A 57,671-nucleotide genomic window follows, 5' to 3' on the forward strand; every position below is an offset into this window, starting at 1 on the left:
ACCGAAGTCGTTTCCGGCCGAGACGTCCTGCGAGTTGAAGATGCTCAGATCCGCCGTCGTCGAATCAGCCTGCCAACGATAGGTGAATTGCTGCCACCCGGTCGCCCCCGTGTAGGTCGCCGTCCCGGGATTGGTCACCCCGTCCACCACCAGCGAGCTCAGCGACACCCCGTTGATCTGGGCCGTCAGCTGGGCGGGAGCGATGTTGTTGATTCCCGCCAGATAGAAGGAGAACTCGTAAATCTCACCCACCTCCACGGTGATGGTCTGGCTGCTATTGGTTCCCCAAACTTCGCCCGCCGGAATGGTCCCGAGCGTGTTCGTGTGGAGAAAGTAGCTCGCGCTGTGCGCGACCAGCGGTCCTGCCTGTGTGAGCAGGCGACCGTTGAGATTGGCGTTTCCTCCCAGGCTGGCGCCGGTCGGAGTTCCGCTGATCCCGTCGTAAACGGGAGCCGCATCATAAAACACCGTGCTGTTCGGCACGTCGTCGAACGTGTCGAAGTTCTGGGTGTAGATCACCGCACCGGAACTCGCCGATATCAGGCAAGTCATGCTAACGGCGCGAATGGCTAATGCTTGGGGCAGGCTAAGGGTGAAGTTCACAGCACTCCGATATTTTGGAGCGATGGAATGTCAGTCAAGATCACCCTGCAATCTTGCAAAATTTGCAGGGTGAGCAGTTAGAGTCATAGGCCTATCCCGTTAAGGACTCATTGCGGATGAGGGGATCCCCGGTAGGCATCAGGCCGGTTTACCACGGACGATACGGATTCAACAAATTGCACGGATGAATTCCCACGATGGATCCACCGGTTGAAGGCTTCTATTCCGGTCACCGTTCCTACGGATCTGAAATCCGTGCAATCCGTTGAATCCGTCGTCAATCGCGTTCCCTAGTCCTTAAAAGCATCGAGTGATGGGCGGGAATGGAGTGATATACCCGGGTCTCCTGTTAGTTCAATGCACCCGCCCGTGCCCGGAACTACTTCTTCACCAGCCAGATATTCCGGTAGCGCACTGGATTGCCGTGATCCTGTAGCAGGATCGGCCCGGGCTCGGCGTTGTCCTTGAGTACAGCTCCCCCCGTCGGACCCGGGAGTTCGAGCTCCTTGTGTACCACCACGCCGTTGTGTCGCACCGTCACCACCGCCTTCTTCTTTTTCTCGTCCTTGTTGAACTTCGCGGCGGTGAACTCGATGTCGTAGGTCTGCCAGCTCAGAGGCGGGAAGCACATGTTCACCGCCGGCTGCGCCGTCTGATAGATCCCCGCACACTCGTTGTCCTTTCCTTCCAGACCGAAGCTATCGAGCATCTGGATCTCGTATCGCCCCTGCAGGTAGAGGCCGCTGTTCCCGCGTGCCTGACCCTGTTCCTTCGGCATGTAGGGCAGCAGGAATTCGATGTGGAGCGTGAAGCTCTCGAAGGTCTCCGTCGTCTTCGCCCCCTGCATCAGCAGACCGTCGGAGCCCACCTTGTCTTTCTCGAAGAGGTTGGCCCCTTCGCCGAAGAGAATCACCGCACCCTTCGGCGGCTTCATGCCCAGGGTGGGGGACTCGCGATTCACGCGGGTCAGCTCCAGCGGCTTGCCGGAAGTTCCCTCCAGCACGAACTTGTTGCCATCCACCTCGCCCTTGAGGTCCGAGCTCTCGAACTTCACCGGACCGGAGCCTTCGCTGCGAGCCCCCTTGCCTTGTGTCACCGAGTTCCACTTGCCCTCCCAGCCCGCACCCGGCAGCCCGCGCTTGTAGGCCACCGCATCGAACCTCCCGTCACCGCGCGCGATCACCTGGATGCCCATGCCCTTCTGTCCTCCTTTACCCTCCAGCAGATACTCGCCCTGGATCTTGAAGTCCGGATCGGCCGCAGCCGCCTCCGCGTGCGAAGCATTTTGCGCCGAAAGGGTCGTCGCGATCAAAGGGAGGATAAACAGGGATGCCTTCATGTAATCAAAAGGCTCACAGGCCCCGCCGCGACATTCAAGCAGGAAGCCCGCCCCCCGAACTCCAGAGCCCCAAAGGGGCGACAATGAGAAAGCCCAGGGTAAGGAGCACCGCGACGCAACCCTGGGTACCCTCCGAAAAATGATTCGCGCCCTGAAGGGGCGCAAGGAGCTTGCGATCGTGAAGACACCTCCGCTCTCGGGCGGCAAGGCTGCGCTGTAAGAGCCTGCTTGCGATGTCCTGAGGGACACGATAGGGTGCATCCTTATGAAATCACTGCTCAAGAAATACACCATCCCCGTCGCAATCGTTGCGCTTCCGGGTGGAATCTTGGCTTTGACCTGGTGGATGAATGGCTGCGAGTCTGAGGATTCATGGCTTTACTACACCTCTTTCATGGCGGTGATCTGGAGCGGTTGGGAGGCGATCCCCAGAGAAAAACCCGGAGAGAGCTAAAGAGATGTCGGCACCTCCCGCGATCGGGTGGGCGATCCGCTGAGGTCGGTGCCAATGTGATCCGGCCCGCCAATTTATGTCGTGCCGCTATTTTGCCGCCGTGAAACTCGCCTGGCTTCTGAAGTGCCACGAGCCCTGTGGTTTATCAGCCGGAGTTGCCAGGCTACATGATCTCAATGCGCTCGAGTTGGAATCCCAAGCCGCCGGTCTGGTATTTCACGCCATGTTGCGCGGCGAACTGCGGGCCGCTCAAGCCGCTTCGCCTCATAGGCATGAGTCTGCGGCCGCAATATCAAGGGCGCGGTGCGTCGCACACGCTTGCTCCGCCGAGACAAGCCGGTTCGGAGAGCGGACTGAGCACGGGAACCACCAAGGGTAATCGCACCGCGGTTCAGACCACCCTTAAAGCAGGCGCTCACTTCTCCTCTAACCATTTTGCGTCTCTTTCGCGCCTTTTTGCGGCAGACAACTTTCTCCCGCCTCACCTCAAGGACTCAGTTTCAAAGCCCTACGCTCTGAAACAGCCGTTGGATCATCCATCTGCCCGGATCCTCACCCGAGATAACAAGCTCTTATGACTAGGAATGGATCTCTACTCCGGATCTAAGATTAGAGAATCATGAGTATGACTCGGAATCTTAATCCGCCGCTCATCTTTGGCAATCCACCGCCAGACAGGAGGGTCGGATGCGAGCCTACCGTGCGCCACTGTTTCAAATGTGCTGCCCGGAAGCTTCGTCGCCATCTTCCATGCCCGAGAATGAATCTACCTCCGTGGTCACCCACGGACCGCTGCTCCGCACCTTCCTGCGCTTCGTCATTCCGTCGGCCCTGAGCCTCACGGCCATCTCGACCACCAGCTTCGTCGATAGCGTCATTGTCGGCCGCTTCGTCGGTGCCGATGCCTTGGCGGCGGTGAGTCTGCTCATCCCGTACATCTCCTTCCTGTTCGGCATCGCGTTGATGTTCGCCGTCGGCGGCGCGGTCCGGGTCGCGAATTGCTTGGGGGCAAGGGACGACAAGGAGGCCTCGGAGATCTTCAGCTTGACCTTGGCTGCCGTGGTCCTGCTGAGCGCATCGGCTGCTCTCCTCGGGAATCTCTTCTCCGGCCCGCTCTTCCGCTTGTTAGGCGCGGACCAAGGCCTTGCCGCCTTGATGGGGCAATACTTCCCGGTCCTCTCGGTCGCGATGATCGTCCAACTCGGAACGCTCGTCCTCTACTACTTCGTTCGGGCCGACGACCGCCCCGGTTTGGGAACCAAGGCCCTGCTCACGGGGGCGCTCACGAATATCCTGATCGACTACCTCCTCGTCGCGCACTTGCGCATGGGCTTGCAGGGCTCCGCGTGGGGCACGCTGCTGGCGCAGCTCGTCCAGCTCGCCGTCCTTTCGAGCTATTTCCGCCACCCGCAGCGGCACCTGAGCCTCCATGTGGTGCGCGCCGGCTGGAACCGACTCTTCCGCACCGCCGGCAATGGCGCTTCGGAGTTCGTCAACGAGTTCTCCGTCGGGGCCGTGATCTTCACCATGAACTTCCTGCTCATGCGGCGCTACGGCACCGACGGCGTCGCCGCATGGGGCATCCTGAATGCCTTCATCTTCATCAGCCTGATGGTCTACTACGGGGTGGTGGACGCCATGCACGTCCTCTTCGGCCGCAATATGGGCGCCGGTCGCTGGGATCGCGTCCGCGGCTTCCTCGGTCTCGCCGCCGCCTTTGTCGGAACTCTCGCGATCTCCGTGACCCTCCTGCTCGTCATCGGCGGTGACCGCGCGATCGGCATTTTCCTCAGCGCTGAAGGCGCCGGGGCCGAGCGTCTCGCTCACGAGTTCGTTCGTTGGATGTGGCCGCTCTTTCTCGTCAGCGGCTTCAATGTGCTGATCTGCTCTTACCTCACCTCCCGCGAGAAGGCCTCTCTCTCGGCCACCATCGCCTTGTTGCGCACCCTGCTCCTTCCGATCGGCTTCGGCGTGGCACTCTCCTTTTTCATGCCGGACACGCCCGTGGTCACGGCCTTCGCCGTGGCCGAGTGGGTCACCTTTGCCGTGGCCCTCGTGTTTCTCTGGCGTCACCGCCCGCTGGCCGAGGAGACCGCGCCATCCCTCTGCCTCGATGACCTGACCGCCGGCAGCCATGATTGATTCCACCAAGCTTTCCGAAGCGACCCCGGAGGAGGAGATAGACGCCTTCGCCGAGCGTTCGGGCTTCGAGGCCATTGCCAATACCTACCTGCGTGAAGCCGACCCAGGCAGGTGGTTCCGTGCCGCTGCATGGATGACCCTGCGCGGTGATCGGGTGAAGATCATGGGACCATGGGTGCTTGAGCTGGAACTTTCGGACGGCTCTCTCCTGGCCCTCGATATCGCTTACCGCTCAACGGTAGGAAAACATCGGGTGGCCGCGGTGTTCTCGCGGGGTGGGGGAGTCGACAGTCTTGCCCCTCTTCCTCCCTTCCAAGCGGCACTTGCGCTGGTCTGCGAGATCTATCGGACGGCCCGGGAGGGTGCGGTCACTTCCATCCGTGAACTGGAGTTGACCGGTCGTCTGGTCGAAAGCTTCCAGTCCATGGCCATGGCCTTGCGACAGCGTTGCGACGAACCTTCGCTCCGTGAGAACGACTTTCTTGCCTCGGAGCAATCGCTGCTCCTCGGTCATTGGCTCCACCCGACACCCAAGAGCCGCCAGGGAATGGCGTGGTGGCAGCAAGACGACTGCGCCCCGGAGTTGAAGGGCGGTTTGAGGCTACACTTCTTCTCGGTCCGCCCGGATCTCGTCGCTCACGACTCCGCTGCCGGGATCAGTGCCATCGTGATCGCCGCGGAAGCCTTCGGGGATGATCTCCGGCACGGACCCACCTTCGGGGAAGTAGTGGTTCCCGTGCATCCGCTCCAAGCGGCATGGCTCCTTGCCCAACCGCACGTCCGCGAGGCGATCAATCTCGGCTGGATGCGTTACCTTGGGGAGCGTGGTGAAGTGTTTCACCCGACCTCTTCGGTGCGGACGCTCTTCCGCCGCTCGTCGGACTGGATGTTCAAGTTCTCGATCCCGGTGAAGATCACCAACTCGCTGCGACGGAACCGCACTCATGAGTTGAACGTGGGTGTGGTGATGACCCGGCTGATGCGCAAGCTCGAGTTCTTCACCCTCTACCCCTATTTCCATGTGCTCGATGATCCGGCCTTCATCACCGTGCGCCTGCCGGGCCATCGCGAGACCGGCTTCGAGACGATCATCCGTTCAAATCCTTTTCGGGACGGGCGGGGCCATGGGGTGATCTCGATCGCCGCGCTGACCCAGGATCCCCTGCCAGCTCCCCGCAAGGGCGATGCCATGACCAGTCGTTTGGCCGCGATCATCGACGATCTCGCTGACCTGGAGGGACGACCGCGTGCCGTCGTCGCCCGCGATTGGTTCGAGCAGTACTGGCAGTGCGCGATCGAGCCCTTGATCCTGCTCTTCGATCAGCACGGCATCGCGCTGGAGGCCCACCAGCAGAACAGCCTGCTCAATGTTCGCAACGGCTACCCGACGCACTACCACTTCCGGGACAACCAGGGCTTCTATCTCTCGAAGACCTGCCGCACGCAGTTGCTGCAGATCGAGGGCGGCGTGGCGGATCTGGAAGACTTGTTCTTCGAGGATGCGATGATCTTCCGCCGCTTCGGCTATTACCTGATCTTCAATCAACTCTTCTCCGTAATCTACCGCTTGGGGGCGGACGGCCATCTCTCGGAGTCGGAGGCGATCGCGCTCTGCCGTGGCTGGCTTGGCGAGCTTCACCCGCGGCTCGCAGGCCCCGGCAATGACTTCGTTGCCTACCTGCTGACCAAGCCCGCACTGGCCACCAAGGCCAACCTGCTAACCCGGGTCCGCGATGTCGATGAACTCGAGGCGGCTCAGGAGCTTGCCGTTTACGTGGATCTGCCGAATCCCTTCGCCGCTCACGCCGGGCGAGGGGAGTGCATCGGAAAGGGAGGTGAGCGATGAGCGCTGGAATTTTCACCGGTGGCGCTACCACCACCGCGGCAGTGCTTGAACCGCCAGCCGCACGGGTCTTCCGTCAATTGTTGGAAGCCTTGGTTTTCGAAGGGCTCATCCCGCTCGAGAAACTCCGCTTTGGTCCCGGCGACCGGGCCACTGGCTTCGCGCCGGTTGAGCTTGATGTCGGGCCTTGCTCGATCCGCTGCGAGGCCCGCATCGGGGCCTTTGACCGCTTCGAGATCCGCAAGCACTCGGCCGTCGAGTCGACATCCGGCGAACCGCTCGGCTTGAAAGCCGCGCTTGCGTTGCTGGATGCGATGAAAGCGGACCCGGAGCGGATCGCCGCGATCCAGGAGGAACTCCGCCATACCGTGCGGCTCTGCGAGTGGAACGAGATTCACCTCGGAGCCAGCACTTGGGAACGCCGCCACCTCTCCTACGAGGAGCTCGATCCGCGGCTTCACGAGGGCCACCCCTATCATCCCTGCTTCAAGTCCCGCATCGGCTTCTCGGAGGACGATCACGGGAACTACGGACCCGAGGCCGGGGCAAGCTTCAAGCTGGCATGGCTCGCCGTGAGCCGCGCGCACTTGGATCAGAAGCTTCCCTGCGATGAACATCGCTTCTTCACTTCCGAACTCGGCAAGGCGGCTTACAACGTCCTGTTAGAGCGCTCGCAGGCTGCGGGCTCCTCGTTCGAGACTCACGGCCTGCTACCCGTGCACCCCTGGCAGTGGCAGGCCATCGCGGACCGCTACCGCGCCGAAATCGATCGCGGGATCATTATCCCTCTGGGCTTCTGCGGCGATGACTATCGTGCCACTCAATCGCTGCGGACCCTGATGAACGACCGCGATCCTCGGAAGGCTCACTTGAAGCTGCCGATGTCGCTGGTCAATACCTCGTCCCTCCGCACCTTCGAGGCTCCGCTGGTCGCCTCCGCCCCCCGGATCTCCGATTGGCTATCGGAGCTCGTTGCGAGTGACCGCTTCTTCCGCAATTCGGCACCGCTTGTCATCCTGAAGGAGTATGCCGCCGCTCTCTATCATCCGGTCGATGCCGATGAGAGGAAAGAGGGCGAACTCGGCTGCATCTGGCGTGAGAGCGTTCATTCCGAGCTGCGCCCCGGCGAAGCCGCGCTTCCCTTCAATGCACTCTCCATGATCGAGGGCGACGGTCGTCCCTTTATCGATCCCTTGATCCGGCGCTTCGGCATCGAGCGCTGGCTCTGGCGCTTGCTCGAAGCCACCATCCCGCCGGTCTGGCGCTTGCTGGAACGGCATGGCATCGCGATTGAAGCCCATGCCCAGAACCTGATCCTCATCCATCAGGACGGCTGGCCGCTGCACCTCGCCGTCCGCGATTTCCACGAGAGCCTCGAACGCGTGCCCGGGGATCCGATCGAGTCCCTCCGCGAGTTGTTCATGGACACCGTCTTCATCTACAACCTCGTCGAACTCGAGCGCCTCCTCCGCCACGAATACGGATTCTCCGAAGCAACTTTCTGGGGAATGGCGGGCAGCTTCATGACCGGTGCCGGTCACCGCACACCTCGCCTGACCACCGAGTCTCTCATGCGCAAGAAGCTCTACGGCAGCCGCGCGGACGAGTTCCACCACGAGGTCGCCAACCCTTTTCACTCATACTGAATCATGCTGCACGTGGATGACCTATGTTACACCATGGAATACTTCGAACAGATCGAAGTGTCCTTCCAGTCCTGCGATGCCCTGACCCGCCCCGGCACCCGCGTCGCCGCCTGCCTCGACGACCCCGCCCTCCTCATCGCCCTCTGCCTCTACTGCCGGAGGTTGGGAATTTCCTTCTTCCCCCTTCCCACCGGCGCCCCCTTCGAAGCCGCCGTCCGGCAAGCGAAACGCGGCGGCAGCCACTGCCTCATCTACAAGTCTCTCGATCACCTCACCCTCCTCGAAAGCGGCGTTGAAGACCGCGGTGGCGCACTGATCCAAACGAGCTCCGGCACCACTGGAGTTCCGAAAGTGATCGCCCGTCCATGGAGCTCCATCGACCGAGAAGTGGCTGCTTACACCGAGCACTTCCGCGCTGCTGCAGGGATGACACCGCTGGTTGCCTGCCCCGTGAACCACTCCTACGGCTTGATCAGCGGAGTGCTGAGCGCCCTCCACCGCAAGAAGCAACCGGTAGTCCTGAGCAACCTCAATCCCAAGTATATCATCCGGAAGATGCTGGAGACCGAGAAGCCCTTGCTCTTCGCCTCACCGGTGCTGATCCACACCGTCTCCCTACTCTATCCGCGGGACCGGAAGCTTCATGCGGTGATGACGTCCGGCACCAATATTCGCCAGCCCCTGTTCGAGCATCTGAAGGAGCGGGCGGAGTTCGTTTTCCAGCAGTATGGTTGTTCGGAGGCGGGCTGTATCTCGGTGAGTGAGGATCCATCTGATCCCTCAGACATCGGGACGCCTTTGCCAGGGTTGATGTTTAGCGCGGGAAGAAGTGTTGATGGTCCGGAGGAGATCGTGGTGCACGGGGTGGAGGGGAAAATCCCAACCCGGGACCTGGGATACTTCGCGGCGGACGGTTCATTGAGGATCATGTCGCGTATAGACGACATGATCAATGTCGCGGGGGTGAACGTGTATCCGGTGGAGGTCGAGAATGTGGTGCTTGAACTGGCGGGGGTGGGTGACGCGGTGGTTTTCAAGCGGGAGAATGCACTCGGGCACACGCAGGTTTGGCTGCACTATGTGTCGGAGGGGAAGGTGACGCCGGAGCAGGTCAAGCAATGGTGTGCGACGGAGCTCACGCCCCACCAGAGGCCATTCAAGATCGAGGAGGTGGCGCAGATTCCGCGGCTTCCCAATGGCAAGGTCAACCGTCGCTCCCTGGCGCAAGACGCTCCATTGAACGTATGACCCACGAGGAAATTGTGGCGGCGATCTGCCGGACGCTTCGTGAGCGACTCGATCTCGCGTCGGGGATCGCGCTCGGTCCGGAGACGCGGCTTCAGGAGGATCTGGGGCTGGACTCGGTGAGCGCATTGAACCTGATCGTCGCGCTGGAACTCGAGTCCGGGCTGGAGATCCCGGAAACAGCGATCTTCAAGGAAGCCTTTGCCAGCATCGGAAGCCTTGCCGCCACCTTGGCGGGTATGCCCTTGGAGGAAGCGCCTTCAGTGGTGGAGTTTGAGGATATCAAGGTCCACTGCTTCATCAGCTGCCTGTGCGAGATCGTGAAAGCCTGCGATTTCACGGATCACCGGTCGTTCTACTTCGGCGTCTGGGATGCGGAGATCGTGGTCGACGAGAAGTGCCGGATCACGAATCACTCCGAGACCATCAACCACGATTTCTTCCGCGAGTGGTTCCAGCGGCTTTACGGGGTTGAAGTGAAAGCTTGGTATGAGGAGGCGAGGACGCGGTCGGAGAATGTAGCGCATCTGTTAGATCTGCTGGATGCGAAGTCGCCCGGGCAGCAGGTGATGGTGATGCTGGATCTCCATCATCTTCCCGAGCGCGAGAACCGTTTCAACAGGGATCCCTTCCCGCACTACGTGTTGTTGGAGAAGACGGACGATCCGGAGACGCTTTTCATGTCCGACCCGGACTTCCGCTGGGAGGGGCCGCTGCCTACGGAACGGGTGCTCCAGGCTATCGACCAGCCTTCGGTCCGCGGCGGGTTTATCTTCGATGCGGACGAGCTCGCTCCGGTCGATCCGGCCAGCATCGATGCTTACTTCGAAGCCTGCCTGATTCCCGACCGCAACCCGCTCACGGAGGCGATCCGCGGTTCGGTCGAAGCCCACCTTACCGGGCAGGCGGCGGAGGGACAGGCTCTGGCGCTTGCCGATCTCGAGCAGGCCGTGTTCGACATTCCGCTGCTTGCGATCCGGAAGTATGCCTACGAACACGGGTTGGCTTTCTTCTGGCGCGATCTTTCGCTCGAGGACGAGGAGTTCGAGCGCTGGTGCGAGGTCGTGGCCGAATTGGTGCAGGGATACACCCAGATCCAGTACCGCGCGATCAAGCTCTCAAGTTCGGCCGACGACAAGGTTGCCGGGGAAATCTTCCAACTTCTCGACCAGCAGGACGAGCGAGAGTTCCGCATCAAGGCGCGGCTCCGCGAGGTCCATGCGCAATGGAGAGCCGCGCGCCTCACGTGAGTTGCTCCCAAGAAAGCGAAGCCATCGAACCCATGAAAATTTCCATCTGTACGATCTCATTCCGCCACGAGCTGGTGTCCCTAACGGAGCTTGCCCGTTGGGCTGCGGAGAACCGTTTCGACGGCATCGAATTGTGGGGTGTCCATGCCCTTAACCTGGGAGAGTCGCTGGTTCCCTCCATCGATTCGGTTTGGTCGCAGGGAGTGAAGTTCTCCATGCTCAGCGACTATTTCGCGCTGCAAGGTGAGGAGGCCAAAGTATTACGCCGGGCGGAGCGCATGTTCCAGATCGCGCGGCAAACCGGTGTCAGCAAGGTCCGGACCTTCGCCGGTGGCCGGGCGAGCCAGGTGGTGGGCGGACATGAGCGAGCCGATGCCGCTCGGAGGCTGAATCATCTGTGCGAGACCGCGGCGGGGTACGGGCTGAAGCTCGTCGTCGAGATCCATCCGAACAGTTTGGCCGACACGCTGGAAAGCACGATCGACCTGATCGGGGAGGTGGATCATCCGGCCCTGCGGATCAACTTCGACGTCCTCCATGTTTGGGAATCGGGAGCGGATCCGCTGGGCGCGTTCCGCCAGCTGCAGCATTATGTGGCGCACTTTCACCTCAAGAACGTCCGCAGCCGCCGTGATCTGAACGTCTTCGAGCCCGCCAATGTGTATGCCGCCGCCGGTGATCGCGAGGGCATGACCCCCTTGTTTGAAGGAGCTTGCGATTACGAATCCTTCTTCAGGGAAGCCGGGCTCGGCGATGAAGCCGAAGCTTCACTGGAATGGTTCGGCCACGACGCGCGCGGGATCCTGAAGCACGACCGGCTCCGCCTTGCGGCCGCCTCCAAACCCGCGGTCCTAATCCCATCCTAAGATTTTTGCGGCCTGATCGTTCCGATCCCGGGCCGTTGCAAAGGGGCGTCCGCCTGCCCCGCGAAACGCTCTCCATAGACATGATACCAAAACGCACCAACCCCTCACCCGCCACGACGGTGGTCCTGCTCGGCTACGGTCTGGCGGCTTCCGGCTTTGCGGCCACTACCAGCGCGGAAGTAGTTCCAGCGGAATCCGATCCGAACCACCGGCTCGCCGAGATCGTGGTCACCGCCAACAATGAACCGATCCTTTATCAAGCCAAGATATCGTCGGCGGCCTTGTTTACCGATACCCCGCTGATCGAGACGCCGTTCAGCGTGAACGTCTACACCGAAGCACTGATCGAGGACCAGCGTGCCTTCACGCTCAAGGAAGTTCTGGAAAACGACCCGAGTGTCGCGGTCCAGATGCCCGGAGGTTTCTATGGGGTCCAGAACCTCGCGCTGCGGGGCTTCCAAGTGGACAACTTCAGCGGCTACCGGATCGACGGGCTCCCGACGATCCAGACGGTGTCGCCCTACCTGGACGACAAGTCCCGGGTGGAAGTCCTGAAAGGCCCCGCGGCCTTGCGCTACGGCTTCATGCCTCCGGGCGGTGCGATCAACCTCGTGCGCAAGCGTCCCACCCTCGATCTTTCAACGAGCCTGCAGTTCGACGTGGATACCTTCGGGAGAATGTATTCCCAGATGGATGTCAGCGACACCGTGGCGAGCGGGAAGTTCGGCTATCGCCTGGTGCTTGCCGGAGAGGAATTCGACAGCTTCTACGACAACGCCGGCGGCGATCGCCAGATGGGGTCGCTGTTCACCGAGTGGAAGCAGACGGAGGCGCTCACGATCTGGAGCGCGATCGGAGCGCAGCACCTGAACCGCAACGGCTACTATGGCCCGATGATCTCGGGTAACGGCTTGGTTTTCGACACCGGGATCAAGACCAATATCATGCAGGATTGGGCGCGCAACGAGCAGGAGATTTTCGACTCGGCGATCGGAGCGGACCTCGAAATCAACGAGGATTGGAAGCTGCGCACCTCCTTCAGCTATCAGGATAGCAGCCGTGAGTCGCAATTGAGCTACCCCTATGAGGTGTTGGACAACGGGGACCACACGGAAGGCGCGTTGCTCACCCACGGTCCCTTCGAGTGGGAGGCCTGGGGCGGTCATATCCACCTCGAAGGGAAATTCAACACCGGCAGCTTGGAGCACGAGATCGTCGTGGGTGCGCAGTACCGCGACTACGACAGCTACGGCGTGCGCAGCTTCCCGGACGTTGGTCCGAACAATCCCTTCACGCCGCGTCCTCTGCCGATCCCGGGTCCGGGAGGTCCTCGCGCGATCGACTTCGAGTATGCGGAGCTGGGTTTCTTCGCGACCGACACGATCAAATTCAGCGAGCAGTGGTCCGCGCTGCTGGGCGGCCGTTTCGGCCGCTATGAGAACACCTACCCGACCGATCCGGCCTCGAATGACAAGGTCGACGACTGGTCGCCGACGCTGGCGCTGATGTATGCTCCGATCGAGGAGGTGCACACCTATGTCACCTACACCAACGGCCTGCAGGATGGTGGATTCGCAAGCCGGACGGCGGCGAACGCCTTCGAACCCCTCGGTGTGCAGGAGTCCGAGCAGATCGAACTGGGCGTGAAGACGGAATGGTGTGACGGCCGCTTTCAGAGCGAGCTTGCCGTGTTCCAGATCGAGCGGGATGCCGCGCTGTTCGACCCGGTCACAAACGTCGAGGGTTTCAACGGCCTGCAACGCCATCGCGGCGTCGAGCTAGCTCTCAGGGGCCGTATTACCGAACAGTGGCAGGCGGGGATCGCAGCCATGTTGCTCGATGCGGAGATCGTAGAGGCGACGGCGTTTATTCCCGGTTCCGGTGTCGTGAGTCTGGACGGCATGACCCCGCAGTATGTTCCGGAGTATCAGGTCAACCTGTGGTCGGTGCTGGATATCCCGCAAGTTCCCGGATTGGCCTTGACCGCCGGCGTCCGCTTCGTGGACGGGCAGTATCTGGATCAGACCGAGCAGTTCGCGACGGACAGCTATTCGGTGGTGGACGTGGGTGCCCGCTACCAGTTCAACGCTGCCGATACCCATTGGACCCTGCGCCTGAACATCCAGAACCTGCTCGACCAGCGTTACTACGAGTCGGGCGAGTTCTACCCCGGCGATGCCGGCTACCTGGCCTATGGTGCTCCGATCGGTGCGAACTTCTCGGTAAAGGTCGACTTCTGAAGCACACGACAGAGATCAGTTCCTAACAAAAGCTGCGGCATCCGGGGACGGGTGCCGCGGCTTCATTTTTCCACCTCATCCCCATCCCGCTCAAGCATGGCCCCGCCTTCCGACACTCCGCCGCCGCTGGTCGTTGCCGCGGTGACCAAGACCTTCGACCAAGGGAACTCGCAGGTGCGAGCGCTCGACGGGATCGATCTCAGTGTGCGGGCGGGAGAGTTCGTCGCGATCATGGGAGCTTCCGGCTCCGGGAAGAGCACTCTGCTGCATGCCATGGCCGGGCTGACCGATGTGAATTCCGGCAGCATTCGCGTGGATGGCCGTGATCTCGCCTCATTCAACGATGCTGCGCTGACCCGCTTCCGTCGCGAACGGATCGGCCTGGTCTTCCAAGCCTTCAATCTGATCCCGGTGCTCAGCGCGGAGGACAATGTGCGTCTGCCCGCAGCGGATCAGCCGGGTCTGGAGACCAAGATCGACGAGGTCATGCGGCGTCTCGGCATCGAGGCCCGCCGCAAGCACAAGCCGGACGCCTTGTCCGGCGGTGAACAGCAGCGGGTGGCGATCGCGCGGGCGCTGATCACCGATCCCGCGATCCTGCTGGCCGACGAGCCCACCGGCAGCCTGGACTCGGTAACGGGTCAGGATCTATGCCGTCTGCTCCACGAGCTGTCGAAGAACGACGGGCGCACGCTGTGCGTGGTCACGCATGAGCCGACCGTGGCGATGTGGGCCGACCGCGTGGTGGTGCTGAAGGACGGGCGAGTAACCGCGGAGTTCGCGACCTCCGGCAGCCACGATCCCGAGGCGATTTCCGAGGGGTACCGCAAGGCGCTGCAGTCATGAAGACCGTCTTCCGGCTGGCTTTCGCCTTCTTCCGCGAGCATCCCTTGCGGCTGGTGCTCACCTCATTCGCCACCGCCGCCGCGGCGACCATGGTGGTGTGGGTGGTCAGCGGCTACGATGCGCTGTTAGGGTCTTTCGATGAATACTCCGAGCTCGCGCTCGGCCGCTATCCCTTGTCAGTCGCGCCGATCCAGCATTTCAGCCAGCAAGCACCCGGGGCGATCCCTTCCACCGCGGAGAAATTCGTGCCCGCCGAGACTCTGGAACTGCTGCGCAGCGATCCGGCGGTCGCGGCGGCTGATCCGATGTGGGCGCTGCGCGAGGATGTCCGTCCTTTCGTCGAAGAGGGCGGCGAGGTGATCCCATGGCAGCGGATGCCCGACGCGCGGCTCGTGGGCACGGGTGCTCCGGCTCCCCCATTCGATCTCGTCGCGGGGCGCTGGATCGATCCAGCCCGACCGGAACTGATGGAGGCCGCGATGAGCGCGGAAGCGGCGAAGGGGATGGGTCTCGAACTTGGCGGTAGCGTGATGGTGGGCCGCGGGGATCGCGCGGTGAAGCTCAGCGTGATCGGCCTGGTAGGCACTCCGGAGATGGCGGGCTGGAGCGCCTCTGTCGCGGGTTCGCAACTGCTCACTCCCTCGGTGGGTGGGCTCTATGTGCCGACCGCGCTGGCGGAGAAGATCGCTGGCACGGAGGCGAAGATCAGCTTCGTGGGGGTAAGCCTCAAACCGGAGGCTGACCTCACAAAATTCCGATTCGCCTGGTCGCCGCGTCTCAGCACGCTGGGCACGCCTGTGCAGTTCCAAGAAGCCCATGACATCGAGGAAGCGCTCGATGAAAGCGCCTCCGCGGACAACCTGAAGCTGCAGGCGCAGACCGCCACGGTGGTCTCGATGCTGGCCGCGCTGTTCATCATCTTCAGCACGCTGAACATGGGCGTGAGCGAGCGGGTCCGCCAACTTGCGATCCTGCGCGCGGTCGTGCTGACCCGGTTGCAAGTCGGTGCACTGGTGATCATCGAAGGACTGTTGTTCGGCACGATCGGTTTCGTCGTCGGGATCGCCGCCGGAAAGGGATTGATGGCGCTCGCGGTGAAGTCCGCACCGCAGTTGCTGGAGGATGGTGCGGTGGTCGGGACCTATAGTATCCTGCTGGCCGCCGCCTGTGCCTACGGCGGAGCCTTGCTCGCTTCACTGGTACCGGCCTTCCGGGCGATGCGGGTTCGGCCGATCGACGCGATCGCACCGCCGCCGGGCGCGGACCGCGGCGGGATGCCATGGAAGAAGACCCTTGCCGGGTTGGTTTTGATCGCGATCTATCCGCTGTTAGCCCGCGGAGTAAGGCTGGGGGAGGATGCGCCGTTCGTGGTGCTGATGTTCCTCGGAGTGGGTGCGATGGCTGCGGGGTTCATCCTGCTTTCGCCCGCGGTGGTGCTGGTGGTCGACCGCCTGGCGAGCCCCTTGCTGGCCCGTGTCGTGGGAGCACCTCCGCGCTTGTTAGGCAGTCAGGTTTCCGGCCATCTGGCCCGGACGATTTCAACGTCGGTGGCGCTCACGGTGGGCCTCGGTTTGTTCACGGGGATCCATGTCTGGGGTCACACGATGCTCAGCGGCTTCATGCCCGGAACATGGGCTCCGGATGCGGTTGTCGGTTTCCGGCCGCAGGGCCTGCCCTTTGAAGAGGCGGAGAAAGTGGCTGCCTTCGAAGGGGTGAGCAAGGCGTTGCCCATCGTGGTGGAACAGCCACGGCTGAAGGACGATCTGACCGGCAGCGCCTTGCGTGCGACCGTCGTGCGGCAGGACAACGTGGTGATGGTCGGAATCGACCCGGAATCCGCTTTCGGAGGTGCGGACCCGCTGTTCCGCTTCGAGTGGGTGGAAGGCTCGGCGGAGGATGCGGTGGCACGTCTGAAAGGCGGGCAGGCCTGCATCGTGCCCGACCACTTCCTGAGCGAAACCGGACTGAAGGTGGGAGACTTCTTCGACATGGTGCCGCCCGAGCGACCGGAGCAGCCAGTAAGCTACGCCATCGCCGGTGTAGTGAAGCTGCCCGGCTGGCACTGGCAGACCAAGCCGACGGGCTTCCGCACCCGTACCCACCGAGCCGCGGCATTGGTATTCGCGGATTATGGCTCGGTCGCCAGCGACTTCGGGTTCCGGAATGCCTCGCATGTCTGGTTCGATTACGATGCTTCCCGGACGAACCCGGACCATCTCGCGGCCTCCGCCCGGGAACTCTACCGTGCCTCGCTCGGTCGCGAGGTGGGTATCGAGACCGCGCGCAACGACGAGCCCTACATCGTACTGCGCACCATCGACGATATCCGCGCGCTGGTTCACGGTCACGCCACCGCTTGGCTGTGGGTGCTCAGCCGCTTGCCGCTGGTGGTGCTGGTGATCACCTCGGTGGGCGTGCTCAACGCGCTGATGGCCTCGGTCCAATCGCGCCGGTGGGAGATGGGCGTGCTGCGCTCGATCGGCTTCACCCGCGGAACGCTGGTGCGGCTGGTGATCGCGGAGGGCCTGCTGATCGGTCTGGTGGCCGGAGCGGTAAGCCTAGCCTTCGGAATCCTGGCGGGCTGGTGCGGGGCGGGGATGTCCGGCTACCTGAGCTTCTTCGGTGGCATGCCTTCAGAGCTGGTGATCCCGTGGCGCGAGGTGCTCGGCGGGGTTGTGGCGGTGCTCGTGCTGACAGCGATCGCAGCTATCTGGCCTGCGGTGAAAATCGGCCGGGCCCGCCCGCTCGAACTGCTGCAGCAGGGACGCGGGTCGTTTTAGCCCGAGGCGACTGTTCTTCAGGGCGATTCCGGGCCCCCTGCGAATGATGGCACATTCTGCCAAGAAATTCGCATTTCATGTGTCACACTCCAGTGAAGCCCGCTGCAATATGTGTGCGGGTGGAGAAACCAGTTGTTCGCATGAATGCCTTTCGATTTCTAGGTCGGCTTGTTCTAACGTCGCTACTAGCCATGGGGATCACACATGCCGGCCCGCGAGACGCGGATTGGGCCAAGGTCGAGGAAGCCCGCAAGCAGCAGCAGCCGAAGACGGCGATCGAGTTGCTGGGCGGGATCGAGGAGGCGGCCTTTGCAGATGGTGCCTGGGCGGAGGGGACGCGGGCGCTGTCGGCACGGATCGCCCAAGAAGCTGTGATCGAGGGACTGGCGAGCCCGGTGAAGAAGCTGGAGGCAGCAATCGATACGGCACCGGAGCAGGCCCGCCCGGCGCTGCGCGCTCTTTCCGCCCGCTGGCTGTCGGCCTACTTCTATCAGAACCGCTGGCGCTTCATGCAGCGCAGCACGACCGCGGGCCCGGTGGGAGAGGATATCGAATCCTGGGATCTGGCGAAGATCTTGGGCGAAGTGGACAGCCGTTTCCAACGCTCGCTGGCTGAGGCGGAAGCGCTGAAGAAGGTCTCGGCCGCGGACTTCGCGGAGATCCTGACGAACGGGGCGCTGGGAGACGGGGTGCGGCCGACGATGTATGACTTCCTGGCGCACGCAGCCCTGGAGTTCTATTCGGCGGAAGAAGTGGCCGTCTCACGTCCGGTGGGTGATTTCGAGATCCCGGCCGCCTCGGCAGTGTTCGGGACGCCGGAGGAGTTCCTCGCGTGGAATCCGCAGATCGCTGACGCCAGCACGCCGAAGGCGCGGGCGCTGAAGATCTTGAAGGACCTTTTGTCCTTTCATCAAGCCGATGCCGACAAGACGGCCTTTCTCGCGGCGGATCTGGAGCGGTTGCGCTGGGCGGCGGGTGCGGCAGCGGTGGAGGGGCGGGATGCGCGGAGGGAGCAAGCCCTGCAACGCTTCATCGAGGTGAATGCGAGCCATCCGCTGAGCGCGTGGGCGCGGGTGGATCTCGCGGAGCTTCTGCAGGCGAACAAGAAGACGAAGGAAGCCCATGCAATTCTAAAGGTCGGTGCGGAAGCGTTTCCGGAAAGCCCCTTCGGAAAGCTCTGTACGAATGGCATCAAGCTCTTGGAACAGCGGGGGCTCTCGCTTGCCACCGAGTCGCACTGGACTCCGGCGGGTGAAGAGATCCGCGTGGATCACCGCAACCTGAAGCGGGTATGGTTCCGTCTCTACAGCGCCGACTTCAAGGCGGACAAGGAGAGCCTGGAGCAAGATCCTGGACTGAATCCGCCGCCCGGGGAGCCGGTGCGGGCCTGGGACAGCGCCTTGCCCGATGATGGTGATTTCACCGAGCGGACCACTCGATTCCCTGCACCCGCGGATCTGGCGCCCGGCTACTATGTGCTGCGTGCCAGTGCGCGTGAAGACTTCGCGGAGGGGGATAACGTGCTCGCCTCCGCGGGGATCCATGTCACCCCGCTGGCCGTGCTGGTGCGCTCGATGGAGGGGCAGGGGCTGGAGGGCAACGTGGTCGATGCCGTGACGGGAGCGCCGCAGGATGGCGTGGAGATCGAGGTGTTGACGATCGATCCCGAGAACCAGAACAATCGCGATCCTCAGCTGAAGCGCTTCGGGGCGAAGAGCGACAAGGACGGCTACTTCAAGATCGGGAACCGGGTGACGCAGCGCTACATCGTGATCGCCTCGCGCGGGAAGGAACGGGCGGTCTCCCGCTCATGGGCGCAGGGCTACTTTGGAGGGAATGAACGCGTGACGAGCCCGGTGGTGCTATTCACGGACCGCGCGATCTATCGACCGGGCCAGACGGTTCATTTCAAGGGGATCTGGTGCGAGATCAATCCTGCGGGCGGGAAGTATCGCGTGCTGCCGAATCGCGCCGCCAGCATTGTGGTGCGTGATCCGAATGGCAAAGAGGTGGCGAAGATCGCGGTGAAGACGAACGAGCGCGGATCCTTCTCCGGCACCTTCACTGCCCCGGAGGGGAGCGTGCTGGGCAGGTGCTCGATCTCCGTGCCGGAGGCGCCGCACGGCTACGGGGCATCGATCCTGGTGGAGGAATACAAGCGGCCGAAGTTTTTCACCGAGGTGGATGCGCCGTCTGATCCGGCCGCGCTGGGCAAGCCAGTGCGGGTGAAGGTCCGGGCCGAGGCCTACACCGGTGCGCCGATCGATGGCGGCAAGCTGGCATGGCGGGTGACGCGCACGGCGCGGCTGCCGCTGTGGATGCGCTGGTGCTGGTGGGCGCCGCCGATCAGCAGCGAGGCGGAGGAGATCGCCCATGGCACGGCGGAGACGGATGCGAGCGGGGCGGTGATCATCGAGTTCATGGCCAAGGCCGACCTCTCAATCCAAGAGAATGTGGAGCCGGTGTTCGACTTCACGGTGGTGGCGGATGTGACGGATGGCAACGGCGAGACGCGATCCGCCACGCGCATGGTCTCGGTGGCCTACACGACGCTGAAGGCCGATCTAACAAGTCCGGAGTGGTTGGAGGCGGGGAAGGAGCTGGAGTTCGGGGTTCGCACGGCTTCGCATGACGGCGAGGGGCGTCCGGCGACGGGCGTGCTGAAGATTCATCGTCTGAAGGAGCCTGCGAGCTGTCCGCGACCGGAGAACAATGTGGATCAGTATCGTGGGGTTTTGTTGGGTGGGGATGATTCGGAATCCGGCATCAATCCGGACAAATGGGAGCCGGGTGAGTTGGTGGCGGAGCTTCCGGTGGAGACCGACAAGGAGGGGAAGGGGAGCGTGAAGCGCGCGCTGGATGCCGGGATCTACCGGCTCATCTACGAGACCAAGGATGCGAACGGGAAGAAGGTGGCGGCGATGCTGGGGATCCAAGTCATCGCGACGGAAGCTGCGGACTTTCCGACCATGGTTCCATTTTATACCGGCATGCCTGCCGCTGCGGTGGAGCCGGGAGGCGAGGCGGTGCTGGTGTGGGGCAGCGGCCATGAGACGGCGCGTGCTTGCATCGAATGGCGTGTGGCCGGGAAGCTTCTGAAGCGGGAATTTTCTGCGGCGGGTCGCACCCAGCAGGCGTTCCATTTTCCGATCGTCGAGTCGTATCGCGGAGGGATCAGTGTGAGGGTGTGGCAGGTGACCCGGAACCGTTTGCATGCGTATCAGGGGGTGGTGGATGTGCCCTGGTCTAACAAGACGCTGAAGCTGCGTTGGGAGCATCTTGTCTCGAAGCTGGAGCCGGGTGCGAAGGAGACATGGACGGCGGTGATCGAAGGGGCCGGTGGCGAGGCTGCGGTCGCGGAGATGATGGGGACGTTGTATGATGCGTCGCTGGATGCGTTCGCGCCGCATGCGTTCCGGGATTTCTCCTCCTTCTTCCGCCGTGAGTGGGATTATGTTTCCGCGTGGCACTTCGGCAGCAGCGCGCAAATGCTGCAGGCGCATACGGGGTTCACGCATCCGGATCTGTTTAGTCCGGGTGAGCTGTTCCGGCGCTTCAAGCCGGAGGTGGAGTTGGCGCATTGGGGGCCGAGGACGAGGTTCGGCCGGGGCTTTGGCGGAGGTCGCACGATGGCAAGGACTCAACTGGGGATGGATGCCTTTGCGGATGCGGCTCCGATGGAAGGGGCTCCTGCTGCCGCGCCGGCACCGATCCTGGCGGAGCAGGCGGGAGGAGTTTCGGCGGCGAAGGCTGCGGAGCCGGGGCAGGCTGCGGCTCCTCCGAATGTGGATCTGGGGCAAGTCACCGCCCGGGCGAACCTTCAGGAGACTGCTTTCTTCTTTCCCGATCTGGTGAGCGGGGAGGATGGCAAGGTCCGGATGAGCTTCACGATGCCGGAGGCTCTCACGAAGTGGCGCTTTCTCGGGCTGGCGCATGACAAGGATTTGCGCTCGGGGCTGTTGGAGGGTGAGACGGTGACGGCCAAGGATCTAATGGTGCAGCCGAACCCGCCGCGTTTCCTGCGTGAGGGAGACGAGCTTTGGTTCAGCGTGAAGATTTCGAATCAGAGCGACAAGGTGCAGGAGGGTGTGGCGCGGTTGACGCTCGCCGATGCGGCGACCGAAGCGGACAAGAGTGCGGCGATGGGTATTGCCGCTCCCGAGCAAGCTTTCTCGGTGCCGGCCAAGGAGAGCCGCACGCTGAAGTGGCGCGTGGTGGTGCCGGATGGAGCGGGCTTCCTGCGCTACAAGGCGGTCGCTTCCGCCGGCTCGATCAGCGATGGGGAGGAAGGCTGGCTGCCGATCATTCCGCGGCGCATTCTGGTCACGGAGTCGCTGGCATTGCCGGTGCGCGATGCGGGCAAGAAGGAGTTCGAGTTCACCAAGCTTTTGCAGAGTGGTGGCTCGGATTCGCTGGAGAACCGCTTCCTGCATGTGCAGGTGGTGTCGCAGCCGGCGTGGTATGCGGTGATGTCGCTGCCTTACCTGATGGAGTTCCCGCATGAGTGTGCGGAGCAGACCTTCAACCGCTACTATGCGAATGCACTGGCACGTAGCATCGCGACTTCGGATCCGAAGATCCGGCGGGTGTTCGAGCAGTGGAAGGCGGGAGGCAAGGCGCTCGATAGTCCCTTGCTGAAGAACCAGGATCTCAAGGGTATTCTGTTAGATGAAACGCCGTGGCTTGCGGAAGCGAAGAGCGAGTCGGAAGCGCGGCGCAAGGTCGGCCTGCTTTTCGATGACAACCAGCTCGGCCGCGAATTGGAGAAGGCGCTCGCGAAGCTGGCGGCGATGCAGCATGGCGACGGTCTGTGGCCTTGGTTCCCGGGCGGCCGGGGTGACGAGTATATTTCGCTCTATATTAGCACCGGGTTCGCGCGCCTGCGTGCACTGGGTGTCGAGACCGATGTCACTCCCGCGTTGAAAGCCTTGGAGGCAATCGATGCCGGAATCACCGATCGCTATCAGGAACTGCTCAAGAACAAGCAGCTCGACAACAACAACCTCGACTCACGCATCGCGCTTTACCTCTACACCCGGAGCTTCTTCCTGAAGGACAAGGCGCTGAAGGCGGAAGACAAGGTGGCCTTCGACTACTTTGCCGGGCAGGCACGCAAGCACTGGACCGGTCTTGGCAGCCGGATGTCGAAGGCGCATGCCGCGCTGGCCTTGCATCGTCTGGGCGACAAGGAGGTGCCGAAGCTGGTGACCCGCTCGTTGAAGGAGCATGCGAAGATCGAGGGAGAGCTTGGCATGTATTGGAAGGACAGCCAGGGCGAGGGCTGGTGGTGGTGGCAGGCGCCGATCGAGACGCAGGCGATGATGATCGAGGCTTTCCGCGACATTGATCAGGATGAGAAGGCGGTCGAGGACTGCCAGGTGTGGCTGATCAAGCAGAAGCAGGTGCAGGATTGGAAGACCACGAAGGCGACGGCCGATGCGGTTTACTCGCTGCTGCGTGGGGGCCGGAACCTGCTGGGCTCGGATGCCTTGCTGAAGATCTCGCTCGGTGGCGCGGAAGTGAAACCGGAGTCGGTCGAGGCAGGCACGGGCTTTTATGAAAGCCGTTTCACCGAATCGGCTGTGAAGCCGGAGCTTGGCAAGATCGAGGTGGAGAAGACCGACAAGGGCGTGAGCTGGGCGAGCGTGCATTGGCAGTATCTGGAGGACATGGCCAAGATCACTCCGCACGACGGGACGCCGCTGCATCTGGAGAAGTCATTGTTCGTGCGCAAGAATAGCGACAAGGGGTCGGTGCTGGTGCCCTTGGAAGGGGCCGTGAAGGTCGGCGACGAGCTGGTGACCCGCGTGGTGCTGAAGAACGATCGAGCGATGGAGTATGTCCACCTCAAGGACCTGCGGGGCAGCGGCACCGAGCCGGTGAACGTGCTGAGCGGCTACCGCTGGCAGGATGGCTTCGGCTACTATGAAGTCACCCGCGATACGGCTAGCCACTTCTTCATCGATCGCCTGCCGCCGGGGACGCATGTCTTCGAGACCAGCGTCCGGGTGCAGCATGCCGGGAAGTATCAGACCGGCATTGCGGAAATCCGTTGCATGTATGCGCCGGAGTTCAATGCCCACAGCGCCAGCCTGCCGATCACGGTGGAATAGCTCATGCATCGCGTGATCCATGCCTTGTTCGCGGTTTGCTTCGCCGTCCATGCGGAGGAAGCCGCTTACGTGGAGAAGAGCAGCATCGCCTCACCGCATGCCACCCAGGCGGCTGCGGCGGACGAACGGTTCGTGTATGCGGTATCGAACAAGGTCATCGCGAAGCTGGACCGTTCAAACGGCGCGGAGCTTGCCCTGAGTGAGGGAGAGGCCTTCCATCTGAATAGTGCCCTGCTCCTGGATGGAAGGCTCTACAGCGCCCATTCGAACTTCCCGGAGAAGCCGGAGCAGAGCGACATCCGCGTGCTGGATCCGGAGAGCATGAAGCTGGAGGTGTTCCATCGTTTCGAGAGTCCGCCGGGAAGCCTGACCTGGGCAATCCAGCGCGAGGGGAGCTGGTGGTGTCACTTCGCCGGCTACGGTGCGGAGAAGAACAAGTCGTGCCTGGTCCGCTTCGATGCGGAGTGGAAGGAGACCGCCCGCTGGGCCTATCCGGAGGAACTGATGAAGGACTGGGGGCTGATGAGTCTTTCCGGCGGAATCTGGCAGGGTGATGTCCTGCTCGCCACCGGGCATGACAAGAAGCTCATCTACCGGCTGAAACTGCCCGTCGCGGGAGGGGTGGTCGAATGGCTCGGGACCATTCCGTCGCCCTTTCCGGGACAGGGAATTGCCGCCGATCCGAAGGGCGGGGGACTGGTGGGCATCGACCGGAAGCGGAAGGCGGTGGTCTTCGCAGAGCTGGAAACAGCCACGCAGCGGTGATCCGCTGACTTATTCACAATCGGTTCACATCCGCGGGTTGCTCTTGCAATTTTAGACCTCTTGCCACGGGGGATTCGGGAGGGGTAAAACGACCCTCCAACCATGAGTGAGGTCCCGAACGAAGCAGCCGCCCAGCACATCGCCACAATCTCCAAGGAGATCGGAGTTTCCGCCACTTCGGTAGCGGCGACGGCGAAGCTACTGGCGGAAGGCGCCACGGTTCCCTTCATTTCCCGTTACCGCAAGGAGGCCACCGGCTCGCTGGATGAAGTGCAGATCCAAGCTGTCCGCGACCGCATGTTGCAGCTCGCCGAACTCGATAGCCGGCGTGTCTCGATCATCAAATCGCTGGAAGAGCGGAATCTGCTTTCCCCGGAGCTGAAGAAGAAGATCGATGCTGCCGCGACGTTGAACTCGCTGGAGGACATCTTCGCCCCGTTCCGCCCGAAGCGCCAGACGCGTGCCACCAAGGCGAAGGATCAGGGCCTCGAACCGCTCGCCGAATGGCTGCTGGCCAACCAGAGCGCTGATCCGGCCGAAGAGGCGGCCAAGTTCGTGAACACCGGCGCGGAAGTGGAGAAGGAGAAGGAAGTGGCCGATGCCAATGCCGCCCTTGCTGGTGCCCGCGATATCATCGCCGAGCGCGTGACGGATGACACCGCGCTGCGCGGCCGGGTCCGCAAGATCTATGAGGAGGAAGCCACCGTCGTTTCCAAGGTGATGTATGGCAAGGATACCGATCCGGAGGCTGCCAAGTTCCGCGACTACTTCGAGTGGAGCGAGCCCTTCAAGAGCATCCCTTCCCACCGCATGCTGGCGATCCGCCGTGGTGAGAAGGAGAGCTTCCTGATCATGCGGATCGAAGTGCCGCTGGAGCGTGTCAGTCGCATCGCCGAGCCCGAGTGGGTGACCGGTCGCGGCCCCGCCGGTGAGCAGGTCCGCCTCGCGGTCGAGGACGGCTGCAAGCGTTTGCTGATGCCCTCGATGGAGACCGAGATGCGCTTGGCCGGGAAGAAGGTGGCCGACGAGACCGCGATCAAGGTCTTCGCCGACAACTTCCGCGAGCTGCTGCTCGCCTCGCCGCTGGGCCGCAAGCGCACGCTGGCCATCGACCCGGCCTTCCGCACCGGTTGCAAGACCGTGGTGCTGGATGCCCAGGGAGCGCTGCTTCATCACACGGTGCTCTATGCGACCGCTGGCTCGAACAACCAGCTCTACGAGGCTGCCGTCGAACTTACCGCCATGGTTGCGAAGTATAAGATCGAGGCCATCGCGATCGGCAACGGCACCGCCAGCCGCGAAACGGAAGCTTTCGTCCGCAAGCTCAAGCTGCCGACTTCGATCCCGATCATCATGGTGAACGAGTCGGGCGCGTCCGTTTACTCCGCCTCGGAAGTGGCGCGTGAGGAGTTCCCCACCGAAGACGTCACCGTGCGTGGTGCAGTGAGCATCGGCCGTCGTCTGATGGATCCGCTGGCGGAACTGGTGAAGATCGACCCGAAGGCCATTGGCGTGGGGCAGTACCAGCACGATGTCGATCAGCGCGCGTTGAAGGCGATTCTCGATGATACGGTGGTGAGCTCGGTGAACGCCGTGGGCGTGGAGCTGAACACGGCTTCAAAGCAGTTGCTCGCGTACGTCTCCGGTCTCAATTCCGCGCTGGCGGAAAACATCGTGGCCTTCCGCACCGAGCATGGCGGCTTCTCCTCGCGCGATGAACTCAAGAAGGTGCCGCGCCTCGGGGACAAAGCCTTCGAGCAAGCGGCGGGCTTCCTGCGGATCCGTGATAGCAAGCACCCGCTGGACTCTTCCGCGGTGCACCCGGAGCGCTACCCGCTGGTAGAGCGCATGGCAGCGGATGTCGGCTGCGAGGTGGCGGAGCTGATCAGCAACGAGGCCGCGCGCAAGAAGATCGACCTGAAGAAGTACGTCGATGGCGACGTCGGCCTGCCGACGCTGCAGGACATTCTCGCGGAGCTTGCGAAGCCGGGCCGCGATCCGCGCAAGCAGTTCGAGCTCTTCTCCTTCGCGGAGGGCGTCGACAAGCCCTCGGACCTCAAGGTCGGCATGAAGTTGCCGGGCATCGTCACGAACGTCACCGCCTTCGGTGCTTTCGTTGATGTGGGGGTTCACCAGGACGGTCTCGTGCACGTGAGCCAGTTGGCCGATCACTTCATCCGCGACCCCAACGAAGCGGTGAAGGTGGGTCAGAAAGTGAATGTCACTGTCATGGAAGTGGACCTGCCGCGCAACCGCATCGGCCTTTCCATGAAGTCGAAGCCGGACATGGAGCCACGCCGTGCACCGGGCGGTGGTGGTGGCGACGACCGCAACCGCGGACCGCGTCCCGACCAGCGCCGGGATTCCCGTCCGCAGCAGGGTGGGGGAGGTAACAACGACTGGTTCAGCCAAGCGATGAACCAGGCGAAGCGCAAGTAATGGAAGTTCGTCCTCGTCCCGGAGCTGCGGTGGCGACACCGCGGCTGGGACGGGTGGTGGCGATCGCGCCAGTCCTTACCGGCTAGCGCTGGATCGACATGAAGAAGGGGTGGATCATCGTCCAACGCAGGAACTGATCCACGCTCATTCGCTTCTTTCCGCTCAGCGGGTCCACGAAGACGATCTCCTCCGGGGTAAGCTCGAGCACCGCAATGAAATGACCGGCACCCGCGCCACCGGTGCCCAGAATTCCGGGGAGGTCCTTTGGATCGGGCAGACCATCGGGCGCGAGGAAGCGCACCGTGAAGCCGCGGTGCTTCACGGCCTTGGCCAGATGCCATGCCTCGGTACCGCTCTGCGAGGTCCATGCCTCCTTCGCGAGATCCCGTTCCGTGGTCTGTTGGTCGCCGAGATAGCGCAGGATGCTCGCCGCGCTCGCAGGGCCGCAGGTCACCATCGAGCTCTGGATGCAGGCATCGCCATCCCAGTGCTCCGTGAGTTGCGAAGGATCGATCGGGCGGAGCACCGGCTTGAGGAAGGGGACCACCAGTAGGATGATCCCGCAGGCCGTGGGCAGGGTTTTGAGAAGCTTCGGTAGCAGGTAACGCCACACTCCTGCAGCGCCGCCGAGCAGGGCGAGGAAGCCATCCGAGAAAGGCAGGGCCCGCAGCTCATACAGCAAGGGCGGCTCCGGCAGTAGATGGGCGTAATAGAGCGTGAACCACGCGGCCGGCAGGCAGAGCAGCAGCGAAGCCAAACCGAGAGTCCAGCGTGCCTTGGTCCCGAGCCGTCCCATCAGCTTCCATGCCCCGACATGCAGGGCCACAAAAACGGCGAAGGTGATCCCGAAGACGATGGGTGCCGACAGCATCATGCGCCGAGGAAGCCTGTCAGCGGGCTCGTCGCCGAGGCCGAGTCGCTCGGTTCCGGCAGACCCATCTGGTAGGCATCCCGTCCTGCTTCGACCGCCTTCTTGAAAGCAACCGCCATGCGCGAGGGATCGGAAGCGATCGCGATGGCCGTATTGACCAGTACAGCGTCCGCACCCAATTCCATGGCTTCCGCCGCGTGGCTCGGAGCGCCGAGGCCGGCATCCACCACCACCGGCACGATGGCTTGCTCGATGATGATGCGGATCTGGTCGCGGGTTACCACGCCCTTGTTCGAGCCGATCGGAGCGCCGAGCGGCATCACTGTAGCGGTGCCAACCTCCTGCAGGCGCTTCGCCAGCACCGGGTCCGCATTGATGTAGGGCAGGACGGTGAAGCCTTCCTTCACCAAGATCTCGGCCGCCTTCAGCGTCTCGATCGGATCCGGCAGCAGGTAGGTGGGATCCGGGTGGATCTCCAGCTTCACCCACTTCGGCAGGCCCGCGGCGGCGGCCAGACGAGCGAGGCGCACGGCCTCCTCCGCATTCATGGCGCCGCTGGTATTCGGCAGCAGGAGGTATTTCTCCGGGTCGATGAAATCGAGGATGTTCGCGTAGGGATCGCCGCTGCCGGAGAGGTCCGCGCGGCGCAGGGCGACGGTCACGATCTGCGAACCCGATGCCGCGAGGGCATCGCGCATGGCGATATTCGACGAGAACTTGCCGGTGCCCACGAAGAGGCGGGAAGAAAACTCACGACCGGCGATGACAAGCGGCTGGGACATCCGCGGCGGAATGTAGGGGGAAGGGCCGGGCATGCAAGCCCCTGCGAGCAGGGCTTCCGCTCAGGCGACCGGTGTAGCCACCCGGCGGCTGGGAACCCCATGCCAGGCATGCGGGATGTCCCGCATGATCAGGGCGTGATCGAAGACCGCGCTGCCCGCGGGGAAGATGGAGAGGTCATCGAAATACGAGGACTCCACGCTTTCGACCTCAAGCGGCCGGACCTCCCAGCGCTGCGTTTCCAGCTCGATCCCGTCGAGCTTGCAGCAGTCCTTGGTGACCGAGAAACCCACGCTGCCCGGTTCGAAAAAGGCGGAAGACTGATTCAGGCTAGCGAAGCAGGAGCTGGCGGGGAAGTCCGTCGTCTCACGCGCCAGAACGCGCAGACGCATTTGCCCATTCCGGGCATCCACCCTCATGTCGATCCTGCCGTCCTCGTCGGTCACGCGGAAATCCGCGAGATGATGCTCGCCGGGAAAGACCCTGCCGCCCGCGAGGTGATTCATCACCGAGCCCGTATCCCGCCGCGGGATGAATACGCCCTCCCTGTCGGCGCCGTCCGGGTCATCCCATTGCACCGCGATCCGATGAGCGGCATTCTCGCTCGAGATCCCGGCCCAAGCAGGCAGTCCTTGCGGGCGGATCTCCTCCAAGCGGATAAGACAGATGCCCGCGATGGTGTGGCCCTCGTGCTGCTTGGGGCGGAAGCCTTCGGGGAGAAGCCGGGAGATGTGCTCCGGGTCCACCCGGTAGTTCACCAGCAGACGGCGACGGATCAGACCGGCGATGACAGGCAGCCGTGGCATCGCCCTTAATAAAGCAGAAAGCCGCGGGATGTCCCGCGGCTTTCTTGAAATGGAAGCGTGAATCCCGAGCGATCAGGCGGGGATCAGATCCTTCACCGCATCGCGCTCTTCGAGGAGCTCGTTGATGGTGGCGTCGATCTTGCCTTGGCTGAACTCGTCCACCGGCACGCCGTCGATCACTTCCCATGTCCCGTTGGTCACGGTGCGGATCGGCATGGAGGCCATGATACCCTTGGCGATGCCGTAGTGGCTGCCATCCGAGTAAACGGCCACGCTGTGCCAATCACCGGCCGGAGTCGGGTTCACCAGGCTCATCACGGTATCGATCGCGGCATTCGCCGCGGAGGCTGCAGAGGACGCGCCGCGGGCCTTGATGATCGCCGCGCCGCGCTGCTGCACGGTGGTGATGAAGTCGCCCTTCAGCCAGGCGTGATCGGAGATCACCTCGGTGGCCGGCTTGCCGCCGATCTTGGCATTCGTGAAATCGGGATACTGCGTCGCGGAGTGGTTGCCCCAGATGCAGAGGTTGGTCACCTCGGAGTGATGGGTGCCGGACTTCTTGGCGAGTTGGCTCTTGGCGCGGTTCTCGTCGAGACGAGTCATGGCGAAGAAGCGATCCTTCGGCACGCCGTCGGCATTGGAAGCGCAGATCAGCGCGTTCGTGTTGCAGGGGTTGCCCACCACCAAGGTGCGAACGTCGGAGGCGGCGTTCTTCGCGATCGCCTGGCCTTGGCCGGTGAAGATCTTGCCGTTGATGCCGAGCAGATCGCCGCGCTCCATCCCGCCCTTGCGCGGCACGGAGCCCACGAGCAGCGCCCAATTGGTGCCGCGGAAGCCTTCGTTCAGATCGGCGGTCGGCACGATCTCGCGCAGCAGCGGGAAAGCGCAGTCATCGAGCTCCATCACCACGCCTTCGAGCGTCGGCAGGGCGGGCTCGATCTCGATCAAGCGGAGCTTCACCGGTTGGTCGGGGCCGAAGAGTGCTCCGGAGGCAATGCGGAAGAGCAGGGCATAGCCGATCTGGCCAGCGGCTCCCGTGATGGAAACGGTGATGGGTTCTTTCATCTTTGGCTGCGAAACGTGATCGGAGTCTGCGACCTCCCGGCACATCCGGTCAATCGTTGACGACGCTTCATACCGCAGAGATACGCGGTTTTTTTGCTGTCCGAAGTGCTTAAGGAATGCTAACCAAATCGAGCCGCATGGCATCGCCCCGGAAAAAGAAGACATCTCGCGTGAAGTTGAAGCGATTGGAGGCCCAGACCCGGGTCATCTGCACCTTCAACCGTATCGTCTTTGGTGTGCTTGCGCTGGTGCTTTCCCTGGCCGTGGTGGCATCCGCACTGCCGCAGCGCCGCCGCCATGCGGAGCTGGAGGACAAGCTCCAGCGTGTGCTTCAGGATGAGAAGAAGGTGATCGCCGAGCATGAATACCGGGAGACCGAGTATCGCGCGCTCAAGGACGATCCGGCCTTCCTGGAGCTGAAGGCGATGGACCGGCTCAACCTGCGCCGGGATGGCGAGAAGATCTTCCGCTTCCAGCGCGAGGAGGACTGAGCCCAGTTGCGGCTTGAACCCACGGGCTTGATCGGGGATTTCTCCGGCATGGAGAACGACATCGAACGCGTGCTGGTGGACGAAGAGGTCATCCTGAAGCGTCTCGATGTGATGGCCAAGGAGGTGCGCAAGGACTTCCCCGGCGAGGTGCTGGTGGTGGTGGTCCTTCTGAAGGGAGCACTCGTCTTCGCCTCCGATCTCCTGCGCCGGGTGCCGCGCATGCTGGAGATCGAGTGCGTGAATGTGGCCAGCTATCACGGCGGCACGGAGAGCAGCGGCGTGGTCAACTTCCTCGATCACAAGCTGCCCGACGTGAAGGGCCGCAAGGTCCTCCTGCTGGATGATATCCTCGATACCGGCCGCACCCTGCGCGCGGTGGTGGACCGGCTCTATCAGGAAGGCGCCACCGAAGTGAAAACCGGGGTGCTGCTCGCCAAGGACAAGGAGCGCGCCGCTGCCGTGGAGGCGGACTACGTGGGCTTCTTCATCGCGGACGAGTTCGTGGTCGGCTACGGCCTGGATTACCAAGGCCGCTACCGCAACCTGCCTTACGTGGGCGTTCTCAAGCCGGAGGCGCAGTGATTGCGCGGAGCGGGAAGATCTGCACATCCACCTGCTCCACCCACAGCGCGGACTCCGGTTTGCCCTGCGGTTCCGGCAGGCCGTCCCATTTGACCGGGAGCGTGGACCAACGGTCGCACTTGGCCTCCGCCCAGCGGTAGGGCGGGTGATGGACCAAGCCCTGATAGATCCTGCCATTCCTGCCGGTCGAGAAGAGGGCGTAGCGTTCTAGCAGGAAGAACTCCAGAGTGCCGGGCTCTGCAGTCCGTGGCTCTCCGGCAGGGCCGTATTCGAAGACCGCTTCTTCACTCTCGCCCCGGCGCAGGCAGTGGTAGCGGGTGTCAGCCAAGGTGCCGCCGCAGCGCATGCGGGCGTGCTGATAGGGGAGGAGGAAGAGCCGGCGTGCCAGCTCCACCGCAACCGGCTGGTTGCAATCCAGCGAGAGGAACCACACGCCCGGTACCCCGGCATCATCGTGCACGTAGATCCGCACGTTCAGTTCCAGGAACCATGACAGGCCCGGGACCGCCGGTAGAAGGACCGGGCGCACGCGTTCCATGAGGAAGGGCACGACTCCCAGCCAAGCCGCGCCCTCGTGTAGATCGAGATGCAGGCCGGCGGGAAGCAGCGGCCTCAGCAGGTCCGGATCCACCCGCCAGTGCAGGAAGAGCAGGCGGGACCAGCGCTGCTTCATGACCGACCGACCCGCCGGACGCCCGCGAATCGCGAGACGTTGGGCGAGGGTCGGTCCGTTCATGCGTCCAGCCTACAGCCCGGCGATGATCTTTTCCATCCGCTTCCCGTAGTCCACGTAGCTGTCGAAGCATTGCTGCCAATCGACCTGCGACTGGTCCTTTACATGGAAGACGGTGGCGACGTGCGGCTCGATCGCCACCCAGCCATCGTAGCCGCGCGACTTTGCATCGGCCAGGATCTCGGGGATCTTCGCATCGCCTTCTCCGGGCATGGTGTAGACCGGTTCCACCCCATCGGCAGGCGGGCTGATGCAGTCCTTGATATGAATGTGCACCACGTGCTCCCGCACCTTGGTCCAGAATTCCCAAGGGTCCTGCCATGGGTAGGGCTCGGCCTTCGAGCGATCGCGTTGGAAGAGAGGATTGCCGGTGTCGAAGACGAGCTTAAGTCCCGGGATCTCCCCGACCAGACGCAGCGTGTGCTCCGCGGAGAAGCCACCCCAGTTCATGCAGTTCTCGTGGATGGCGGTGAGCCCCGCGTCGTCGAAGCGCTTCACGATTTCGCGCAGGCGGCGGAAGCGTTCCTGCTCCTGTTGGTCCTCGCCCCACGGTTCTTGGGCATAGGACATGACGCGGATGAGTTTCGTACCGAGGCGCTTCATGCGCGGGATCGCGCGATCGATCTCCGCCAGCGTGATGTCGAAGTCGCTGCTGATCTTCTTGCCCCAGTTCGCGATCAGCGAACCGAACTCCGGCACGTGGATGCCCTCGGCATCGAGGCGGTCGGCGACTTCGTCGAACTTCTCCTGCGGCAGTTCGTGGAGGTTTACTCCATCGACCATGCGCGAGGAGATGGCCGACCAGCCGATCTCCTTGATGGCGCGGATCTGGGTATCGAGATCGCGGCCCGCCTCGTCGGCGAAGCCCGTGAGTTTGAAGGTGGAAGACATGGCGGTTCAGGAGTTCAGCTCGATCCGCTTGCCGCCGTTCTGGGCGCTTTCGTAGATGGCGCGGATCAGTTCCACCGGCTTGCGTGCTTCGGTCGCGGAGACGGTGGGCTCGCGGCCTTCCTTGATGGCGTTCACCACTTCCTCGAAGTTCCGCTGGTGCTGGTAGAAGTTGATCGCCTTCGGGTCGTTCGCACCAAGGCCGGCGGATTGGCCCTTCATCAGGGTCGAGCGGATCTCCGCGTCCTCCGGCTTCTCATGCATGAAGTCCCAGAGTTCGAAGGCTTCGTCGGCGAGGAAGACGGAACCTTCCGTGCCACAGAGTTGGACCCGGGCCGGGTGGCCGTCCTTCGACCAGGTGCAAGTCGAGCCTTCAATCACTCCGCGGGCACCGTTCTGGAACTCCACGATGGCGACCGCGATGTCTTCCACCTCGATGTCGGTGTGGGCGAGGCAAGCGGTATTCGCCTGCACGGCCTTCACCGGACCGGCCAGATAGATCAGGGCATCGATCGTGTGGATCGATTGGTTCATCAGCGCGCCACCGCCATCGAGTGCCCAGGTGCCGCGCCACGCGGCGGAGTCGTAGTAGGCTTGGTCGCGATACCACTTCACGTAGCAGGAGGCGGAGGTCAGTTTGCCGAAGCGGCCTTCGTCGGAGGCCTTCTTGAAGGCGTCCATGCCGGGGTGGAAGCGGCGGTTCAGCACGGCGGCAATGGTCTTGCCGTTGGCCTTGGCGGCGTTGATCAGTTGGTCCACGCGCTCGACGGTGACCTCCAGCGGCTTCTCGCAGATCACGTGCTTGCCCGCGTTCAACGCGGCGAGGGAAGGATCGAGGTGCGCGCCCGAGGGCGTGCCCACCGTGACGATCTCCAACTCGGGATCGGCGAGGAAGGCAGCCATGTCCGAGTAGGGCTTCGCGCCGTATTCGGTGGCGAGTTTCTCGGCGGCCTCGGCACGCAGATCGAAGACCGAATGCAGCTCGCCGCCGCTCATCGCGGTGATCGCCTTGGCGTGGAAATGGCCGATCATACCGGCACCGATGATTCCGAATTTCATGGGTTCGAGTGAAAGATTCTGGGGTTTTTCGGAGTGCTTAGGGCTGTATGACAAGATGCCCGGGAAGCTCGCTGCCGAAAGAAAAGCGGCCTGAGGACGTCTTGTCGAGAAAGAGCTGCTTTCAGGCTTGCCGGATCGTCCCCCGCACTCTGGAGTCAGCGAAACTCAAGGAACCCGACCCATGCCTGACTTGTCCGACAACTCGAAGCATCGTCCCTGGTGGACCCAGCTCAATGGCTACCACTGGTTCGTCATGATCGTCGCCTCGCTGGCGTGGTTCTTCGACTGTCTGGACCAGCGTTTGTTCTCCTTGGCGCGGAATCCCGCCCTCAAGTCGCTGATGCCGGAGGGCACGCCTCCCGGGGATATCCAAGCGATGGGTAAGGAAGTGACCGCGCTCTTTCTGGTGGGCTGGGGGATCGGCGGCATGATCTTCGGCGCGCTGGGCGACCGCTATGGCCGCTCGAAGATGCTGACCGCCACGGTGCTCCTTTATTCGATCTTCACCGGCCTGAGCTTCTTTAGCGTGGCTTATTGGGATTTCGCCATCTACCGCTTCCTCACGGGCGTGGGTGTCGGTGGTGTGTTCGGTCTCGCGGTGGCCCTGATCGCGGAGACGGTGCCGGACCGCGCGCGAGCCGGTGCGCTCGGTACCCTGCAGGTGCTTTCGACGATCGGGAACATCTCCGCGGCTTTCATCAAGATGGGGATCGACTCGCTGGAGGCGGGCGGGACCATCACTCCGGGGAATGGCTGGCGCTGGCTGTTCCTGGTCGGTGCGCTTCCGGCCTTCCTGGTGTTCTTTATCCGCGGCTATCTCAAGGAGCCGGAGCCATGGCTCAAGATGAAGCGGGAGGGACGTCTGCCGACGGGCGGGATATTCGCGCCCTATGCCGCGCTGCTGAGTGACAAACGCTGGCGTCACAATCTCATCGTCGGTGCGATCATTGCCTCGACCGGCGTGGTTGGCCTCTGGGCGATCGGTGAGTACGCGGTGGACCTGCAGCGCATCGTCTTCCGCAAGCATTTCGAAGCCCTCGGGACTCCCGCCGGAGAGATCGACAAGCTGATGAATGCCGCGGTGAGCAAGGCCTACCTGCTGAGCATGGTCGGTGCCGCGCTCGGCATGTCGCTCTTCACGTGGATCTGCGGGAAGATGGGGCGCCGTCCGGCCTTCGTGATCGGGTTCAGCTCGGCGGCGGTCATCACCGCGCTGGTATATTGGAAGATGAACTCGCCGATGGATGCCTACTGGATGACCCCGCTGATGAGCGGTGCCCAGCTCGGGATTCTGGCCGGCTTCGCCATCTATCTGCCTGAGCTCTTCCCGAGCCGTCTGCGCAGCACCGGCACATCCTTCTGCTACAATCTCGGACGCTTCGCCGCGGCCGGAGGCAGCTTCTTCTCGGCGGCGCTGGCCCAATCCGCGTATGGTAATTTCGGTTCGCCGATGATGGAGCGTTACTCGGCCATGACCATGTGTGCGATCTACATCGTGGGCATCGTCGCGGTCATCTGGGCCCCCGAGACGAAGGATAAGCCGCTGCCGGAAGATTGATCCGGGAGAGTTTCCAAAAGGGGCGCACCACGCGCCCCTTTTTTATTGGCCGAAGAAACGGCGGAGATTCGCCAGGCTTTCCGTAGCGATGGCTTCCGGGGTGGGGGAGTAGTCGAAGACCTCGACCGATACCCAGCCATCGTAAGCGGTTTCCCGCAGCGCTTCGACGATCGGTGCGTAGTCCACTTCGCCCATGCCCGGGCCGCGCAGGTTCGGGTCGTTTGCGTGGAAGTGGACGGTCCAGTCCTTGCTCTCGCGGACCACTTGGCCGATCGGCTTGTCCTCGTAGCTCATCGCCTTCACGTCCAGGTGAAGCTTGCAGGCCGGATGGTCCACGGCTTGGCAAAGCCGGATGGTTTCAGCGGCGGAGGTGAGGAAGTTCGTCTCCACATGCCCGAGCGGTTCCATGGCGATGGTGACGCCGAGAGGTCCGCAATGTTCCGCTGCCGCGCGCAGCACTTCGGTGGCACGGGCGAAGGCGTCTTCGTAGCTCCAGCCTGCTTCGAGAGATCGTTGTAGCGGGCTGCCCCAGACCATGATGTTGCCCCCCATGGCGCGGCAGAGCTCGGCGAGATGTTTCGCGCGTTCGGTGGTCGCTTGACGCACCGCATCGTCTGGCGTGGTGAGGTGGAAGCCGGTGGTCTTCGCCAGCAGCCAATGCAGGCCCAGCACTTCCATGCCGGTTTCGCGCACCTGTCGTCCGAGCTCCTCCGCATCTGCCGCAGTCACGCTCCGGATGTCATCCGCCAAGGTGAAGGGGGCGACCTCCAGACCGGTGTAGCCGATCCGGGCCGCGATCTCCGCGGCCTCGCGCAGGGGTATGGAACCGAAGGTTTCGTTGCAGATGGCATAGCGCATTGGCCCAAACAACAGAAGTCCCGCGGGGTGCGCAATGCCCCGTGTGAGTAAGGCGCTGCCGCAAAGTTCCGGAATGTCATCGGAATTCCTTGCCTGCTAAAATTTGCATGCAAATATTGGCGAGCATGTCGCTCGAAACCCGCCACGCCGCCAAGCGCCTCCGTCGCAAGATCACCGGTTACGCCGCCTGTCTCCTGCCATTCGAGGCGGACGGGTCCATTGCTCGCGGTGCCTTCGAGGCGGCCGTGGCTCGCACCACGGATGCCGGTCTCGGCTGCGCGGTGAACATGGATACCGGCTATGCGAACTACCTGACGTCTGCGGAGCGGACCGAGATTCTCGGTCTTACCAAGGGGGTGATCCAAGGCCGCCGCGACTTCGTGGCGGGCGTATTCGTCGAGGGTTTGGAAGGGGAACTGGTGGATCTCTACCGCCGTCAGATGGACGAGATCGTTTCTTACGGCGGCACGCCGATCCTGTTCCAGACGACCCGCTTCCACTCCTGGTCCCCCGCCCAGATCGTCGATCTCTACGCGAAGATTTGCGAGGGGCACGAGTCGGTGTTCGGCTTCGAACTCGGCCAGATGTTCGCGCCGAACGGCCTGATCTACGATGAAGAAACGATCAGCGGCCTGATGACCATTCCGGCCCTGAAGGGGATCAAGCACTCCTCGCTCGATCGCGGCAAGGAGCTGCGCCGCCTGGAGATCCGGGACAAGGTGCGGCCGGAGTTCATGATCTTCACCGGCAACGATCTCGGCATCGACATGACCGAATATGGCTCCGACTACCTGCTCGGTCTTGCCGCCTTCTGCCCGGAGAAGTTCGCCCTGCGGGACCAATACTGGCTGGAGGGGGACGAGCGTTACGCCGAGCTGAACGATGCACTCCAGTATCTGGGGAATGTCGGTTTCCGCGCTCCCGTGCCCGCCTACAAGCATAGCTGCGCAGTTTTCCAGCACCTCATCGGGCGGATCCCCAGCTCCGAGCCGCACAAGCTCTGCCCCCGCCGCCCCGATTGGGAGGCTGGCATCATGCAGGACTGCGCCAAGCGCCTGGGTTACGAACTCTGACTCGCTTCTTGCTGTTCCCGGCACTTGGAACCTCTAACGTGGAGCTTCCGCCTATGCCTACTATCGACGATATCGCCCGCGAACTCGGCATCTCTTCCGCCACCGTCTCCCGCGCCTTGAACGGCTCGCGGCTCGTCGGTCCGGAGCTCCGTCGCGAGATCGCTGCCACGGCGCAGAAGCTCGGCTACGAGAAGCGTAGTATCCGCCGCCATCGCGGTCGAGCGATCCTGAACGTGAAGCTCGTGCTGCCACGCCATGCCGAGCCGGAGCGCGCGCTCTTCTACGACTTCGCCGCCTTGATCGAGGGCCTCCGCAGCGGCTTCACCCAGTCCGGGCTGAACCTCCTCTGCGAGGTCAACTCCCCGACCTTCGAGCCCTTCCCGCACAAGAAGGGCGGAGACATCGATGCCTTTGTCTTCGCTTTCCAGCGGCCCACTCAGCAGACGCTGAAAAGCCTGCGCGAGCACGAGACGCCATTCGTCGTGCTCAACCGCTCGGTAGCGGGCCTGCCCTGCGTCACCGCGGATCATGCCGCGGGCATGCAGGACCTGCTCGATCACCTGCGGGCCTCGATCCCGGAGATCAAGCCGCGCTTCCTCACCCTCGCCGGTCTCGGCCAAGTCCAAGAGGAGCGTCTCGATGGCTTCGAGCAGGCTTGCCAACGCCGCGGCATTCCCTTCGACCGGGCCAGGAACACGATCGAGTTCGCCGACATCGCCTCGATCCAGACGGCGCGCGTGGCTGCTGCCGCCAAGGGAGCGAACGTGCTTGTATGCGTGAATGACATCGTCGGCACCGTTGTCCTCAGCGAACTCGACCGCCTCGGCATCCCCGTGCCGGGCAAGATCGCCGTCACCGGGTTCGACGATTCGCCCGTCCGCCGCTTGTCCCGCCCCTTGCTCACCACCGTCAGCCTGCCGGTCGAGGAACTGGCGCGCTATGCCGCCACCCGCCTGCAGGCGGAAATCATCGAGAACAGCGCACCCGCTGCCCTGCTGCGCGTGGCCGGTCGCCTGATTCCAGGAGAGTCTACCCCATGAGTCCCGATCGCCTCGCCATCCACACGTTTACCAACAAGCCGTGGTCGATCGGCGAGTGCATCGAGAACTATTCCCGCCGCGGTATCGGCGGCATCTCCGTCTGGCGCGAGACCGTCGCCGGTGAGGATCTCAAGTCGGTTCGCCGCCACCTCGATGACAGCGGCCTGCAGAAGGTCAGCCTGGTCCGCGGCGGCTTCTTCACCGCGATCGACCAGGCCGCCCGCGCCACTGCCATCGAGTCGAACCGCGCGGCCCTCCGCGAGGCTGAAGCTCTCGGCCTGCCGATGATCGTGCTCGTTTGCGGCGCCACCATCGGCCAGACACCGGAAGAGAATCTCGACCAAATCCGGGATGGAATCGCCGCCCTCCTGCCGCAGGCGGAGAGCGCAGGCATCCGTCTTGCGATCGAGCCGCTTCATCCGGTCTACGCCGGCGATCGTTCAGCCGTTGCCTCCTTGCGGGATGCCAATGATCTCGCCGAGTCCTTGAATCATCCGCTGGTCGGGGTCGCCCTCGATGTCTTCCACGTCTGGTGGGAAACCGGCCTGGAGGCCCAGATCCAGCGCTGCGCCGCTGCCGACCGCCTCTTCGCCTTCCACGTCTGCGAATTCAAACCGGACTTCGATCATGTCCTGCTAGACCGCGGGCTGCCCGGTGAAGGCGTGAACGCCTCCGCTCGCATTGCCAAGATGGTCCAGGCGGCTGGCTTCTCCGGTCTGACGGAGGTCGAGATCTTCTCCCGCAAGTACTGGTCCGAGAACCAACACGACTTCTTGGAAAAGATCATCAAGAGCTGCGAGCCGATCTAAGCCTCCAGTCTTCCGTCTGTCGTCTTCCCGTCTTCTGTCTTCAAATCCATGAACACCCGCAAACTCGGCATCATTCTCAACGGCGTCACCGGACGCATGGGCACGAACCAACACCTTGTCCGCTCGATCCTTGCGATCCGCGAGCAGGGTGGGGTGGTCTGCGGCGATACGCGCGTGATCCCGGATCCCATCCTCACCGGTCGCAACGAGGATAAGATCCGCAGTCTGGCCGCGAAGTATGGCGTGGAGCGCTTCACCACCGATCTGGATGCCGCCTTGGCCGATCCCTACAACGAGATCTTCTTCGATGCCTCCGGCACGCCGTATCGCATCGGTTTCCTCGAGAAGGCGATCGCCGCGGGCAAGCACGTTTATTGTGAGAAGCCCATCGCCGTGTCCTTCGGCGAAGCCCTCCGCATCGCCGAGGTGGCGGAGAAGGCCGGGGTGAAGAACGGTGCGGTGCAGGACAAGCTTTGGCTCCCGGGCCTGCGGAAATACCAGCTTCTCAAGGAGCAGGGCTTCTTCGGCAAGATCCTCAGCGTCCGCGGGGAGTTCGGTTACTGGGTCTTCACCGGAGAATACGAGGGTCAGCCAATCCAGCGCCCGAGCTGGAACTACCGCGAGGAAGATGGCGGCGGCATGATCGTGGACATGCACTGCCACTGGCGCTACGTGATCGACAACCTCTTCGGCAACGTCACCCGCGTCTTCTGCAAGGCCGCCACCCACATCGAGGAGCGTCGCGACGAGAGCGGCCAGCCCTTCAAGTGCACCGCGGACGACTCCGCCTACGCCATCTTCGAGACCGATACCGGCATCACCTGCCAATTCAATTCATCCTGGAATGTCCGCGTCCGGCGCGATGACCTGCTGACCATGCAGGTGGATGGCACCGAAGGCTCCGCCATCGTCGGACTGCGCAAGTGCTGGGCCCAGCACCAGAGCGTCACCCCGCGCCCGGTCTGGAATCCGGACATCGACAGCCCCATCAACTACTACGACCGCTGGACCGAGGTGCCGGACCAACTGGCCTTCGACAATGCCTTCAAGATCCAGTGGGAGCTTTTCCTCAAGCACGTCGTGAATGACGAGCCCTTCCGTTGGACCCTGCGCGAGGGCGCGAAGGGCGTCCAACTTGCCGAACTGAGCTGGGAAAGCCACCGCAAGGGCTGCTGGATCGACGTTCCGGTGCTCTGAGCGGGTAGGGTGGGGCGGCGGCAATCTGGCTGCCGCCCGTCTTGTCCCACTCCAGCCTTTCCCCGGGCCGTTTCTTGCTCCAAGATGCGGCCATGAACCTGAAAGCGCTGTTTGCTCTGCTGGCCTTGGCCTCTCCGCTGCCGCTCGCCGCCACCACCATTTCCGTGGTGCCGGTTTACGAGCCGCTCAGCATGCACGGAACGGATGTGGATGACGGCATCACCGACACTGGCGAAGCCCTCCAAGCCACCGTGGCGGCCCGACCGATGGCCCTGACCGGCGCTTTCCCGGAGGTTCTCCTGGAGTCGATCCGCTCGCCTCACAAGTTCCCGTCTAACAACCCGAACTACACGGTGGAGGAGGTGAATCTCCTCGTTCTCTGCAACATCGGGATCGGGGCCGAGGTCACGGAGGAGGGCCTGAAGGTTCGCCTCAATATCGCTAACCTGACCGTCCCGGAGGACGTGGACCTCACCGCGCGGCAGGTCCTCAAGCTCGCCTTGGTCGCGATCCGCAAAACCCTGGAGGAATACCAGAAACCGCAGACCGAGCCGCTGAAGGTGGCCATCCTCATCGAAGGCGTGAACGACGGCACCGCCTCCCTGAAGGAGCTGGAGACGAACTACGTGCTCGGCCAGCAGTAAAGATTCCCGGGCCGTTTTCGGGCGCCGGGAATCCGCATTTCGCAATCCGAAATCCGCAATCCCTGCAAGTGACCCCTTTTCCCTTTTCAAACCCCGTGGCTGCTTGTTTGGATCGCGCAACGCCACGCATCGAATGAGTTTTCCCGAATCCTCCCCCCGCAGCTTCAAGAGAGCCATCCTGAAACTCAGCGGGGAGGCCCTGCGCGAGCCCGGCAGCACCGACAATATCTCGCCGGAGATCGTCGAGCGCATCGCCTCGGAAGTCCGCGACGCCCTCGCTCCCGGTGATCTGGAACTCGGCATCGTCGTCGGTGGCGGGAATTTCTGGCGCGGCGCCTCCGCCAGCGCCCGCGGCATGGACCGCGCCACTGCGGACTACGTCGGTATGCTGGCCACCGTGATGAACTCGCTCGCGCTGCAAGGCTCGCTCGAACACCACGGCGTGACTTGTGTGGTCCAGTCCGCGATCGAGATGAAGAACGTCGCGGAGACCTTCATTCGCCGGAAGGCGGAGCGGCACCTCGGCGAGCGCCGCGTCGTGATCTTCGCCGCCGGCACCGGCAGCCCCTTCTTCTCCACGGATACCACCGCCGCCCTGCGCGCCAGCGAGATGGGCGCGGATGTCGTCTTCAAGGCGACCATGGTCGATGGCGTCTACGACTCCGACCCGAAGAAGAATCCCGATGCCAAGCGCTACTCCCGCATCGGCTTCCAGGACTGCATCTCCCGCCAGCTCAAGGTCATGGATGCCACCGCCTTCAGTCTCTGCATGGACAACAACATCCCGATCGTGATCTTCGATCTGGGTCCGGCGGGCAATATCACCAAGGCTCTCCGCGGCGAGCAGATCGGTACCGTCGTGACGGGCACCGAGACCGTCCTCGGCTGATTCTGGCCGCGCCCTCGATTTTCACTCTCTTTCCTGCTATGGACCCGGAAACCGCCATCCTCGAAACCGAAGAATCCATGGAAAAGGCCGTGGAGTACCTTCACCACGAATTCGCCACCGTCCGCACGGGCAAGGCCTCCCCGGGCTTGATCGAGAACATCGACGTCCATGTCCCGAGCTACGGCAGCACCATGAAGCTCAAGCAACTGGCGATGATCACCGCGCCGGAAGCCCGCCTGCTCGAAGTGAAGGTCTTCGACCCCTCCACCACGCAGGATGTGGAGCGCGCCATCCGCGAGTCCCGCCTCGGCCTCAATCCCGCCGCGGCCAGCATGTCGCTGAGGATTCCGATTCCGGAACTCTCCGAGGAGCGTCGCATCCAGATGGTGAAGCTGGTCAAGCAGCTCGCCGAGGAGGCCAAGGTCCGTGTCCGCTCCGCCCGCAAGGACGGCATGGACATGGCCAAGAAGCTCAAGAACGACAATCTCCTGACCGAGGACGGACAGAAGGACCACGAAACCGAGGTCCAGAAGCTCACCGACAAGTACGTGAAGATCATCGACGAGCAGGTCGCCGCCAAGGAGAAGGAAGTGATGAAGGTCTGAGTAGCCTTCCATCCGCGCTGCTTATCTTTCACGGAGGCACTACATCATTGTCACCCCCGGCCCGGGATGTCATGAGATGGATCCGCATCGGATCCACTCATCCATTCCCGGCGAGATGTGAAAAAGTTCTTCTCCCTCTTCTTGTTTCTCCTGATCGGCGCCGTGCTGGTCTGGAAGTGGAAAAGCCTCGGCACGCAGATCCATCTCGCGCCGGCGGAGATCGTGGGCGGCGTCTTCCGGACCGAGGACCCGGCTCCAGGAAGACTCTACTATTTGACCAGCCAGTGGGAGAAGCGCGTCAGCCGCATCGGTACCCGTAGCTCCAGCACCAGAACCGTCGGCTGGCTCAATATCGATCTCTGGGAGATCGATGCCGCCACCGCGCAGCCCGTCGTGCGCCGCAGGATCAAGCAGGCGAAGGTGCATGGTGATTCCAAGGCTCTGGGCTTGGAGCAGGGGATTCTTTGGGCCCGCATTCCCGAGCTCGTCGGGATCCGTGTGTCGGATGGGCAGATCGTCGCGGATAGCGCGAAGATCGAAGCCCGCAATCCCTCGCTCGCCGGCTTCATGCCGAAGCCGCCCCAAGCCGGTTACTTCCTCACCGATTCGATGCAGCCGCTGAAGTTCTCCGCGCAGACCGGGATGCTCGTCAGGCTCGATGATGCCCGAGTGATGAGAATTGATCCCCTCACCTTGGAAGCGACGCCTCATGTCGAGGCGAAGGCCGCGAACCAATCCGCCGAGGGCCCGGAAGCCTCCACGCCGGTTTACGGAATGGCACCGGTGTCTCCTGCCAATGGCATGGATTGGTATGCCATGGTCCGCGGTCTCGCCATCGAGAAGTCCGGGGGAAAGGAATGGATCGGCCTCTTGGCCGAGCCCGACCTAGCGATGCTTCAGGAGCGCCATGTGGTCACCCACCAGATGGACTTTACGGTACCGCGCAGGCAGCGCCTCTACAGGGCGGAGATCGAGACCGTTCAAGAGTTTCTCGGGCTTCGCACTGTCTACAAGAACCCCGCCGTTCTTCCCGAGAGTCCGGAATTCCTGATGGCCGGACTACTCACCCAAGGTCCCGGCGGCTACGGCCAGCAGTCCGCCCTGTGGCGTCGGGAGCCGGACAGCGTGTTCGTCCTCTCCCGCGACCGCCTCGGCGAGGATGGCCGCCTGCAGCTCTCCCGCGTGACCGGCCCGAAGGGCGCTCCCGCGTGGAGCACCGCCCTGCCGCTCTCCAATATGAGTGCCTGGCTACCCGGCGAGCGTCACGCCCTGATGCTCGGCCCGGCACCTTCCGCCGAGCATTCGCCCATGGCCGAAGAGAACGAGAATCCGGCCCAGCATATCCTCTCCATCGATCTCCAGACCGGGGCCATCCAATCCTTCAATCCCGATCTCCATCGTGACTGGCCTGCCGAAGGGAATCCGGCTCCAGCGTCGTGAGTCACGGTCCGCGGACTACCTTGTCTTATGAGTCGGGCTGAAGGTCCCGATAAACTGGCGGAGGGGATGGGATTGACCTCCGGTCCATGCCGGTTTGCGGCTGCGCCGATGTGAAGATGGTCGCGATTGCTCCCGCCGCATTCAAACCCGCTCGCTTCGCTCGAAAGAGTTCTCATCCCCCCCCTCGTTGTGAGGCGAATCTATGGGCTGCCACGGATCCTGAGAGAGACAAACTGGCGGAGGGGGTGGGATTCGAACCCACGGTAGGTTACCCTACTTCGGTTTTCAAGACCGACGCGATAGACCACTCTGCCACCCCTCCGTGAGGTTCAGGCCGGTCTGCCGAGGACTTGTTGGCATGCCCCGCGATGATTCGCAAGCGCTCAGAACAAATCCGATCCCGGCGGCTTCGGCCGCGGGCCTTCGATTCGTGAACGTATTCTCGCCCCTCCGGGTCGTAAGGTGGCCGGGGCTTTTCTTTTGCCCGCGTGCTGCCATGACTTTCCCGTGAAGCTGGCCCTGCACCGCTCTATCATCTTCTGGTCCGGCATCCTCGTGATGGCTTTTATCTGCTGGGCTTGGAGAGACTCGCAGCAAGCCGTCACTCTTGCCACAATCGGTAGTCCCTCGGCGTTTCATGGGCATAGCGGCATTTTATTCCGGGAAACCCATTCAGATGAGGCCGGGGTGTGGCGTTACCCAGCAACGAGCTTTTACGATAATCCTGTCACGCCTGATCCGTTCCCGCCACCGTTCACCTTCACTACCGAGTTCGACGCCTTGGATCGCAAAGTTGAAATGATCAATACTCTTCCCGAGCTTCTACTCGATAGAGCAATTCCGATCCGGATTGCAGCGGAATATTGGGCCCCGGAGGGCATCCACAACAATCTCACACTCTTCATCCCCCACTGGCTCCTCTTGCTCTCCTTCGCGCTCCCATGGTCCGCCCTGCTGTTCTGGCGGGCGAGGCGGAGGAAGAGGGGGGCACTCAGGGGTGCATGACCCGCCTCGGCTGCGAGAATGGCCGGGGCTTTTTGTTGCGATGGAAAGAATGACGCCACAAGGCATAACGGGGAGGTCTTAGCCCCGAAGGACATCGACAGTCCGCACCGGCCCCGTGGCGTCGGGTGAATGATGGCATGCCGGTCAATGCTCCGCTGGTAATCCGGGAGGGGCTTTTTATCACGCTCTTGTTGAAACAAACCGCTTAAGATGGGCATAGGTAAGAGTAAGTTTCCCCTTTCCCCCGGTGTAGTCCATAAAGCCGCCAGTAAAGATTTCATAGCATCCTGTCCTCGCTATGCGGTTCATAAAGTCGCGCACCTGCTCAACAGGTAGGCCAATCTCATCTGCCGCTGCTTCCTCAAAAGCATCCCAGAAAGTGTTAACCCACTGGAGGTCGTTGTCTTCCCGATTGCGGGGGTGGTCTGAGAACCTATCTAGTATAGACAGGGCCTTGAGTTCCCGGAAGCTGAGCTCATCTAAGATCTTCAATAAATCCTCATACTCCTCCACGTCGCAGGCTTCAGGATCGCTGCCATTGGCAAGCAAGTTGGCGAAAAGGGCGATCTTCTCACTGTGCCTTGTTTCGAGCGCAGCCTTGGTGGTGGTGACGAACTTATGAAGGAAATCATCAGATTCGATCACGTCCTTTGTTAGGGAAACTTCACCCTCGGCCAATGCTTTGAAGAAGGTCTCTGTTCGCTTCTTTCGAATCGTTTCTAGACGTCCAATTAGCACGGTGTCCGCAGCGCCCCCGAGCCCGAGCGGAATCAATTGGCTGAGCGCCCTGACAAAATATGAATCTTGGTACCCCTCTAGGATCTTTTCTGGCAGGTCGGAGTGCATGCCCTCATTTAGCGAATCGCAGGCTGCTGCGCTGCTACAATATCCCCGCTACGTTAGAGTCTCCCGGTCCTAAGCCCGTAAGCGATCGACTCGGCAGGGGTGATACCGATTTGTATACTGCTTTTGAAGGGAATCGGCTTTCTTTGATCATTATGCGTCGTTCCCAACTTGCTTTGTTGCAACAGAATCGGACGCTCGCCAATACTCTTAAACGCGCGGAAGGGTGCTCAAGACCGAAGCGATAGACAACTCTGCCACCCCTCCGTGAGGTTCAGATCGTTCTGCCGGAGACTTATTGGCATGCCATGCGATCAGTAAACGTATTCCTCCTCCGGGGAGTAGGGGGCAGGGGATCCGCCGGATGGCGTGCCGTGACTACCGGCCGGTGGCAGCGATCCTTGGAATTCCCCGAAAGCCTGTTGGAAGGAGCGCTCCGCCACCTTGTCACGGCCCCACATCGGCATGCCCGCGCCGCGGCCATTGCCCTCGGCCAGCACCGTCCGGCCGTCCCGCAGCGCGATCCGCGTGTCGGTATTGATCGGGCCCTCGGAGATCCGGAATTCGAGATTCAGTTCGCCTGCCCCATTCCGCACCGGCTGATAGCCGCCGCTGCGCAGGGCTCCGTCCACCTCGCGCACGTAGGTTCGCTCGCGGTCGGACAACTCCGCCGGCATCCCCACCGTCACCGGCGCGTCGTCCGGCGTGAACTCGGTGCGGGACGCGCATGAGGACAGGATCACCAGCGGCAATCCGGCGGCCAACCAACTCTTGAAGCTCTGCATCGCGGCGATCCTAGGGAGGTGGCTTCCGGCATTCAAGCCTGCCGCGAGAGTGGCGCGACGACCCTTGTCGCCGCGCCGTGGCCTGTCAGGCGGTCTTCAATCGAAGGTATCGCCGAACTTCCACATCTGGTTGGTACCCCCGTTCGAGGGCTGGACCGTGACCGAGGCCCCGTTGGCAACCGACTGCCCCTGCACATCCATGCTCCAGGTCGTGTCGTAGTCCGGGTTGAAGCGCATCCAGCCGCCTCCCACCCGCACGGGCAGCCAGCGTTGGTTGCTACCGTTGTGCGTATTCCATACCGACACGGTCGAGATGCCGATGTTCACGTCGAGCGACTTCGTGGGATGCACCACGGAGCCGAAGACGATCCGGCCGCTGCCTGCATCGTTCACCCGCCACTGCTGGTGCGTCTGCCCGTTCCAGTGCCACATCCGCACCGTCGCGCCGTTGTTAGGGTTCGCGCCATCCACTTCCACCGCCTGCGCCTGCGCATGGTTCGGGATCAAGCGGTAGTTCGCGTTCGGCACGATGCCTACCAGCTCCGGCTTCCACTGCTGGCCCGCGCCGCTGTTCCAAGCCCACTGCAGCACGTCGCCGTTGCCCTGTGCCATGTCGATCACCTGGCCGCTGTTGCCGTTGCTGCCCTTGTGCGCCAGATACAGGTTCCCGTTCGGCTGCTGCCGCACGTAGAAGCGCTGGGCATCACTGCCGCTCGCCGTGTGCTGCACAAGGTCCGCACCGTTCGCGTAGCTGTTGCCGATCACATCGATCCACTTGTCGCTTCCCTGGCGATTGAAGCTATAGGTGCCATCGCTGTTCCGCCATGCCACCCAGCGCTGCGCCGTGTCCGCATCGTTGGATGTGGCCATCACCAGCGGCAGCGCGTTGCCCGTGCCCGCCGGTCCGGAGAGCGACTGGTTGTTGTAGTGGTTCACCAGCCGATAGACCCCGCCGCTGACCAGCGGGCGATGTCCCCCGGCGTAGCGCGGGCCGAATGAGATCTGGATCGTCGCATAGCGGTTCGGGTTCGTGCCGCCCACGCTCAGCGTTTTGAAGGTCACATCGGACAGGCTGTCGTGCCATTCCTGATTCACGCCCAGCGGCGCATCGCCGGAGTGGTAGGAGGGATTGTTGAAGTCCACCAGGGCCGTGCCGCTGCCAGCCCAGCTCTTCTCCGTGTGGAAGGTCACCCCGTTCGTGAAGGCGGTGTGCACGCTGTCCACGTTGTTGCCCAGAATGCTCAGCCAGTAGGTCTCGCCATCCGGACGATCCACCTTCAGTCCGCGGACGCGGCCATCGTTCAGGTTGATGGCCCCGTCGTTCTGATAGATCGTATAGGTCCCGCTTCGCGAGACCGTGGACACCGTGTTGTCCGGCAGCCAACCCAGCCGGTTCAGGTAGTTCATGTTGAAGCTCCGCGTGGAGTGCACCGAGCCGTTGTTCCCCATCCAGCAGGAGGAGTCGTTGTACTCCTGCTGAGTGCGGCTGGGCGACATCGGGTTGCCATCGCTGCTCCGCCAGGTGTTCGCATGCGGCAGGCCGAGCACGTGGCCATATTCATGGATGAAGACCCAGGCCGCGAAGTTGTTCTCCATGATGATGTTGTTTCCGTAGGCCACGCCCGCGTAGCCTTGGCCCGGATCGGGCAGGATCACCACATAGGTGCTGTAGTTCGCCAGATTGTAGCCGCCTGCCTGCGCCAGCGCCTTGCACTGGTTCATCCAGTCGTCGCGGTTCGTCCACGAGCTGAGCTGATAGACCGGCGTGAAGGTCAGTGAGATCCCCGCCTTGCCATAGGAGGCGAGCTGCATCCGGTTGTGGAAGTCCGTCGCCGCATTCGTCAGATAGCTGTTGTCCAGCATCTGCGAAGTCAGATTCCGCCCGCCGCCCTGCGCCCGCATGATCAGCAGGGATTTCGTCCCGTGCGTGTGGCTCGTCGGCGGCCTGCCGAAGACGCCGTCATGACCGGAGGCACTGCTATCGCCGCTGGCATACTGCGCGTGCGGCGAGGGATTCCAGTTCTCGTCGTTCGTGGTCTGCCGCGATTGCGATTCCGCCAGCGCCAGCGATGACTCCACCGCTCCGAGGTGCGCGGAGCAACACGCCGTCGCTTGCCGCTCGCCGAACTGCACCATGGCTGCGGCTTCCGCATTCGCGACCGGCACGGCCCCCGGTGTCTCATCGATCCGGCACAGGTCGATTGGGTCCGCGCCCGATCTCTCGCCGAGCTCCAGCTCCCGCAGCGCGCTATCGAGCACCGCCAAACGCCCGTCCACCGCGATGCCGTGAATCGAGCCGTCGTCGATGAAGGACATCTTCGCCCGCTCGCCATAGCGATACGCATCATAGCGCACGCCATCCACCTCGGCGAAGTCCGGCGACTCCTCGGCCGTTTCACCTTGGTGAGCCAGCACCCAGACTCGCCCGGCATCGCCGGTGCCGCTTACCCGTGACTCCATCAGCCCGGCGAATTCCTCGGGCAAGGCATCGCGAACCGCCATCGGCAGCGCATTCGCCAGCGCCCGTCGAGGATCCGCCTCGATCTGACCGGAGATTGCTGTTAGACGCGCTACCGCGAGCCTTCGTCCCTCTCCCGTCATCGTCGCGCGCTCCGCCTCGGAGCCCGACGCATATCGTTTCGTCCACTCCGCGAAGTCGCGGATCACCGGATCAGGATCGCTGTCCCAAGTGGCTCCCATGATCTTCCTCTCCGGGAGTGCTGCGGCCTTCGCCGCGCCCTCCGCCTCCGCCGTCCCGAAGGAAAGCGCGGCAGCTCCTTGCTTCTCGCGTCGCGCCGTCTGCGAAGCCGGGGCAGACGGCTTCAACTGCGGTGTTTCTCTTCCGGGCTCCGTGGTGCTCGCCGAGGGCAGAGGCGGGCTGGTCCACATCTTCGTGCCGGTCGCTCCGGCCACTAACAGCACCAGCACGATCCCGGCGCGTGTACATCTTGAACGGGCCTTCCGGTCCTTTGGACCGGTGCTTTCTTTTGGCTTCATGGTTTCTCTCGGGTTTCCGATTTCCCTCCGCCTCGCGGCAGAGAGATATCTTTGTGTGGTCTCGATCCGCCCGAAGAACGGATCTCCACGCTAACCATGATGCTGGCCGGTCCAGCCTTGCCTACCTACCCGGTTGGACAGTTTTTATCTATCAGCTTCCGCCGCGCTCCGCCGCTTGAAGCTCTCAAACTCCATCCGGCAGTAGTGCTTCGCGATGAAGATCCCCGCCGTCATCGCGGAGATGATCTCCAGACTGGGGTAACCCCCGATCGCGGTCCGGTAGCGCAAATGGTTGTACCATTGCAGATCCCATTCGTGCGCCGCCCACCACGAGAACGCCGCATGGAAGCTCGCGAAGGCCATGGTCCCGGTAATCACGAATCCAAACCAGCGCCCCGCTTGTAGCCAGTTCTTCGGCAGCGGCCACGCCATGAACATTGCCCGGTGAAACTCAGCCCCCGAAAGCGTGCGCCCGTAGAGCTGCTGGCAGATGAACTCCCGAGCCGTTGCAGGCTTCGTTGCCAGCGGGGCAGGGGAGTAGCGCCAGTAGAGAAAGAGCGGGATCAGCAGGAAGGCCACCACCGTGCCGATATTGATCAGCACCAGCGTCGGCGCACTCGCGCCCCACCACGCCACCAGCGGATTCGCCTCGCTGCTCAGCGATGGATTGAAGTGAAACGTGCTCGCGATGTCCGAAGCGCGGGCAGCGCTGATCATGAGCAGGGAGACAAGGGCAGGAATCGCGCGTTCTTTCATTCGTCGGAAGACCTCAACTCCTGAACAGCGGCAGCCACCGGGGAATTTATCCCCCGGATTGAGAGTTGAACCTGTCGACCCGCTGGTTTTTCCTCTCCCCATGCCCATCGACGCCTATGCCAACCGTTTCGTCTGCGATCTCGTCGCTTACGAGCCCGGGAAGCCCATCGAGGAAACCGCCCGCGAACTCGGCCTCGATCCTGCCGATATCGTGAAGCTCGCCTCGAACGAGAACCCGCTCGGCCCTTCTCCTCTCGCGAAGGCTGCCATGGCCACGGCTCTCGATGAATCGCACATCTACCCGGATGGCGGCGGCTGGAAGCTTCGCACCGCCATCGCCAAGCGCTTCGATCTCGATATTTCAAACGTCGTGCTCGGCAATGGCTCGAACGAGATCATCGAGCTCCTCTGCCACAGCTTCCTGAATGGCCGTGCCGAGCTGATCGCTTCTGATCACGCCTTCGTCGTCTACAAGCTCATGGCCACGCTCTTCGGCGCCAAGTACGTCGAAGTGCCGGATCCCGGCTACGTCCACGATCTCGAAGCGATGGCCGATGCGATCACGCCGGATACCCGTCTCGTCTTCATCGCGAACCCGAACAATCCCACCGGCACTGTTGTCGGTCAGGAAGCGCTCGATCGCTTCATGGCCCTCGTCCCGGAGCACGTCGTCGTCTGCTTCGACGAGGCCTACCACGAGTTCCTCGATGATGCGCCGGACATGCTCAAGTATGTCCGCGAGGGGCGCAATGTCGCGATCCTCCGCACCTGCTCGAAGATCCACGGCCTCGCCGCCCTGCGCATCGGTTACGGCCTCTGCTCGAAGGGTGTTGCCGAGATCCTCCAGAAGGCTCGGCAGCCTTTCAATACGAACGCCATTGCTCAGGCCGGTGCCCTCGCCGCGCTGGAAGACGCCGACCACGTCGCGAAGACGCGTGCCATCAACAAGGAAGGCCTCGCCTTCTATGAGGCTGCCTTCCGCGAGCGCGGTCTGGAGTTCGTCCCCAGCGTCGCGAACTTCATCCTGGTCCGGGTAGGGGAGGGGGATCGCGTCTTCCGCGAGATGCTCAAACAGGGCGTCATCATCCGTGCCATGAGCGGCTACAAGCTGCCGGATTGGGTCCGCATCTCCATCGGCACCCCGGCTCAAAACCGCCGCTGCATCGAGGTTCTCGATTCGGTTCTGGTTCCTGCAAACGTTTGAAGATATTGTTTCGCATGGTTTGACAGTTTAGGGCCCTGTCCCTATTTCTAACCGCGGATAGAAGCGGGAGTTTATGGCCGGAGTCGCCTTCCAGGACCAGAGGGAATTCAGATGTAACCACTGTAGTGGGAAGATCCTTGTGCCCAAGGATATGCCCCCCATGACGGGGCCTTGCCCGCATTGCGGCAGTACTATCACGTCCCCGGATCACGCCGCGGATCAGCATGTCCAGCAGGTGAGCGCTATGGTGGAAGTCCCCGCCGTGGTCGTCACCCAGCAGGTGGAGGTTCCTGCTAGCTCGCGCCCCTCGGCGGGGCCGCCGCCTCTGCCGCCTTCAGCCGTGGGGAAATCACCTCCTCCGGCCGAGTCCCGTTTCGCTCCTCCCCCCAGCCAAACGCCGAAGCCGGAACCCGTCGCCAAGCACGAGCCGGTCTCCCCCTTCGCTTCCCCCTCTACCCCCTCGGTAGCCCCCGCCTCGCCCTTCGCTTCCCCGGCGGCTCCGGTCACACCATCGGTAGCCCCTGCGACTCCTTCGGTTTCCCCCGCGCTTCTCACCCCGCCACCGGTGATTCGTGTGGAGCCGGTGGAGCTTCCAAGCTCGATCACCGCTCCCGGCATGGACTACTTCCCTGGCCCGCCGGGGATCGATGCTCAAGCTGCCACCGCAGCGCGTGAGGCTGCCGAGAAAGAGGCCGCTTCCGCCCGCCAGGCTGCGGCCAATGCTGTCGCCGCTCGCGAAGCCGCGGAGAGGGAGATCGCTGCCGCCCGCGAAGCTGCTGCTAGGGAAATCGCCGCCGCTCGCGAAGCCGCGGAGAGGGACGCCGCCGCGCAAGCCGCGGCCGCGCGAGAGGCCGCGGAGAAGGAGATCGCCGCTGCCAGGGAACACGCAATTCAAGAAGCCGCGGAGAAGGAAGCTGTCGCGCGCGAGGCCGCAGAAAAAGAGATTTCCGCAGCTCGCGAAGCTGCCGCTCATGCCACCGCGGCTCGTGAAGCCGCGGAGCGGGAGATCGCTGCAGCGCGTGATCTCGGTGCCAAGGAGGCCGCGGCCAAGGAAGCCGCCGCCCGCGAGGCTGCGGAGAAGGAAATCGCTGCCGCCCGTGAAGCCGCGGCGAAGGCTGCTGCCGCACGCGATGCGGCGGAAAAGGAAATCGCTGCCGCCCGCGAAGCCGCCGCCAAGGAGATCGCCGCCGCCCGTGAAGCGGCCGAACAGCATGCCGCCGCTGCCCGCGAGGCCGCGGCGAAGGAAGCTGCCGCCGCGGTAGCAGTTGCCCGGAAGGAGGCCGCGGCCCGTGAGGAAGCTGCCCGTGAGGCCGCCCGGAAGGAGGCCTCTGCTCGCGAAGCTCAAGCACGCGAGGCTGCTCAGCGCGAGATTGCCGCTGCCCGCGAAGCGGCGGAGAAAGAAGCGGCCGCCATCCGCGAAGCCGCAGCCAAGGAAGCCGCTGCCGCCAGGGAGATCGCCGCCAAGGCTGCCGCCGCCCGCGAAGCCGCGGAGAAGGAGGCTGCCTCTGCGCGTGAAGCTGCGGCGAAGGAAGCTGCCGCCCGTGAGAACGCGACGAAGGAGGCCGCCCAACAGATCGCCGCCGCTCGCGAAGCCGCCGAGAAAGAGGCCCTTGCCGCGCGTGAGCACACCGCTCAGGAGGTCGCTGCGAAAGCTGCCTCCGTCCGTGAGGCTGCCGCCAAGGAAGCCTCTGTGAAAGAGGCCGCCGCCCGCGAAGCCGCACAGCGCGAGATCAACGCGGCCCGTGAGGCTGCTGCCAAGGAGGTGGCTGCTCGTGAAGCGGCCGAGAAGGAGGCCGCCACCGCGCGTGAGGCCGCGGCCAAGGCTACCGCCGCCCGCGAGGCTGCCGTTCAAGAAACCGCGGTGAAAGAAGCCGCCGCTCGCCAGGCTGCCGAGAAACAGGCCGCGATCGCCCGCGAGGAAGTCGCCCGCGCGACCGCCGAACGCGAAGCTGTTCTTAGAGAAGCTGCTGCCAAGGAGGCCGCCGCCCGTGCCGCCGCCGAGCGCGAGGTGACGGAAGCCCGCGATCACGCCGCCCGCGAGGCCGCGGAACGCGAAGCTGCCCGGAAGAGAATCGCCGCCGAGCCGGATGCGGCCAAGGAAGCCGTCGCCCGTGCCCTTCCGCGCAAGATCATCTCGATCGGTCTCGGGCCCGAACCTGCCTCCCGACCGCTTCCTGCCGAAGTTCGCTCCGAACCGGAACCTGCCCCTGCAGTTCCTGTGGCTCGCAGCACCCCGGTCGAGCCCGCACCTGCTCCTGTGCCGACCCCGACCCCGGCACCGGCACCTCCGCCTCAGGCTGCGCCCCCCTCACCCGTGCAGCAGGTTCCCGCGCCCGCCTCGGCCCCGCTTCCTCCCGCTCCCGAACCGCAGCCGAGACCGCTTCCCGGGCGTGTTTCCATCGGCCTTTCGGATGAAGCCCTCGCTTCCATCCGCCCGCCCGCGCCTGCATCCGAACCGGCTCCCGATTCCCGCGCCCGGGTGGCGGACCCGGTTCCGGTGGCCGCGCCCGAAATCTTGGAGCGGGAAGAGCGCCTTGCTCCCGCCAAGCGCAAGTCCAAGCCGGCCCAGAGCTCCCGCAAGGGCCTGATCGTGGCCATGCTGCTCCTTCTCGCGGTCATCCTAGGCGGCATGGCACTGGTCCCCCAGTTGATCAAGAAGATGATGGGGGATCCTGCTTATGCCAAGGGCACCTCTCCTCGCGGTGCGAGCCCCTTGGGCGCGTCCCACTCGAACGACCCGAACGCGTGGCAGGAAGAAGCCCGCCAAACCCTCTCCGAGTTCCTCAAGGCGGAGTCTCCCGCAGGTAAGGCCGCCTTCTCCATCCGCGGCAGCGAGCTCCTCCCCGTCATGATGTCCTTCTACGGGCCGGGGCCTATCGACGACTCGGATACCCCGCTCTCGGGATTCGCCGTGGAGAATCTTCCGCCGGAGGATCACAAGCGCGGCATCTACCGCATGACCTTCGACCGCCCGCCGCAGTTCGAGTTGAAGGAGTTCTTCGGACCCCTAGCGCCCCTGGAGGTGCAGATGAAGGTCGAGGAGCCGGATCTGCTCCTCTCCTCGCTCGCCCGGGTCGGCAATTTCACTTCCGAGCCGGTGAAGGTGGATGTTTTCTTCAAGCGCACCCCGGATGGCCTGAAGATCGATTGGGAGACTTTTGTCCAGACTAAGCACCGCACCTTCCGCAGCTTCACCGAGCTTCAGGATCCGGGTAAGCACGGCGTCTTCCGCGTCTTCATCATGGAAGATGTTCCCGAAAAAGGCCGCGCCACCATCGGCCACAAGACTTACAAGATCATCGATCCCGCGTACCGCATGGACTCCGTCCGCGTGGAGGCCCCGGTGGACTCGGAACTCGGGCGCGCGCTTTCGAAAGTGAATTGGCTCGGCGTCCGCGATGCCCGACCCGTCACCAAGACCGCCACTCTGGAGCTTGAATGGACCACGGGGACCACGCCGAAGCTCGTCATCAAGCGCTTCCTCTGCTGGGAGTTCCTCGGTATCGGCGGTGAAGCGGTTCCCGGCTCCGGCAGGTAAGACATGAGCGCCTCGGACACCATCGTGGCGCTTGCCAGCGGCGGCGGCACTTCCGCCGTCGCCCTCATCCGCCTTTCGGGTCCGCAGGCAGAGTCCATCTCGGACCAAGCCTCCTCCGGAGCCGCCAGCTCCGCTCAGGAGCGCCGTGCCACCCGCGCCAAGATCCGCGATGCCGCCGGCCGTGTGATCGATGATGTGCTTCTCACCGTGTTCCGCGGCACCCGCAGCTTCACCGGCGAGCCCGCCGTGGAGATCGCCTGCCATGGCGGAAGGCTTATCGTTCGCCGGATCATCGAGCGTCTCCTGGAGTGCGGGGCTCGCAGCGCCGGCCCCGGCGAGTTCACCGAGCGCGCCTTCTTGAATGGAAAGCTCGACCTCACCCAAGCAGAGGCGGTCATGGATCTCATCTCCGCGAGCAGCGATCTCGCCCTGCGCGCCGCCCATGAGCAGCTCGAGGGCGGAATTGGCCGCCGCACCGCCGCACTTCGGGAGGATCTCATCGGCTTGGTCGCCCACCTGGAGGCATGGATCGATTTCCCGGAGGAAGACATTGATCCCGATACCGGGGACCTCTTCCGTGGACGTATCTCCGCCGCACAGGAGGGGATCGCCGCGCTCCTTTCTACCGCGGAGCAGGGCCGCGTCCTGCGCGAGGGCGTGCGCACCGTGATCTGCGGTCGCCCGAACGCCGGGAAATCCAGCCTCCTCAATCTTTTCCTCGGCTGCGAGCGCGCCATCGTCAGCGATGAAGCAGGCACCACCCGCGACACCATCGAGGAGATGGTCGTTCTCGATGGCATCCCCCTCCGCTTGGTCGATACCGCAGGTCTCCGCGATGAGGCGGGCGGCGTGGAGCGCGAGGGCATGCGCCGCACCCTCATGGAGGCCGAACGCGCGGACTTGGTCCTCGTGGTCCGCGATGCCTCGCTTCCCCCGGCGGAAAGCGAGATCGAGCTGCCCGCCACCGGCAAGGCCCGGATCGTCACCGTTCTTAACAAGGCGGACCTAAACGTCGATCCCGCTTGGGGCGGGAATAACGGCGTAAAGATCTCCTGCACAAGCGGCGAGGGTTTCCCCGATCTGCGCCATGCCATCGGTGAGGCCCTCGATCTGGGCGAGGCGGATTGGGGCGAACACGCGGTCGCCATTAACACCCGCCATCGCGATTGTCTCCGCCGTGCCGATGCCTCGCTGGCCGCTGCCGACGCCCTTTTGACCACCGCGCAACCACCCGAACTCGCCGCCTTGGAACTTCGTGAAGCCCTCGAAGCCCTCGGCGAAATCGCCGGAAAGGTCGATGCGGAGGAAGTCCTTGGCGCGATCTTCAGCAGCTTCTGTATCGGGAAATGAATATCGTCGTCCTTACCGGTGCGGGAATCTCCGCCGAATCCGGCGTGCCTACCTTCCGCGGTGCAGATGGCCTGTGGGAGGGCCACCGGGTGGAAGAAGTCGCCACGCCGGAAGCCTTCGTCCGCGACCCCCATCTGGTCCACCATTTCTACAATCTCCGCCGCGCCAAGCTGCTGGACGGCACCATCCACCCGAATCCCGCCCACCAGGCGCTGGCTCGGCTAGCGGCATCGAAGGAGCATCGCCTCTTCCTCGTCACCCAGAACATCGATGACCTCCACGAGCGTGGCGGCTCGCCGGATGTCCTGCACATGCATGGCGAGCTGCTGAAAAGCCGCTGCACCGAGTGCGGGGCCGTGGCGGATTGCCGGGAGGATCTCGGTCGCGCCTCGGTCTGCAAGGCCTGCGGCCACCTCGATTGTCTTCGCCCGCACGTCGTCTGGTTCGGGGAGATGCCCTTCGGCCTCGATGAGATCTCGGTCGCCATCTCGCAGGCCGATCTCTTCGTGGCGATCGGGACCTCCGGCAATGTCTATCCCGCCGCCGGCTTCGTCTTTCTCGCTCGCCAAGCCGGGATCAAGACCCTGGAGATCAATCTGGAAGTCAGCGAGGGCACCCGCATTTTCCACGAAAGTCGCCGCGGCAGGGCAGGGGATCTCGTCCCGCAGTGGGTCGACGAACTCCAATAAGGAGCAGAGACCTTATTGTCGCTGACGCCGGTTGGGGCAGCCTCTTTCAAGGCCCGCCTGATCCGTCCCCATCCGAGCTCTCCCTTTTCCCGCAAGGATCGGGGTTGATTTCCCGTTGAAAGCGCAGACCCTTTGACTCCATGAAATTTCGCGCCGGGAAGCCGGTTCTCTGGACCCTCATCGCCACCGCGGGCCTTTCGGCGGCAGCGGTCGAGAATCTGTCCAAGGAACAGTCTCCGGATATCCCCGCGCAGATCGCCCGGCTTTCCGACGATTCCTACTCGGTTCGCGAGCTCGCGACTCGTGATCTCTGGTCCCTCGGCGAGGCGGCCCTGCCCGAGCTCCAACTCGCCGCCCGCGGGCGTGACCCGGAGGCCGCTATCCGCGCCCGCGATCTCGTCCGCAAGATCGAACTCGGCATCCTTCCCGACAGCTCGCCCAAAATCGTCGATCTGGTGATGCGTTACGATCAGGGCTCCCGGGACATGCGCCAGCGCGTGATCCGCGATCTGCGGAACGAACGCGCCTTCCGCCAGATCCTCAAG

General features: G+C 63.2%; 45 protein-coding genes and 1 tRNA gene (2 of these 46 cut by a window edge). 30 read left to right on the forward strand and 16 right to left on the reverse strand.

Translation table 11 applies throughout. The annotated features are described in order from the left end of the window. Positions 1-552, reverse strand: partial view of a hypothetical protein gene (locus OJ996_RS22765; RefSeq protein ID WP_264516004.1) — the 5' portion only. Its footprint begins 96 nt before the window's first position; only the first 552 of its 648 coding nucleotides appear in the window; it begins with the start codon at positions 550-552; the stop codon falls past the left edge of the window. A gap of 430 nt (positions 553-982) precedes the next feature. Beyond that, entirely contained in the window at positions 983-1,942 is a 960-nt protein-coding gene (locus OJ996_RS22770) for a 3-keto-disaccharide hydrolase (RefSeq protein ID WP_264516005.1), read from the reverse strand. 265 nt (positions 1,943-2,207) lie between these two features. Between OJ996_RS22770 and OJ996_RS22775 the strand changes: the two genes are divergently transcribed. The 13 genes from OJ996_RS22775 to OJ996_RS22835 all read left to right on the forward strand — a co-directional run bounded on the left by OJ996_RS22775 (position 2,208) and on the right by OJ996_RS22835 (position 26,571). Beyond that, a complete protein-coding gene (locus tag OJ996_RS22775) occupies positions 2,208-2,396 on the forward strand; it encodes a hypothetical protein (RefSeq protein WP_264516006.1) in 189 nt (62 codons plus the stop codon). 750 nt (positions 2,397-3,146) lie between these two features. Then, the gene (locus OJ996_RS22780; protein WP_264516007.1) at positions 3,147-4,538 is read left to right on the forward strand and encodes an MATE family efflux transporter; all 1,392 of its coding nucleotides are present in this window, start codon (positions 3,147-3,149) and stop codon (positions 4,536-4,538) included. After that, a complete protein-coding gene (locus OJ996_RS22785; RefSeq protein ID WP_264516008.1) occupies positions 4,531-6,384 on the forward strand; it encodes an IucA/IucC family protein in 1,854 nt (617 codons plus the stop codon). The genes OJ996_RS22780 and OJ996_RS22785 overlap by 8 nt, the downstream gene beginning before the upstream one ends. Beyond that, the gene (locus OJ996_RS22790; RefSeq protein ID WP_264516009.1) at positions 6,381-8,027 is read left to right on the forward strand and encodes an IucA/IucC family protein; all 1,647 of its coding nucleotides are present in this window, start codon (positions 6,381-6,383) and stop codon (positions 8,025-8,027) included. Before OJ996_RS22785 ends, OJ996_RS22790 begins: the two co-directional genes overlap by 4 nt. 33 nt (positions 8,028-8,060) lie before the next feature. Then, on the forward strand, positions 8,061-9,275 hold the full coding sequence (locus OJ996_RS22795) for an AMP-binding protein (protein WP_264516010.1): 1,215 nt from the start codon (positions 8,061-8,063) through the stop codon (positions 9,273-9,275). Then, positions 9,272-10,522, forward strand: a complete 1,251-nt coding sequence (locus OJ996_RS22800; RefSeq protein WP_264516011.1) for a DUF6005 family protein — start codon at positions 9,272-9,274, stop codon at positions 10,520-10,522. The genes OJ996_RS22795 and OJ996_RS22800 overlap by 4 nt, the downstream gene beginning before the upstream one ends. Positions 10,523-10,554: 32 nt before the next feature. Further along, positions 10,555-11,388 (forward strand): sugar phosphate isomerase/epimerase family protein, encoded by an 834-nt coding sequence (locus OJ996_RS22805; RefSeq protein ID WP_264516012.1) that lies wholly within the window; start codon positions 10,555-10,557, stop codon positions 11,386-11,388. A gap of 80 nt (positions 11,389-11,468) precedes the next feature. Beyond that, positions 11,469-13,628, forward strand: coding sequence for a TonB-dependent siderophore receptor (locus OJ996_RS22810; RefSeq protein WP_264516013.1), 2,160 nt, complete (start codon positions 11,469-11,471; stop codon positions 13,626-13,628). Positions 13,629-13,724: 96 nt separating this feature from the next. Beyond that, a complete protein-coding gene (locus tag OJ996_RS22815) occupies positions 13,725-14,474 on the forward strand; it encodes an ABC transporter ATP-binding protein (RefSeq protein ID WP_264516014.1) in 750 nt (249 codons plus the stop codon). After that, positions 14,471-17,254: an ABC transporter permease gene (locus OJ996_RS22820; RefSeq protein ID WP_264516015.1), complete on the forward strand. Its 2,784-nt coding sequence runs from the start codon at positions 14,471-14,473 to the stop codon at positions 17,252-17,254. The genes OJ996_RS22815 and OJ996_RS22820 overlap by 4 nt, the downstream gene beginning before the upstream one ends. Before the next feature lie 191 nt (positions 17,255-17,445). Next, the gene (locus OJ996_RS22825) at positions 17,446-23,367 is read left to right on the forward strand and encodes an alpha-2-macroglobulin family protein (protein WP_264516016.1); all 5,922 of its coding nucleotides are present in this window, start codon (positions 17,446-17,448) and stop codon (positions 23,365-23,367) included. 3 nt (positions 23,368-23,370) lie between these two features. Beyond that, positions 23,371-24,132 carry a hypothetical protein gene (locus OJ996_RS22830; RefSeq protein ID WP_264516017.1) on the forward strand — a complete coding sequence of 254 codons (762 nt, stop codon included), beginning with the start codon at positions 23,371-23,373 and terminating at the stop codon, positions 24,130-24,132. Between the two features lie 102 nt (positions 24,133-24,234). Next, complete coding sequence (locus OJ996_RS22835; protein WP_264516018.1) at positions 24,235-26,571, forward strand: Tex family protein; 2,337 nt, start codon at positions 24,235-24,237, stop codon at positions 26,569-26,571. Positions 26,572-26,653: 82 nt separating this feature from the next. Here the strand turns inward: OJ996_RS22835 and OJ996_RS22840 are convergent, their stop codons facing one another. The 4 genes from OJ996_RS22840 to OJ996_RS22855 form a co-directional block, all read right to left on the reverse strand. Further along, complete coding sequence (locus tag OJ996_RS22840; RefSeq protein ID WP_264516019.1) at positions 26,654-27,445, reverse strand: cysteine peptidase family C39 domain-containing protein; 792 nt, start codon at positions 27,443-27,445, stop codon at positions 26,654-26,656. Next, complete coding sequence (locus tag OJ996_RS22845; RefSeq protein WP_264516020.1) at positions 27,442-28,224, reverse strand: thiazole synthase; 783 nt, start codon at positions 28,222-28,224, stop codon at positions 27,442-27,444. The genes OJ996_RS22840 and OJ996_RS22845 overlap by 4 nt, the downstream gene beginning before the upstream one ends. Positions 28,225-28,284: 60 nt before the next feature. After that, positions 28,285-29,028 (reverse strand): DUF2071 domain-containing protein, encoded by a 744-nt coding sequence (locus OJ996_RS22850; RefSeq protein ID WP_264516021.1) that lies wholly within the window; start codon positions 29,026-29,028, stop codon positions 28,285-28,287. A gap of 72 nt (positions 29,029-29,100) precedes the next feature. Next, positions 29,101-30,093 (reverse strand): malate dehydrogenase, encoded by a 993-nt coding sequence (locus OJ996_RS22855; protein WP_264516022.1) that lies wholly within the window; start codon positions 30,091-30,093, stop codon positions 29,101-29,103. Positions 30,094-30,263: 170 nt separating this feature from the next. Here OJ996_RS22855 and OJ996_RS22860 point away from each other — a divergent pair, with 170 nt between their 5' ends. Further along, on the forward strand, positions 30,264-30,584 hold the full coding sequence (locus OJ996_RS22860; protein WP_264516023.1) for an FtsB family cell division protein: 321 nt from the start codon (positions 30,264-30,266) through the stop codon (positions 30,582-30,584). A 27-nt stretch (positions 30,585-30,611) separates the two neighbouring features. Next, positions 30,612-31,166, forward strand: coding sequence for a hypoxanthine phosphoribosyltransferase (gene hpt / locus OJ996_RS22865; RefSeq protein WP_264516024.1), 555 nt, complete (start codon positions 30,612-30,614; stop codon positions 31,164-31,166). Here the strand turns inward: hpt and OJ996_RS22870 are convergent. From OJ996_RS22870 to OJ996_RS22880, 3 genes are read right to left on the reverse strand one after another with little or no spacing between them, the layout of a single operon-like run. Beyond that, positions 31,147-31,902: a YqjF family protein gene (locus tag OJ996_RS22870; RefSeq protein ID WP_264516025.1), complete on the reverse strand. Its 756-nt coding sequence runs from the start codon at positions 31,900-31,902 to the stop codon at positions 31,147-31,149. The two genes, hpt and OJ996_RS22870, sit on opposite strands and share 20 nt — an antisense overlap. A gap of 9 nt (positions 31,903-31,911) precedes the next feature. Further along, entirely contained in the window at positions 31,912-32,790 is an 879-nt protein-coding gene (locus OJ996_RS22875) for a sugar phosphate isomerase/epimerase family protein (protein WP_264516026.1), read from the reverse strand. Positions 32,791-32,796: 6 nt separating this feature from the next. After that, the gene (locus OJ996_RS22880) at positions 32,797-33,846 is read right to left on the reverse strand and encodes a Gfo/Idh/MocA family protein (protein ID WP_264516027.1); all 1,050 of its coding nucleotides are present in this window, start codon (positions 33,844-33,846) and stop codon (positions 32,797-32,799) included. A 181-nt stretch (positions 33,847-34,027) separates the two neighbouring features. On the opposite strand from OJ996_RS22880, the gene OJ996_RS22885 reads away from it, so the two are divergent. Continuing rightward, positions 34,028-35,404, forward strand: a complete 1,377-nt coding sequence (locus OJ996_RS22885) for an MFS transporter (protein WP_264516028.1) — start codon at positions 34,028-34,030, stop codon at positions 35,402-35,404. Between the two features lie 42 nt (positions 35,405-35,446). On the opposite strand, the gene OJ996_RS22890 is transcribed toward OJ996_RS22885, so the two are convergent. After that, the gene (locus tag OJ996_RS22890; protein ID WP_264516029.1) at positions 35,447-36,262 is read right to left on the reverse strand and encodes a sugar phosphate isomerase/epimerase family protein; all 816 of its coding nucleotides are present in this window, start codon (positions 36,260-36,262) and stop codon (positions 35,447-35,449) included. Positions 36,263-36,387: 125 nt separating this feature from the next. Between OJ996_RS22890 and OJ996_RS22895 the strand changes: the two genes are divergently transcribed. The 8 genes from OJ996_RS22895 (at position 36,388) to OJ996_RS22930 (ending at position 43,959) form a co-directional block, all read left to right on the forward strand. Continuing rightward, positions 36,388-37,335 (forward strand): dihydrodipicolinate synthase family protein, encoded by a 948-nt coding sequence (locus OJ996_RS22895; RefSeq protein ID WP_264516030.1) that lies wholly within the window; start codon positions 36,388-36,390, stop codon positions 37,333-37,335. A 53-nt stretch (positions 37,336-37,388) separates the two neighbouring features. Then, positions 37,389-38,375, forward strand: a complete 987-nt coding sequence (locus tag OJ996_RS22900) for a LacI family DNA-binding transcriptional regulator (protein ID WP_264516031.1) — start codon at positions 37,389-37,391, stop codon at positions 38,373-38,375. Beyond that, positions 38,372-39,184: a sugar phosphate isomerase/epimerase family protein gene (locus OJ996_RS22905; RefSeq protein ID WP_264516032.1), complete on the forward strand. Its 813-nt coding sequence runs from the start codon at positions 38,372-38,374 to the stop codon at positions 39,182-39,184. Before OJ996_RS22900 ends, OJ996_RS22905 begins: the two co-directional genes overlap by 4 nt. Positions 39,185-39,232: 48 nt before the next feature. Further along, on the forward strand, positions 39,233-40,381 hold the full coding sequence (locus OJ996_RS22910) for a Gfo/Idh/MocA family protein (RefSeq protein ID WP_264516033.1): 1,149 nt from the start codon (positions 39,233-39,235) through the stop codon (positions 40,379-40,381). A gap of 92 nt (positions 40,382-40,473) precedes the next feature. Further along, positions 40,474-41,025, forward strand: a complete 552-nt coding sequence (locus tag OJ996_RS22915; RefSeq protein ID WP_264516034.1) for a hypothetical protein — start codon at positions 40,474-40,476, stop codon at positions 41,023-41,025. A 133-nt stretch (positions 41,026-41,158) separates the two neighbouring features. After that, positions 41,159-41,914 carry a UMP kinase gene (gene pyrH / locus OJ996_RS22920; protein ID WP_264516035.1) on the forward strand — a complete coding sequence of 252 codons (756 nt, stop codon included), beginning with the start codon at positions 41,159-41,161 and terminating at the stop codon, positions 41,912-41,914. 38 nt (positions 41,915-41,952) lie between these two features. Next, positions 41,953-42,519 carry a ribosome recycling factor gene (gene frr, locus OJ996_RS22925; protein ID WP_264516036.1) on the forward strand — a complete coding sequence of 189 codons (567 nt, stop codon included), beginning with the start codon at positions 41,953-41,955 and terminating at the stop codon, positions 42,517-42,519. A 117-nt stretch (positions 42,520-42,636) separates the two neighbouring features. After that, positions 42,637-43,959: a PA2928 family protein gene (locus OJ996_RS22930; RefSeq protein WP_264516038.1), complete on the forward strand. Its 1,323-nt coding sequence runs from the start codon at positions 42,637-42,639 to the stop codon at positions 43,957-43,959. Between the two features lie 234 nt (positions 43,960-44,193). Here OJ996_RS22930 and OJ996_RS22935 read toward each other — a convergent pair. Then, a tRNA-Ser gene (locus tag OJ996_RS22935) sits at positions 44,194-44,281 on the reverse strand. A 185-nt stretch (positions 44,282-44,466) separates the two neighbouring features. On the opposite strand from OJ996_RS22935, the gene OJ996_RS22940 reads away from it, so the two are divergent. Then, a complete protein-coding gene (locus OJ996_RS22940; protein ID WP_264516039.1) occupies positions 44,467-44,964 on the forward strand; it encodes a hypothetical protein in 498 nt (165 codons plus the stop codon). A gap of 180 nt (positions 44,965-45,144) precedes the next feature. On the opposite strand, the gene OJ996_RS22945 is transcribed toward OJ996_RS22940, so the two are convergent. The 4 genes from OJ996_RS22945 to OJ996_RS22960 form a co-directional block, all read right to left on the reverse strand. Further along, complete coding sequence (locus OJ996_RS22945; protein WP_264516040.1) at positions 45,145-45,810, reverse strand: hypothetical protein; 666 nt, start codon at positions 45,808-45,810, stop codon at positions 45,145-45,147. Between the two features lie 311 nt (positions 45,811-46,121). Next, positions 46,122-46,592, reverse strand: coding sequence for a hypothetical protein (locus OJ996_RS22950; protein WP_264516041.1), 471 nt, complete (start codon positions 46,590-46,592; stop codon positions 46,122-46,124). Positions 46,593-46,688: 96 nt separating this feature from the next. Continuing rightward, positions 46,689-49,589 (reverse strand): RICIN domain-containing protein, encoded by a 2,901-nt coding sequence (locus tag OJ996_RS22955; RefSeq protein ID WP_264516042.1) that lies wholly within the window; start codon positions 49,587-49,589, stop codon positions 46,689-46,691. A gap of 144 nt (positions 49,590-49,733) precedes the next feature. After that, positions 49,734-50,345 carry a hypothetical protein gene (locus tag OJ996_RS22960; RefSeq protein WP_264516043.1) on the reverse strand — a complete coding sequence of 204 codons (612 nt, stop codon included), beginning with the start codon at positions 50,343-50,345 and terminating at the stop codon, positions 49,734-49,736. A 100-nt stretch (positions 50,346-50,445) separates the two neighbouring features. Here OJ996_RS22960 and hisC point away from each other — a divergent pair, with 100 nt between their 5' ends. Next, the gene (gene hisC, locus OJ996_RS22965; RefSeq protein ID WP_264516044.1) at positions 50,446-51,549 is read left to right on the forward strand and encodes a histidinol-phosphate transaminase; all 1,104 of its coding nucleotides are present in this window, start codon (positions 50,446-50,448) and stop codon (positions 51,547-51,549) included. A gap of 219 nt (positions 51,550-51,768) precedes the next feature. Here hisC and OJ996_RS22970 read toward each other — a convergent pair whose 3' ends face one another. Beyond that, positions 51,769-52,155 (reverse strand): hypothetical protein, encoded by a 387-nt coding sequence (locus tag OJ996_RS22970; RefSeq protein ID WP_264516045.1) that lies wholly within the window; start codon positions 52,153-52,155, stop codon positions 51,769-51,771. Between the two features lie 10 nt (positions 52,156-52,165). Here OJ996_RS22970 and OJ996_RS22975 point away from each other — a divergent pair, with 10 nt between their 5' ends. From OJ996_RS22975 to OJ996_RS22990, 4 genes are all read left to right on the forward strand, one after another. Next, a complete protein-coding gene (locus tag OJ996_RS22975) occupies positions 52,166-55,087 on the forward strand; it encodes a hypothetical protein (RefSeq protein ID WP_264516046.1) in 2,922 nt (973 codons plus the stop codon). 3 nt (positions 55,088-55,090) lie between these two features. Beyond that, positions 55,091-56,437, forward strand: coding sequence for a tRNA uridine-5-carboxymethylaminomethyl(34) synthesis GTPase MnmE (gene mnmE / locus OJ996_RS22980; RefSeq protein ID WP_264516047.1), 1,347 nt, complete (start codon positions 55,091-55,093; stop codon positions 56,435-56,437). Then, the gene (locus OJ996_RS22985) at positions 56,434-57,126 is read left to right on the forward strand and encodes an NAD-dependent deacylase (protein WP_264516048.1); all 693 of its coding nucleotides are present in this window, start codon (positions 56,434-56,436) and stop codon (positions 57,124-57,126) included. Before mnmE ends, OJ996_RS22985 begins: the two co-directional genes overlap by 4 nt. A gap of 140 nt (positions 57,127-57,266) precedes the next feature. Then, positions 57,267-57,671: the 5' end (the start) of a tetratricopeptide repeat protein gene (locus tag OJ996_RS22990; RefSeq protein WP_264516049.1), read on the forward strand. It continues 2,235 nt past the right edge of the window; the window shows 405 of its 2,640 coding nt (coding positions 1-405); the start codon lies at positions 57,267-57,269; its stop codon lies beyond the right edge, outside the window.

The sequence above is a fragment of the Luteolibacter rhizosphaerae genome, from assembly GCF_025950095.1.
GTDB lineage: Bacteria > Verrucomicrobiota > Verrucomicrobiia > Verrucomicrobiales > Akkermansiaceae > Haloferula > Haloferula rhizosphaerae.

Coding starts and splice junctions, on each gene's coding strand:
- OJ996_RS22890 (WP_264516029.1), bottom strand. CDS start 36,262: ATGCGCTATGCCATCTGCAACGAAACCTTCGGTTCCATACCCCTGCGC.
- OJ996_RS22825 (WP_264516016.1), top strand. CDS start 17,446: ATGGGGATCACACATGCCGGCCCGCGAGACGCGGATTGGGCCAAGGTC.
- OJ996_RS22880 (WP_264516027.1), bottom strand. CDS start 33,846: ATGAAATTCGGAATCATCGGTGCCGGTATGATCGGCCATTTCCACGCC.
- OJ996_RS22850 (WP_264516021.1), bottom strand. CDS start 29,028: ATGCCACGGCTGCCTGTCATCGCCGGTCTGATCCGTCGCCGTCTGCTG.
- OJ996_RS22870 (WP_264516025.1), bottom strand. CDS start 31,902: ATGAACGGACCGACCCTCGCCCAACGTCTCGCGATTCGCGGGCGTCCG.
- OJ996_RS22955 (WP_264516042.1), bottom strand. CDS start 49,589: ATGAAGCCAAAAGAAAGCACCGGTCCAAAGGACCGGAAGGCCCGTTCA.
- mnmE (WP_264516047.1), top strand. CDS start 55,091: ATGAGCGCCTCGGACACCATCGTGGCGCTTGCCAGCGGCGGCGGCACT.
- OJ996_RS22945 (WP_264516040.1), bottom strand. CDS start 45,810: ATGCACTCCGACCTGCCAGAAAAGATCCTAGAGGGGTACCAAGATTCA.
- OJ996_RS22885 (WP_264516028.1), top strand. CDS start 34,028: ATGCCTGACTTGTCCGACAACTCGAAGCATCGTCCCTGGTGGACCCAG.
- OJ996_RS22795 (WP_264516010.1), top strand. CDS start 8,061: ATGGAATACTTCGAACAGATCGAAGTGTCCTTCCAGTCCTGCGATGCC.
- OJ996_RS22810 (WP_264516013.1), top strand. CDS start 11,469: ATGATACCAAAACGCACCAACCCCTCACCCGCCACGACGGTGGTCCTG.
- OJ996_RS22895 (WP_264516030.1), top strand. CDS start 36,388: ATGTCGCTCGAAACCCGCCACGCCGCCAAGCGCCTCCGTCGCAAGATC.
- OJ996_RS22950 (WP_264516041.1), bottom strand. CDS start 46,592: ATGCAGAGCTTCAAGAGTTGGTTGGCCGCCGGATTGCCGCTGGTGATC.
- OJ996_RS22805 (WP_264516012.1), top strand. CDS start 10,555: ATGAAAATTTCCATCTGTACGATCTCATTCCGCCACGAGCTGGTGTCC.
- OJ996_RS22770 (WP_264516005.1), bottom strand. CDS start 1,942: ATGAAGGCATCCCTGTTTATCCTCCCTTTGATCGCGACGACCCTTTCG.
- OJ996_RS22900 (WP_264516031.1), top strand. CDS start 37,389: ATGCCTACTATCGACGATATCGCCCGCGAACTCGGCATCTCTTCCGCC.
- OJ996_RS22800 (WP_264516011.1), top strand. CDS start 9,272: ATGACCCACGAGGAAATTGTGGCGGCGATCTGCCGGACGCTTCGTGAG.
- OJ996_RS22875 (WP_264516026.1), bottom strand. CDS start 32,790: ATGTCTTCCACCTTCAAACTCACGGGCTTCGCCGACGAGGCGGGCCGC.
- OJ996_RS22845 (WP_264516020.1), bottom strand. CDS start 28,224: ATGTCCCAGCCGCTTGTCATCGCCGGTCGTGAGTTTTCTTCCCGCCTC.
- OJ996_RS22840 (WP_264516019.1), bottom strand. CDS start 27,445: ATGATGCTGTCGGCACCCATCGTCTTCGGGATCACCTTCGCCGTTTTT.
- hisC (WP_264516044.1), top strand. CDS start 50,446: ATGCCCATCGACGCCTATGCCAACCGTTTCGTCTGCGATCTCGTCGCT.
- OJ996_RS22820 (WP_264516015.1), top strand. CDS start 14,471: ATGAAGACCGTCTTCCGGCTGGCTTTCGCCTTCTTCCGCGAGCATCCC.
- OJ996_RS22910 (WP_264516033.1), top strand. CDS start 39,233: ATGAACACCCGCAAACTCGGCATCATTCTCAACGGCGTCACCGGACGC.
- pyrH (WP_264516035.1), top strand. CDS start 41,159: ATGAGTTTTCCCGAATCCTCCCCCCGCAGCTTCAAGAGAGCCATCCTG.
- OJ996_RS22960 (WP_264516043.1), bottom strand. CDS start 50,345: ATGAAAGAACGCGCGATTCCTGCCCTTGTCTCCCTGCTCATGATCAGC.
- OJ996_RS22775 (WP_264516006.1), top strand. CDS start 2,208: ATGAAATCACTGCTCAAGAAATACACCATCCCCGTCGCAATCGTTGCG.
- OJ996_RS22790 (WP_264516009.1), top strand. CDS start 6,381: ATGAGCGCTGGAATTTTCACCGGTGGCGCTACCACCACCGCGGCAGTG.
- OJ996_RS22815 (WP_264516014.1), top strand. CDS start 13,725: ATGGCCCCGCCTTCCGACACTCCGCCGCCGCTGGTCGTTGCCGCGGTG.
- OJ996_RS22905 (WP_264516032.1), top strand. CDS start 38,372: ATGAGTCCCGATCGCCTCGCCATCCACACGTTTACCAACAAGCCGTGG.
- OJ996_RS22835 (WP_264516018.1), top strand. CDS start 24,235: ATGAGTGAGGTCCCGAACGAAGCAGCCGCCCAGCACATCGCCACAATC.
- OJ996_RS22855 (WP_264516022.1), bottom strand. CDS start 30,093: ATGAAAGAACCCATCACCGTTTCCATCACGGGAGCCGCTGGCCAGATC.
- OJ996_RS22785 (WP_264516008.1), top strand. CDS start 4,531: ATGATTGATTCCACCAAGCTTTCCGAAGCGACCCCGGAGGAGGAGATA.
- OJ996_RS22985 (WP_264516048.1), top strand. CDS start 56,434: ATGAATATCGTCGTCCTTACCGGTGCGGGAATCTCCGCCGAATCCGGC.
- OJ996_RS22830 (WP_264516017.1), top strand. CDS start 23,371: ATGCATCGCGTGATCCATGCCTTGTTCGCGGTTTGCTTCGCCGTCCAT.
- frr (WP_264516036.1), top strand. CDS start 41,953: ATGGACCCGGAAACCGCCATCCTCGAAACCGAAGAATCCATGGAAAAG.
- OJ996_RS22780 (WP_264516007.1), top strand. CDS start 3,147: ATGCCCGAGAATGAATCTACCTCCGTGGTCACCCACGGACCGCTGCTC.
- OJ996_RS22975 (WP_264516046.1), top strand. CDS start 52,166: ATGGACTACTTCCCTGGCCCGCCGGGGATCGATGCTCAAGCTGCCACC.
- OJ996_RS22915 (WP_264516034.1), top strand. CDS start 40,474: ATGAACCTGAAAGCGCTGTTTGCTCTGCTGGCCTTGGCCTCTCCGCTG.